Consider the following 57,671-nt stretch of genomic DNA (forward strand, 5'->3'; position numbering starts at 1 on the left):
TGGATATCGGTGCCTCCACCGGTGGCTTCACCGACGTACTGTTGCGCGGGGGAGCGGCCAAAGTCGTAGCGCTCGACGTTGGGCACGGCCAGCTCGACCCGCGCATCGCCAATGACGAGCACGTCATCGAAATGAGCGGCGTCAACATTCGCGAAGTAGAGGCCGACGACCTGCCTTACCGGCCGGCGATGATCGTTTCCGACGTCTCCTTTATTTCCCTGACCTATGTGATCCCGGTAATCGCGCGCATCGCGGCTCCCGGTGCGCAGATTGTGTTACTGGTCAAACCGCAGTTCGAGGTCGGCCGGGCAGGACTCGGCAAAAACGGCATCGTTGAAGATCCGGCATTGCGGGAGCGGGCATTACACGACGTGGTCGCCTGTGCTGAACAGCACGGACTTGACGTGGTGGCCACTGCCGATAGTCCCATCATCGGCACCCACGGTAATGAGGAATACCTGCTTTACGCTGTCTTGAGATGAATGCGTTGGCAGTCTCCGTTCACCAGCAGCACGCTGGAGGTACGGTCGATGCCTAGTGCGGTGGCACACGTGGCGCTTTCCACCGCACTGCCGTTGCGTAGCATGGCGGAGTCCGCCGTCAAAGTCCGGCATTGCAGATGGTTGGCTTCAACCGTGACGGCTGTGATATGGCGAACCGTGCTGCCATCCTCATACCCATCCATATCAAAACGGGAAAACATCGTACTGCGGAGTGGATGAACTTCCAGAGCCCTGCTGTTGACGTCATGACCCTTCAACACGCCGTTCAAGCGGACTGTCTGACCGCTAATATGACGGGTGCCTAGGGGGCCATTGACGGACAGATTTCCGGAACAAACGATATCGCCGTTGCATCGTAGTTTGCCGGTAAAGGTTATTTCATCGCAAATAATGTCGCCGCCGACTTCGATGTCGCCGCTGCCGCTGATGCTGGATACGCGAATATCACCATCACACCGCACAATGCCACTTTTGATGACCAGTTTGTCCCCTTCTATAACTGAGGCCTCGAGGGTGCTGGTCACAATCATGGTGTGAAAATGCGCGCCATCGGCAAGACGGGAACGTTGGTCCACTCCTATGGTGCCGTAGACTCCTTTGCCTATCAGCGTGCAATTCTGCGTATGCTTGCCCATGATGATAAAACTCCCCTTATTAATATGGACGTACAGCTTTATGGCTTATTGCCACAATAATGAGCGCATCCATGTTGAGGGGGTTATATCGGTCACGATGTGAGCAGATAGGGGGTATAGCGAGCGCAGTTAGGGGGTTAGCCTTGGATGAAGTGGTCGATCTGATCCTGCTTGCCCATGAGGATGAGTTCGTCGTTGCGATGCATGACCAGTTCCTTGGAGCCGTACTGGAACTCCTTGCCTGGGGCCTTGAGGCCCACCACGGTCACGCCGTACTTGTCATGTACTTGTACGTCCTCGATGCTGCGGCCTACCGCGTACAGGGGCGTGTGGACCTTGACGACGGTGTACGGCCCGTCGATTTCGATGTAATCCAGATAATTGCCGGCCACCAGATGGCCCACGCGCTTGCCGGCATCGGTCTCCGCGTTGATGATGTGGCGGGCGCCGATGCGCTGCAGAATGCGCGCATGCTCCTGGGACACGGACTTGGCCCACAGGTCGGAAACGCCGGCGTCCAGCAGGTTGCCGGTGATGATCACCGAAGCCTCGATGCTGTCGCCGATGGCCACGACGGCCGTGTCGAACTGGGAGGCGTCGATCTGCTCGATGGCCAGCACATCGGTTATGTCGGCCTGAATGGTGGGCAGATGCGCGGACCAACGGGCCACAAGCTCCGGGTTCTTATCCATGGCGAGCACATCCTGACCCATCTGGTCGAGGGTGGCGGCCACGGACCCGCCGAAACGGCCCAGGCCGATGACCAGCACGCTTTTGTTGCCGCTCGGTTTTGCTGCCATGATGATGGTCCTCTCTATACCGGATTTCTGTGTGCCGATTGAATGGCCGATCAGCCAACGATAATGTTTTCCTGCGGATAACGAATAGGTTCGGGAGCCATCGGTCTGCTGATGGAGTAGGCGATGGTCAACGGGCCAAGTCGTCCGACAATCATCTCGGCGGACAGAATAAACAGGCTGGCCGGATTGCCGGCGCTTGCCACGCTCACCGAATAACCGCCCAACGAGAAGGCCGAGCAGGCCTCGAACACGGCGTCCACGAACGCGCAGCCGGTGGTGAACATCAGCATCATCGCACCGACCATAACCAGCGCAAAGCAGGCCGTGGTCACGGACACGGCGGTCATCTGGATGCGGCGGGGGATACGGCGGCGGAACACGGTGACATCGCGATGGCCGGTGAATGCGGCGCGGCAAATCAAGAGAATCACCGCGAACGTGGTGACACGGATGCCGCCGGCGGTGGATGAGGAGCCTGCGCCGATGAACATGAGTATGCTCATGAACACTTTGGTCTCATTCGTGACTTCGGGCACCCAGGAAATATCGAAACCGGCGGAGCGGGGCATGACGGCGGCGCTCATCGCACGGCGCATCTTCATGCCGGGACCGTCTGCGGGGAACAGGCCGGTATTGCCCCACTCGGCCAGCAGGAACCAAGCCAGTGAGGTGGCCACCAGCACAGCGGTGGTCACCAAAGTGAGTTTGGTGTGCAACGTCCAACGTTTCGGGCTGAGATGTCGGCGTGCGCACTGCACCAGATTCAGCACCACGGGGAAGCCGAGCGTTCCTATGAATGCGCTGATGAGAATCGGCAGTCCCACGCCCCAACGGTTCACATGCAGGCCGGTGGCGTCAGGCGTGAAACCGGTGTTGTTGTAGGCCGATACCGCGTAGAACAGCGCCTGCCACAATGTACGTCCCATATTGCCGTGGTTCACGCGGAACAGGTCGGGCAGCAGCAGCACGAAGGTAAGCACCTCGGCGATGATGGAGGTGCCCAATACCATGGTGAGTACGCCTTTGACCTCGGAAAGCTTCGTGGTGCCCAGTTCGTTCGCGGTAAGCATGCGCTGGGAGACCTTGAGTCTGCGGGAAGCGCCAAGAGCCACCATCGAGGCGAAGGTCATGACGCCCAGGCCGCCGAACTGGATGGAGAATAGGATGACAACTTGGCCGAACGTCGACCAGTATTCGCCGGTGTTCACCACCGGAATGCCGCAGGTGGACAGGGCCGAGACGGCGGTGAAGAACGCGACCGGGAAGTTGGTGAAGATGATGTCCGATGTGGAGATCGGCAGCAGCAGCAAGCCGGTGACGATGATGATCAGTGCGCCGAAATACACCATGGACAGACGGCCCGGGTGCCTGAGCAGACGGTCGGTGATGCTGATGCGGCGAATGCGTTTGGCGGTTTTATCGCTTTTGTCTCGGCTCAGTACATCGGCCGAATACCATCATGACAGGCCCTTCGAGGCCTCCTCATTGGCGGAGGATTCGTCGAAGTCATTGGCCATGGGTCCTCAAGCTCCTCAACTGATACTGCTGTATGGTCATACGGCATGCCATCGCGCTGCGCACGGCACGCGTACGGTGATCGCGCGGCTGTATGCCATTGTATGCCGAAGCCTTACGTTAATCGACTCTGCGGAACGTTGTCGGCGACGCGCCACGAAGCGGCATTTTTCGAACACCTGTACGAGTGATGACGGTGTCTGCGGCTAGAATAATGAGCAGTGCGACCGAATCGACAGGAGGATGCCATGGCCAAGCGCAACGCGGTGGTGGTGACGCATACCAGGCTCAGGCAGACCGGAACCGTAGTGGCCGAGGCGGTGAGCCAGCTGCGAGTGGCCGGTTTCGAAGTCACCATCATCGACAACACCGAGGCCCCCGATTTCGGTGTGCAGCCGCCGTGCGTGTCGGACGACACCGAAATCGTCGTGGTCCTGGGCGGCGACGGCACGATACTGCGCGCCGCCGAACTCGTCCACTGCACCCAGGTGCCGATTCTCGGCGTGAACATGGGGCATGTCGGCTTCCTGGCCGAATTCGAAAGCTTCCAGATCGACGAGGCGATCCGCCGGGTCGCCACCCACGACTATTCGATCGACGAACGCATGATCGCCCATGTGGACGTCTGGCTGCCCGGTGCCACCAAGCCCATCGAGGATTGGGCGCTGAACGATATCACGCTGGAACGCGCCGACCGAGGCAAGATGGTCGAACTGTCCATCCGCGTGGACGATGTGGAAATGAACTCGTTCGGCGCGGACGGCGTCATCGTATCCACGCCCACCGGTTCCACCGCCTACGCCTTCTCCGCGGGCGGTCCGGTCATGTGGCCGAACGTCAAGGCCCTGCAGTTGATTCCGTTGGCCGCGCACGCCCTGTTCGCCAGGCCGCTGATCATCGGCTCCGGCTCGACCTTCACCATCGATATTCTGGACGAATCCATGTCCGAAGGCTGGATTTGCTGCGATGGCCGCCGCCAGCGCGCCCTGCCGCAGGGTACGCGCGTCATGGTGCGCGAATCGCGCGATACCTTGCGCCTCGCCCGACTCTCCGGCGTGCCGTTCACCAACCGTCTGGTCTCCAAGTTCGATCTGCCCGTGGTCGGCTGGCGCGAGCACGCGCGCAATGAGGCCTCGAGCCAGTCGCTGCATCACGGGCATACGTTCCCGGCGGCCGCGTATGCGGCTGGCGTTGCCGTTGCCGTTGCCGGTGACGCTGGCGTCGCTGGTACCGATCCCGACAAGCCGGGCGAACGCGACGGCAAGGCAGGAGCCTGATGCTCGAAGAACTCGATATCCGCAATCTGGGGCCGATTCGAGAAGCCACCATTGCGCCGGCCGCAGGCATGACCGCCATCACCGGTGAGACCGGCGCCGGCAAATCCATGCTGCTCTCCGCGATCCGACTGGTCTCCGGTGGGGCCGCCGAATCCTCGCGCGTCTCGGCCGGGGCGGACGAGGCTTGGGCCCAGGCGATTTTCGCGCTCGCGGATGATGCCGTCGCATCTGAACATTCCGGCGACACCAACGATGCCGGTTCTGACGATTCTGACAGCGGGCTCACCGGTGCTGCCGCGGCCGTGGCCAAAGCCCACGACGCGGGCGTCGACCCCGAAGACGGCGAACTGTTCCTTTCCCGCACCGTACGCGCTTCCGGACGTTCGCGGGCCGTGCTCGGCGGCAAGTCCGTACCGCGTTCGGTGCTGGGGGCCATCGCCGGCGAACTGGTCATCATTCATGGCCAGACCGATCAGCTGAAAATCGCGGCCGCCGCACGGCAACGCGAGTTTCTGGACCGGGTGGCCGGAGACGAAGCCGAACTGGCCGCCTACCGCAAGGCGTGGGATGCGCTGGCCGCCATGGATGAGCGGCTGGAACGCCTGCGCTCGCAGGAATCCTCTGCCCGCCAACAGGCCGACTACCTGCGCGAATCCATCGACCGCATCAACCGAACCGACCCGCAGCCGGGGGAGGACGAGGAGCTGAAGGCGCGCCGCGAACGCATCGAAAACGCGGCCGACATCGCCCAAGGCGTGGGTTCGGCGCTGGGCGCGCTGGATGCCTCGCAGGTGGATGTGGACGCCGCCGACGGCGCTTCGGCCGTGGAACTCATCAATCATGCGGTGACCTCGTTGCGCGCGATTCGCGTCGGCGGCACGTTCGCCGAGCAGGCCGATCGGCTTGAATCCATCAATGCCGATTTGGGCGACGTGGTGTTCGCCCTGAGCCAGGAGCTGGGTGACGAAGGCAGCGTGGAGGATCTGGACCAGATCAACGGCCGTATCCACGAGCTTGGCGACCTCACCCGTCGGTGGGGCCCCACCTTGGCCGACGTGCTCGCTTGGCGGGACAAGGCGGCGTTCGATTTGGAGGATCTGGACGCCTCGCCGGAAAAGGTCGCCGAACTCGAATCCGAACGGCAGACGCTGTACGATGCGGCCCTCGCCGCCGCCGACGTGCTGAGCGCCGCGCGCGTGGCTGCCGCTGCCGACTTGGGCGCGCGCGTCACTGAAGAACTCGGCTCGCTCGCCATGCTGGGCGCCTCCTTGGAAGTGCGCGTCACGCCGCGAGACAAGGCCGATGATCCGCTCGGCCCGTATGGTCGCGACGATATCGCGTTCCTGTTTACGCCGTTCGAGGGGTCGCCGCAGTTGCCGATGGGCAAAAGCGCTTCGGGCGGTGAACTGAGCCGACTGATGCTGGCCTTGGAACTGGTGGCCGCCGACACGCGCGGCGGTGCCGACCAGACCTTCATCTTCGACGAGGTTGACGCCGGCGTGGGTGGCAAGGCCGCGGTCGAACTGGGCAAACGTCTGGCACGGCTGGCCCGCAGCGCGCAGGTCATCGTCGTCACCCACTTGGCGCAGGTCGCCTCGTGGGCGGACGCGCAGTTCGTGGTCACCAAGGAGCCGCCGGATGCCGATGACGACGATTTGGGCGTGGTCACCACCATCGCCGAAGTCAACGGCGAAACCCGCGTCCACGAAATCGCCCGCATGCTCTCCGGCAGCGAATCCGAAGCCTCCCTAGACCACGCCCGAGAACTCCTATCCGATTCTCGGCTTACGCTCCCGCTGGCGGGAGCTGGCGCCGCAGGCGACTGAGGGTGGTTGAAGAAGAAGGAGATTAGCAAATGGCCAAAGCCGCCATATTCGACCTCGACGGCACCCTCCTAGACTCCATGGGAGTCTGGGACCAAGTCGACATCGACTTCCTGAACAAGCGCGGAATCGAAGTGCCGCCCGACTACATGACCAAAGTCTCCGCCATGCAATTCCGCCAGATCGCCGAATACACCATCGCACGCTTCGGCCTTACAGACACGCCCGAAGAGCTCATGCAGGAATGGGACGACATGGCCAGCGTCGCCTATTCCACCACGGTCGAAGCCAAACCCGGCGCGCTTGACTATCTGCGCGATCTGAAAGCCTCCGGTGTCAAACTGGGTGTCGCCACCTCGCTGCCCCCGCATCTGCGTGAGCCGGCGCTACGCCACGTCGGCATGTTCGATCTGTTCAACGATATCGTCTCCGTCGATGACGCGAACGACGTCGGCAAGGACCAGCCCGACGTCTATCTGCTCGCCGCCAAGCGCCTAGGCGCCGCGCCGGTCGACTGCACGGTGTTCGAAGACCTGCTGGTCGGCATGAAGTCGGCCAAATCGGTCGGCATGAAGGTCTGGGCCATGCACGACGACTCCTCCGCCTCCGATTGGCCCGAGATCTGCCACCTGGCCGACGGTGTCCTCTTCGACTTCCACGACGCTCCGCGCGTGCTGTGATAAAAAAGTTACACCCCCGCTGGCGGGGCTGTCGGCGGGGCGTTGTTGGGCATGGGTACCCCTTTCCGAGGCCATTGTAGGCACGAGTCATGTTTCGACACTATAAGTTGACGATGTATTTGCTCACTGTTCAACTGTTATGTAACACACCTTGACAGTTAAGCAGAACAGTTATACTGTGTTGTATAACAGCTAAACAGCTGGGGTGCTAGTCAACCACAATCGAAAGGGGCATAGGTGAAACTGATCATCTCATCCGTGTCCGGTGAACCCATCTACGAGCAAATCAAAACCCAAATCCGTTCGGCGGTGCTCAGCGGCGAGTTGAAGGCGGGCGAGGCCCTGCCTTCCTTGAGGAAACTCGCCAAGGAGCTGCGCATCTCCGTACTCACCGTCACCAGGGCGTACAACGAACTGGCCGATGAGGGCGTGGTGCAGAACATCCAAGGCAAAGGCACTTTCGTGATGGACAAGGGCAACGAACTGATGCAACGTCAGCTCGAAACCCAGATTCGTGAAAGCCTGGCCGAGGCAAGCCGGGGCGCCAAAGCCGCCGGCATTCCGCTGGACGCATTGGACCGCATGCTCGAAGAGGAATACCGCAAGGAATAACCTCAAGAAAGGACCATGGACATGACCGCCATATCCGAATCCGACGCGATGGCGTTGCAGGTCACCGACGTCACCAAACACTATGATTCCGGCTTCACGCTGGACGACGTGACCTTCGACCTGCCCAAGGGCTACATCATGGGACTGATCGGCCCGAACGGCGCCGGCAAATCCACCCTCATCAAACTCATCCTCAACATGATTCACCGCGACGCCGGTTCGATTCACGTGCTCGGCCTCGACAACATCGCCAACGAGGAGCCCGTCAAAGAACAACTCGGCGTGGTGTTCGACTTCAGCTACATGCATGAACAGTGGCAAGTCAAGAACATTGAACGTATTGTCGCGCCACTGTATCCATCATGGGACGGTGGATGCTATCACAAGTATCTGGATACTTTTGGCCTTGGTGGCGCACAGAACGGCAAGAAACATATCAAGGATCTTTCCCGCGGCATGCAGATGAAGCTGATGCTGGCCATCGCATTGAGTCATGATGCCAAGCTGCTGATTCTCGACGAGCCGACCAGCGGACTCGATGTGCTTGCCCGCGACGAACTCATGGATATCCTGCATGCCTACATTGAGGATGGCGAGCATTCGGTACTGTTCAGCACCCATATCACTGCCGACCTCGAACGTGCTGCTGACTTCATTACCTACATCACCGATGGCCGTCTCTACTACACCGGTCCGAAAGACGAGTTTGAGGAATCGTTCCGCCTGGTTAAGGGCGGTCCAGACGAACTGGCACAACTGCCTGCGGACGTAGTGCTGGGCTCACATACGTATGCCACCGGATTCGATGCGCTGGTCCGGTCAGACAGGCTTGATGCTGTTGCGTCGGTGGTTTCGGGGCTTGTCGTTGAATCGGCTTCCATTGATGACATCATTCGACTGACCAATGCCCATGATTCCAATCGTGACTTGAGCGGGAGGTGAGCGGCCATGGAGGCAATACTGAGGGTGTCGCGGTCTCGGCAACATGCATTGACCACTGCATTGCGCGTCGATATGGCCTACCTGTGCGTCGGCGAACGGACTGTGTTCTCGTTGTTGTTGGCACCGTTGTTCTCCGTCATCTTTCAAGGTGAAGCTTATGGTGATGGCTTCGGCTATCGCATGGGTGTCATCATGACGGTATTCACCTGTGCCATGTGGGTGCTGACCATGGCGGTTGCTGACTTACAGAACGGATATCGGCTTCGTGGCATTATTCCGGCTTCGAGGAAGAGTCAGGTGGCCGCGCGATATGTGGTTGGATTGGTGATTTCCGTATTGTCGATATCGATGATCGTGCTGATTGACGGGTTGCAAGTGCTGGTCAATCCGGATTGGTCATTCGCGGGCAATCTGTGGGCGGCGCCGTTGGGAGGTTTCTGCACCGCGCTGATGGTCGCGCTTATCGTGCCCACGGGTTATCTGTGGACCAAACTAGGCGGTCTTCAAGTCACGATGATGGTGATTTATGTCGTTGTATTGGCTGTATCCATACTGCTATCTATTTTGCCTGCTTCGGTGACCAGAGGATTGGCCCATGCCGCGAATGCCATCATCGCGCAACGATTGTGGCTGGTTATTGCGGTATTGACAACGACGGTTGTGGCATATGGAATCTCGTATGTAATTGCCTCTCGCATATTTGCTTCAAGGGAATGGTGACGATGAGCTGGAAATCCGTAGTAAAGCAATGTCGATTCGATTGTGTCGGGACGGGTCTGTTTAGCGTGGCGAATATGGTATTTCTGCTGGTTTTCCCGGTGCTGTCTATCGTGGTATCGCTGGTGATGATACCGACCCACGTCGATGAACACGTTGCCAGTGGTCTGATGGGCGGATGCGGAGGTTTGGCATCGGCGATGGCATGTATGAGTGCATTGGGGCCTGCGTCATCCGAGGAATCTGCAGGGCCCAGTGCCATGCGAGGGCTGATTCCCGTTTCACGCACTGCACAAGTTGTAGGTCGGTACCTTTTTCTGTTGGTGGTTGGCCTGCTCTGGGCTTTGGACGTGGTGATATGCGGCGGCGTCTTCATTGTCTTTGGCGATATAGCAGATATGGGGTGGATCGGTACCTTGGCAGCAGGTGCTTTCATCTTCGCTTTGGCTATCATTCTTGGGTCGGTGCTGCTGGCCTGTGCATACCGGTTCACCTTCCGCAAGATGATGGTGGCCTCTGGCGTGGTCCTGGTTGGCTTGTATGCCGTCATTGCGCTGTTGGCCCGATTGCCTGTTGACTGGCAATGGCTTTTGCTGAATATTACCGATTTCCTGGCGATCTGGTGGCATACGGCGCTTGTTCTCGCCGTGTTGTGTCTGCTCGCATATTTTGGCTCCATGCTTATAGCCATCCGCATCTACCGAGCCAAAGAACTCTAGCCGCGCATTTGTCCGACCGCGAATGAAAAGAGACCGACAGGAATCTGTCGGTCTCTTTCCGTTATCGGTGTGTTATCAGTCCACCAGATCCAGAGCGATTGGCTGGTGCGGTTGCTGGGAATCGCTTTCATTGGCCGTGCGGCGCGCGCGGATGGCGGCGGCTGCGCGCTTGACGGTCTTGATAACTTCCTGCAGCACCACCACGCCGAAACCGACCGCGATGATTTTCAGCCACATGTCGATCGGCAGCGGCACGGTGCGGAACATCGCGCCGCCGAATTGCACCACTAGCACCTGAAGTGCGAACATCAGCGCGAACACGCCGATCATCACCTTATTGCGCAGCAGATTGGCGAACAGGCTGGCGTTGCCCAGCTCGCGGCTGTTGAAGGCGTTGAACAGCTGGAATACCACGAACAGCGTGAACAGAATGGTCGACTGCTGTTCGGCGGTGCCGCCCATGAAGTTCGTCCAGCTTTGCGCCATGAACACCACGGCGATGAACGCGCCGGAGACGATGATGCGCTCCAGCATGCCGCGCGAGACGATGCCGGCGTCACGGCGGGTGGGCCTGCGGTCCATAAGATTGTCGCGAATCGGCTCCATACCGAGCGTCAGCGCGGGCGGGCCATCCATGATGATGTTGACCCACAGCAGCTGCAATGCGGTGAACGGCGCGGCCAGACCACTGAACAGCGAGGCGAGTACCACGACCACCGAAGACAGGTTCACGGTGAGCTGGAACTGGATGAATCGCTGGAAATTCTCGTAAATGCCACGGCCCCAGTGCACGGCCTTGACAATGGTGGCAAAGGAATCGTCCAGCATCACGATATCGCTGGCTTCCTTGGACACCTCGGTGCCGGCGATGCCCATGGCGATGCCCACGTCCGCGTTCTTGATGGCGGGCGCGTCGTTGATGCCGTCGCCGGTCACCGCCACCACATTGCCCTGGGCTTTCAGAGCGTTCACCACGCGCATCTTGATAACCGGCGTGCTGCGGGCGATCACGCGGATGCGGCCGATTTCGCGGGACAGTTCCTCGTCGCTCATTTCCTCGATCTGGCGCGCCTCGACGGCGATATGCCGCTCGTCCAGAATGCCGAGTTCGTTGGCGATGGCCGTGGCGGTCACGATGTTGTCGCCGGTGAGCATCTTGAGCTCGATGCCCGCCTTGCGGCAGCGCTCCACGGCACCGGGCACATCCTCGCGCAGGGGATCCACGATGGCCACGAAGCCGTCGAACATCATGCCGGATTCCAAGCCGGCGCGGTCGGCAGCGTAATCGAGAGCCGCAGTGTCGGCGTCCTTATCGGAAATATGGCGGTGGGCGAAGCCGAGCACTCGGCAGGACTGCGCCTGGAACTTCGCGATTTCCCGTTCGATTTCGCCGCGCGTCTTGGCGTCGACGGCGCACAGGTCGAGCATCTTCTCCGGGCTGCCTTTGGCGAACACGGTAATGCCGTCGCCGTCACGCACCACAGTGGTCATGCTCTTGGTCTCCGACGAGAACGGATACGTGTGGAGCACCGTCGCGCGCTCGCGGCGAATCCGGTAGTCGAGTCCGGCCTTGTGCGCGGCGACCAACAGTGCGCATTCGGTGGGGTTGCCGATGAATTCCGGCATCGCGCCGGCCTCGGCTTCGGTGGCGCCCGGGAAGGTCACGTCGGCGGTGCCGTTGACGCAGAAGTTCTCCAGCAGCATGCGGTTCCTGATCTGCTCGGGCTTCTCCAAGGCGCGGCCCGGCGCGTTGTACGCCTCGATCACGGTCATGCGGTTCTGGGTCAACGTGCCGGTTTTGTCCGAGCAGATCACGTTGATGCAGCCGATGGTCTCGCACGCCACCATCTTCTTGACCAGCGCGTTCTGCTTGGACATTTTGATGATGTTCACCGCGAGGCACGCGGCCACGATGGTCGGCAGGCCTTCGGGCACGGCGGCCACGATCAGCGTTATGGAGGTGATGAACGCCTCGGAAATCGTGTCGAACGAGGCGGTGCCGGAAGCCACGAACCGGGCCACCTGAAGCACGAACACCAGTGCGGCCACAATCGAGCCCACCACGGCGATCACCTTGCCGAGCTTCGCGAGCTTCTCCTGCAGCGGCGTCATACCGGTGTTGGCGGCGCGCAGTTCGCGGGCGATCTTGCCGAACTCGGTGTCGTCGCCCACGGCGGTGACCACGGCACGGCCATTGCCGGCGGTCACGAAGCAGCCGGAATACAGCATGTTCGTGCGGTCGGCCACCGGGGTCTTCGGGTCGGTGAACACGGCGTCGGCGGCTTTGGCACTCGGCACGCTTTCGCCGGTGAGCGCGGATTCGTCGGCGGTCAGATCGTTCGATTCGATGAGGCGCGCATCGGCCGGCAGCTTGTCGCCGGTGCTGATCTGCAGCACATCGCCGATGGTGATGTCTCGCTGCGACACCAGCGTGACCTCGCCATCGCGCACCACGGTGACGGTCGTGTCGTCATTGATGTCGTTCAGCGCTTCGAATGCCTTGGCGCTGCGACTCTCCATCACCACGGTGATTGTCACGGACAGGGCGATGGCGAAGAAGATGCCCACGCATTCGAGAATGTCGGCGTGGCCGCCGGCCATGGCGCGGGTGATGTTGACGCCCAGGGTGATGGCCGCCGCGATCATAAGCATGATGAGCATCGGGTCGGCGGCCGTCTTGACGATGCGGGAAAGCATCGATTCCGGCTTCGGCTTGGTGAAGGCGTTGGGACCGTACTGGTTCAGGTTGTGCGCGGCCTGTTCGCTGGTCAGGCCTTGATGTGCATCGGTGCCCAGCGTGCTGATGACTGCTGGCGCATCCTGCATGAATGGTGCGGGCGTCTGCCCGTTGGCCGTGGTCATATGTTCCTCTCGTTTGGTTGACACACCGCACTGAAACCCGCGTAATATCACTCGCGTACCGCGCAACATGGCGGCACGCAGCCAAACGAATCGTTGACGACCATGTATCGCATACTCCGCGGTACATGAGTCTCGTCATTTAAGGCAAAGCCAGACCGTAACGGAACTGCCGACGGCCACGATGTTGACTTGCCACATTGCGGTTTGGGCCGAGCCCTTCGCCGCAATGCTGTCTACTCCCTCATGGGACTATTCAGTTGCAGAAACAGAACCTAACAAACCACATGGATTTTCCCGTTCGCCGGCAGCATGGCGATTCCCGCCTTCCTAGAAAAAACAAGCAACACGCCATTGGCTCGTTGCAGGTGAAAAGCCGCAAGAAAGCCGCGCGTGACAAGGCTCGGACATGCTTGAACATGCCTGGACCTTCGACTTGTGACATCAGAAAACAAAAAACCGATACATGCTGGTAAAGCATGTATCGGTTGGGAATTGTCAGTTAGTGCCGTCAGCGGACTATCACAGCGCCTGGGCGGCCTTTTCGACGTAATCTTCCATGCCGTCGATGGCCACGACGTCCTTGAACCGCACGTCGGCGGTCTCAAGACCACGCAGGGCGGCCGGGGCGGTGGTGCCGGTCTCGTGGGCCAGCACATCCATGCACTCGAAGTCGGTGCCGGTGGCGTCGAAGCCCAATGCCTCGTTCACCACGCGCGGGAACTTGTAGGGGCTGGCGGTGGAGAGCAGCACGCGCGGGGTCAGCGGGTCGCGCGGCATCTGCTCAAGCAGGTAGTAGCCGCAGGCGGTGTGCGGGTCGATCACGTAGTGGTTCTCGTCCCAACAGTGCTTGATGGACTCGCGTACCTGATCCTCATCGGCCCAACCGGTGCCGAAGATCTGACGAATCTTGGCCAGCAGTTCTTCCGGGATCTCGTACGTGCCCCACTTGTTGAGGTCGTTCATCAGCATGGAGATCAGACGGGTGTCGCCCTCGGACAAGTAGTACAGCATGCGCTCCAGGTTGGAGGAGATGAGGATGTCCATCGAGGGGGAGATGGTCTGGAAGAACGGGCGCTGGCGGTTGTAGGTACCGGTGGTCAGGAAGTCGAACAGCACGTTGTTCTTGTCGGAAGCCACCACGAGGTGCTTGACCGGCAGACCGAGCAGCTTGGCATAGTAGCCGGCGAGGATATCGCCGAAGTTGCCGGTCGGGACCACAAACTCGACCTCATCGCCGACGTTGATCACCTGGTCGGCGAGCAGTTGGGCGTAAGCGGAGAAGTAGTAGACGACCTGCGGCACCAGACGGCCCACGTTGATGGAGTTGGCGGAGGAAAGCACCACGTGCGAATTGCCGGCGAGACGCTCGGCCAGGGCGCGGTCGCCGAAGATGCGCTTGACCGCGGACTGGGCGTCGTCGAAGTTGCCTTCCACGGCGGCCACCTGCACGTTGGAGCCGGCTTGCGTGGTCATCTGCAGCTCCTGGACCTGGGAGACCTTGCCTTCCGGGTAGAAGACGGTGATCGCGGTGCCCGGGGCGTCCGCGAAGCCGGCCAGCGCGGCCTTGCCGGTGTCGCCGGAGGTGGCGGTGAGGATCATGATCTTCTCGTCCGCGTCGCCATCGGCCGGCGTGGTGTGCGCCATGAAGCGCGGCAGGATCTGCAGCGCCACGTCCTTGAACGCGGAAGTCGGGCCGTTGAACAGTTCGAGCACGTAATCGTCGCCCAGGGGCTTGAGCGGGGTGATGCGCTCGTCGGACCACTGTTCGCCGTAGGCGTCGGCGATGCACTGGCCCAGCTCCTCGGCCGTGAAGTCCGGCAGCAGCGCGCCCAGCACCTCGGCGGCGATTTGCTGGTACGACTTGCCCGGCAGGGAGGCCACGTCCACCTTGGTCTTGCCCAACGCGTCCGAAACGAACAGGCCGCCGTCATCGGCGATGCCCTTACGAATCGCCTGCTTGGCGGTCAGCGAATCGGTGGTGCTACGGGTGGAATGGAAGGTGGTTGTCACGATGAATCCTTCTGCCTGAAAGGGATGATGAATCCACATCAGTCTAGCGTGGGCCGTGGGCAGAAGGGCCGTCCGTCTCGCATAACCGACCGGTCGCACCGGCGAAAATCACCATTGCCATCGAACGGGGACCGGCCATATCATGGAACAGGCCGGCTGCAAACGGGCCATACGGTAAGGCGACAACGGCGAATCAATTGTCGCTTATACCAAAGAGCACCCATGACCGCTTCACCCCTTGCGCAGAAGGCAACCGATGCTTTCAACGCGCCGATCTGCGAAACCGATCCTGAGATCGCCGAACTGCTGGACTCCGAACTGGGCCGCCAGCGCAGTGGCCTTGAGATGATCGCCTCTGAGAACTTCGTGCCGCGAGCGGTACTGCAATGCCAGGGCTCCGTGCTGACCAACAAATACGCCGAAGGCTACCCCGGCCGTTTCTACCACGCCGAGGCGTACGGCGTGAACCCCGAGACCTTCCGCACCGACCCGGAGATCATCCGCCAGCGCACGCTCGACGGTGCCAAGATCCTTGCCGAACGACTACTGGCCGACGACGTCAAGGCCAACGGCATCTCCGTGCTGACCGGCGGCACCGATGTGCATCTGGTGATGGTCGACCTGCGCAACAGCGAGATGGACGGCCAGCAGGGCGAGGATCTGCTCGCCGCCTGCGGCATCACCATCAACCGCAACACCGTGCCCTTCGACCCGCGCCCGGCCTCGGTGGCCTCGGGCCTGAGAATCGGCACGTCCGCCCTGGCCACCCGCGGCTTCGGACCGAAGGAATACGAGGAGGTGGCCGACATCATCGGCACCGCGCTCGCCGCCGGCCCGTCCGCCGACGTGACCGCGCTGAAGGCCCGCGTCGACAAGCTCGCCGAAGACTTCCCGCTCTACCCCGACCTGGACCAGATTCACTGATTTTTTGCGGATGTACGCAGCTCCCTCATCAGAGGGAGCCGCGCTTATATCCCCGGCTATCTTCGGTGCAATATGGGTCGAAACGGGCAATGCGGCCCATTGTGGGTTACTCTTGTTTTTTATGAGCGATGAATTGAGTCCTGAGGTGTTCGACGCGGTGTGCCGCCAGGCCGATCAGGCCGCACGCGCACAGGAGCGTCTTGCACAGGCAAATACCGAAGCCAAAAACGAACTGTTGCTTGCCATTGCGGACGCGTTGGACGAGCATGCTGCGGACATCGAAGCCGCCAACGCGCTGGACATGCTCGAATCCAAGGAAAACGGCATGGATGCGGGCAAGCTCGACCGCCTGCTGTTCGACGTGCCGCGCGTGGCCGCCGCCGCCCAAGGCGTGCGCCATGTGGCCACCCTGCCCGATCCGGTCGGCGAGATCGTGCGCGGATACAACCTGCCCAACGGTCTGCGCCTTACCCAGACGCGCGTGCCGATGGGCGTCATCGGCATGATCTACGAGGCCCGGCCGAACGTCACTGTGGACGTGGCCAGCCTGTGCCTCAAGTCCGGCAATGCCGCGTTGCTGCGAGGCGGCCACGCCGCCGAACGCACTAACGCCGCCACGTTGGGCGTCATCGCCCCGGTGCTTGAAGCCCACGGTTTCGAATCCGCACTGGTGCAATCCGTCGACCAGTACGGGCGCGCCGGCGCCACCGCCATGATGGAGGCGCGAGGCCATATCGACGTGCTCGTGCCGCGAGGAGGAGCGGGTCTGATCCAAGCCGTCGTGCGCAACTCCAAAGTGCCGGTCATCGAAACCGGTGCCGGCAACGTGCATATCTATATCGACAAGTCCGGTGATCTCGCCAAGGCCATCCCGATCATCATCAACGCCAAAACCCAGCGCGTGGGCGTGTGCAACGCCGCCGAAAAGCTATTGGTTCATAAGGATGTCGCCGCCGAATTCCTGCCGCAGATCGCCGCCGCTCTGGCCGAGGCGAACGTCGTGCTGCAGACCGACACCACGTCGTACGGCATCATCTCCGGTGCGGCAATCGAGGGCCTTGACCTCAACCACGCCGCCGAAGAGGATTGGGACACCGAATACCTGGCCCTCAAAATGGGCATCAAGGTGGTGTCGGACCTGGACGCGGCCATCGACCACATCAACACGCATTCCACAGGCCACACCGAATCCATCATCGCCGAGGATTATGCGGCCATCGAGGAATTCACCAAGCGCATCGACTCGGCCGTGGTCATGGTCAACGCCTCCACCCGCTTCACCGACGGCGGCGTGTTCGGCTTTGGTGCCGAGCTTGGCATCTCCACGCAGAAGATGCACGCACGCGGTCCCATGGGATTGCGGGAGATGACCACCACCAAGTGGATCGGTTACGGAACAGGACAGGTGCGCGCATGAACGAGGACGGCAACATGAACATTACGGCTGACACGGCAAACAAGGCAAGCGAACTGCGGCCCGACATCGACCTCAACGATCCCAAGCTCGGCCTGAAGATCGCGGCCGAACGGCTCAGCATCGTCCGCTACGTGTTCCTTGTGCAGATCGAGGACGGCATCGCCTCCGCCGCCCAGCGTGCGTCGCTCGAATACGCGGACGCCGTGCTCATCGGTTGGCCCGAGACCGATTCGCCCGAAGTCGCGGACCTCGACGATGCCCAGCTCAAGATCGTGCGCGAACACATGGAGCTCATGGAAGGCTACATCGGCAAATACAGCCAGATGGAGCACGACGGTGACCTTGACGGCATGACCGACACGCTCATCCGCATCACCGAGCGTGTGGCCGAGGTCCGCCGCCTCTACCAGCCGGACTTCCCGCTGCCCACCTTCGCCGAAATTCGTCGCGTGGTCCAGGACGAATGGGATGAAGACATGGGCAAGATCGATCCCAGGGAAGACAATCCCACCGCCGGCGAAATCGAAGAGGAAACCGAATCAGCCGATGACGCCGCCGGCGAGGGCGACCAGGCATGAGTGGTGTTACCGACAGCCACAAAACGGCTGCGTCAGTTCAGTCCGAAAAATCAGTGGAATCCGCCGAGCCCGCCGAAATCGTTGCCGTCACCCAAGGCGAAACCGAACGGCGCATGTCTGACCTGTCCGCGCCGGCCGGGGCCAGCAGCCATGGCAAAGGCAGGCTTTCCGCACGCGGCAACTGGCATACGCGCCTGCGCGTCGGCATCATGGGCGGCACGTTCGACCCGATTCACAACGGCCACTTGGTCGCCGCCTCCGAAGTAGCTTGGGTATACGACCTCGATGAGGTGATTTTCGTACCCACCGGCCGACCTGTGTTCAAGCTGGACAAGCACGTCACCAACGCCGAAGATCGGTATCTGATGACTGTGATCGCCACCGCATCCAACCCCAAATTCACCGTCTCGCGTGTCGACATCGACCGTCCGGGCGTCACCTACACCATCGACACCCTGCGCGATATCCGCGCCCAACATCCCGACGCCGAGCTGTTCTTCATCACCGGCGCAGACGCCGTGGCCGAAATTATGCAGTGGAAGGACGCCGACCTCATGTGGGACCTCGCCCACTTCGTGGCCGTCACGCGCCCCGGCTACTCCAGTCCGGACGGCGTGACCTTGCCCGAAGGAAAGGTCGATACGCTTGAGATCCCGGCCTTGGCCATCTCTTCGACCGATGTACGCCGCCGCGCCGAACACGACGAGCCGGTCTGGTATCTGGTGCCTGACGGCGTGGTGCAATACATCGGCAAGCATGGTCTGTATTCATACGAGGACTGACGATTCGTACGAGGACTAGTGTGCATTTGTACGAGGGCTGGTGAGGATTAGCGCGAATCAGTGCGCATCAATCCTCACCAGTGCAAAAGATAAGCAGTCAGGCCAGTCCCATCTTGATTTTCAATGCCATTACGCGAGTCGCCGCCGCCGTCACTTTCGAAGCGAAAGCCGGATCGGACTTCGCCCGTTCGTTGAGGCCGTCCACAATTGGCTTTACGTAATCCGTCTGACCGATGCAGGACATGTCGCCGCCCGCCTCGACAAGCTTTACTCCCAATTGGCTTACATCGTAGCTGCTTAACGCTTCGGCAGACATCGAATCCGAAATCACCACGCCCGTGTACTTCAGGGCGTTGCGAATATGACCGTCGATAATCGTAGAAGAAAACACCGCCGGATTATTCGGGTCGATGGATTGATACGTGGCCAACGACATCATCACCATCGCAGGATCGGTCTTGGTGATCGCCTGGTCAAAGGCACCTGCCTCGGCCCCGCCCAACGTGGTGGTCGTATCCAGAATGCCTTCGGTGGTGAAGTCGGTATTGCCGCTTACCGCGCCCAACCCAGGATAATGTTTGACCGCCGCGCCGACCTGAGCGTCTCGCAAACCTTCAATAACGGCGATGCCATGTTCGGCGTTGCCGGCCGCATCCAATCCGAAATCACGATCCAGCGCGCCAATCGGAGCATTTGAGGCACGATCGCCCACCACCGTGCCGAGCACCGGTGCCAAATCGACATTTATGCCAGCAGCAGCTAATTGCGAACCCCACGTGCCTGCCGATTGACGCAATGCGTCAGCGGACATTGTGCCCTGCTCAACGGCACTGGGCATTGTGTCGAAACCGGTACCAGTCAGATGCTGCACCTGACCACCCTCCTGATCGGTGGCGATGATGAGACGATTGCCGGCCGGCGCATATCCTTGGAGTTGCGCGGTCGCGGTCTTGACCGTATCGGCGCCGGTATTCCAATTGCCAATGAGAATGGCCGAGCCAATGTGCTCGTCGGCGATTGTTGAAGCCAGCGAGGAGGGATCGGAACCGGCGAATAACGGCACCATCACTAACTGTCCCACACGTTCCTCAAGCGTCATGGCGGATACCGCACGTTGGGCTTGTGCGGCCGGGTCGTCGTTCTTCTTCGGGGAAGGAACGTCGGTGCGTGGTAACGCACTTGTCTGGGAAGTCTGGGGAGTGGTGGTGTTGCCGTTTGATGTGGATTTGGCGAACCATCCGACATGCCATCCGTAGGCTGCCACGCCGGCCAACACCACTGCCAAAGCACATATTGTCGCCACGATTGGAGTGCTCCTGTGCCGAAGTTGGCGTGTGGCGTGTGCTGAGGGACGCAGATGTTGTGGCCGTTGGCTGTTCATACCGGCAAGCGTAGAACGGAGCGTAGAACAGAACGCTGCCTCATTCTGTGCTCAGGGCATAACCTACCTCCCGCCCTTTCGATAGGCTTGAGTTATGTCTTTTAACGATCCTTTCTCAGTACTGTTCGGCAATGGCGGCGATTCACGACGCAATAATGCGAACAATGACGATCCGATCATCCTCGATGTCGAGGCCGATGGGGACGGTCCGGCCCGCAACACCAACGCCGGCCCCTCTGGGTCATCCCGCCCTCCACGTGGCCCGGCCAATCCGCGTATCACCCGTAAACCAGCGTCCGGTGGCTCAGGATCCAGCCATGGCAGCAAGGTTCTGATCGGCGTGGTGCTGGCCTTGGCCATCATCGTCGGTCTGTTCTTCGGCCTGTCCCGATTCATCACCGATCTGATGTGGTACGGCCAGCTCGGCTTCCAGTCCGTGGTCTGGACCCAGCTCGGGGTGAAGATCGGCCTGTGGGTGGCCTACGCGCTGCTCATGGCCCTGACCGGCTTCGTTTCCGCCTGGCTGGCTATCCGGGCACGCCCTGATTCGGCCGACGGTTCCACCATTCGCATTAACGGCGATGTGGTCGAGGTCGGCAAATCCGTCAGCTCGAAAACCGCTCGCCGCGTGGCCGTGGTGATTTCGCTGATCGTCGGCGTCATCTTCGGCTCTCAGTTCAACGCGAACTGGAGCGAGATTCTGCTCATGTTCAACGCGCAGTCGTTTGGCACCACCGATCCGCAGTTCGGTCTGGACAACGGCTTCTACGTGTTCGTGCTGCCGGGCCTGAAGCTCGTGCTCGCCGCCGTGGCCATGCTGCTGGGCGTGGGCCTTGTGTTTTCCGTGGTCACGCATGTGCTGATGGGTGGTATCCGCATTACCATGCCGGTTAACGGACGCGGCCTGTTCTCCATCACCAAGCGTTGCCGTCGCCAGCTTGGCATCTGGCTGATGCTCAACATGTTCGCTTGGGCAGCGCGCCAGATGATCGGCGTCTTCGACCAGCTCACCGTGCAGGGTTCACGCATCACCGGTGCCTCCTACACCGCCGTACATGCCAACATCCCCGTCACGTTCATCATGGCCGCGCTGACCGCCATCCTCGGCGTGGTGCTGGGCATCTGGCTCATGCGTTCCCACACGCTCGAAGGCCAGGCGTCCATCGGCGTGCGCGCTTCCGCCGCGCTCAAGGCTTGGCGTGTGCCGGTGACCTCCATTGCCGTCGTGGTCGTGGTGGGTCTTGTGCTCACCGTGGCATGGCCGGTGCTGTTGCAGCGCTTCCGCGTCAACCCGAACGCACAGGAGATGGAATCCACCTACATTCAGCGCAATATCGACGCCACCCGCGCCGCCTACGGTCTTGACAAGCTCAAGACTGAGCAATACAAGGTAACCGACAAGGGCGAGCAGGGCGCTCTGGCCAAGGAGGGCGACACCACCGCGCAGATTCGTCTGCTCGACCCGCAGGTCGTCAGCCCCACATTCAAACAGCTGCAGCAGTCCAAGCAGTACTACACCTTCGCCGACACTTTGGCAGTCGACAAGTACGAGATCGACGGCGTTTCCCAAGACACCGTGATTGCCGCCCGCGAGCTTGACCTGGCCGGCAACGACAACCGCAATTGGGTCAATGACCACACCGTGTACACCCACGGTTACGGCGTGGTGGCCGCTTACGGTAACAAGGTGACCGCCGACGGCCAGCCTGAATTCTTCGAATCCGGCATCCCCACTCAGGGCAAGCTCACTGAATCCGAAAAGTATGAGCCTCGCATCTACTTCTCGCCGAACACCACCGAATACTCGATCGTCGGCGCACCGGAGGGCACGCAGGCTTGGGAGTTCGACTACCCGACCGGTTCGGAAGGCGCCCTGACCACGTTCAAGGGCGACGGCGGCCCCTCGGTTGGCAACCTGTTCTCCCGTATTCTCTACGCAATCCGCTTCGGCTCCGATCAGATTCTCTTCTCCGACCGTGTGACCAGCGAATCGCAGATTCTTTACGATCGTTCCCCCAAGGAGCGCGTGGCCAAGGTGGCGCCGTACCTGACGCTTGACGGCCGTGTGTATCCGACCGTGGTCGATGGCCGCGTCAAGTGGATCGTCGACGGCTACACCACCTCTGATGCCTACCCATACTCGCAGATGACCGACCTCGGCTCCGCCACCAAGGATTCCACCACCGTCTCTTCCGCAACGGTCTCATCCTTGGGCTCGCAGAAGGCCAACTACATCCGCAACTCGGTCAAGGCCACCGTGGACGCCTACGACGGTTCCGTGGACCTGTACGTGTGGGATCAATCCGATCCGGTGATCAAGGCATGGGAGAAGATCTTCCCTGGCCAGTACCACCAGCTCTCCGATATCTCCGGCGACCTGATGAGCCACATGCGCTACCCGGAAAGCCTGTTCAAGGTACAGCGCGAGCTGCTCTCCAAGTACCACGTGACCTCTGCCAGCCAGTACTACTCAGGCGAAGACTTCTGGCAGACGCCGGTCGATCCGACCGAATCCCAGTCCCAGCAGGACCAGGACATCCTGCAGCCGCCGTACTACCTGACCTTGCAGACCGGTGGCACCAAGGAACCGGTGTTCTCGCTGACCTCCACCTACATTCCGGCTGGCCAGTCCACCCGTGAGATCCTCACCGGCTTCCTGTCGGTCGACTCGGATGCCGGCAATGAGAAGGGCAAGATAGGCTCAAACTACGGCACCATCCGATTGCAGGAGCTGCCCAAGGATTCGAACGTACCGGGCCCCGGCCAGGCGCAGAACAACTTCAACGCCAACGCCGACGTGTCCAAGGAACTGAACCTGCTGCAATCCGGCGACACGCAAGTGGTGCGCGGCAACCTGCTCACCCTGCCGCTCGGTGGCGGACTGGTGTACGTGCAGCCCGTGTACGTCAAGTCTTCGGGTGCGACTTCATTCCCGCTGCTCAAGAAGACGCTGGTCGCGTTCGGTGATCAGGTAGGATTTGCGGATACGTTGGATGAGGCCTTGGATCAGGTGTTCGGTGGTGATTCCGGCGCGGCCGCAGGCGATGCCGAGAACGTGTCCGGTGACGGATCGTCTGGTGACCAGTCGTCCGGCATATCCGGTGACCAATCTGGTTCCGATACCAATGGTGGCCAGTCCGGCACCACGGACGGCAAGTCGGATTCCGGCTCGTCTTCCGACCGTAGCCCCGAACTCCAGCAGGCGCTGAACGATGCCGCCCAAGCCATGAAGGACAGCCAGTCCGCCATGAAGAACGGCGACTGGACCGCCTACGGCAAGGCGCAGAAGGAGCTTGAAGACGCCCTCAACAAGGCCATCGAGCTCGACAAGTAGTTCCGACAGGAATTGGCTCCCCTCAGGGTGAGGGGAGCCATCGCCGAAGGCGACTGAAGGGAGTCGGTTACCTCAACTGACATAGCCCGTCCTTATCATAAGGACGGGCTATTTGCGTATTCAAAGGAACCTCATGCCATACACCTTCCGTCCGGCCGTCGAATCCGACGTCCAAGCCATCGCCGACATCTACAACGCCTCAGTGATGGCCGGCGGTGCGACCGCCGACCTCACCCCGCGCACCTTCGACCAACGCCGCGCCTGGGTCGAATCCCATACGCCGCCCTACGGCGTTTTTGTTGTGGAATCGGAAGACGGTTCAATCATTGGCTTCGGTGCGCTCTCCGTGTTCTATGACCGCGCAGGATATGACGGTGTCACCGATTTGGCCTATTACATCGATCCGGCATGGCAAGGCAGGGGAGTAGGCACGTTCATGCTTGACAGGCTGCTCACCGAGGCGCTGGCCCGCCACATGCGCAAGGCCTGCGGCATCATTTTCGCCGATAACGCCGGCTCCATTGCCCTCATGCACCGCTTCGGCTTCACCCAATTCGGACTCATGCCCGCCGCTGCCACCGACTCCACCGGCACCATGCGGGACATGTCCTACTGGTATTTGGACCTGTAGCCTTGCAGTAAGTCATTTCAGTCAAGAAAAGTGTGAGGATGCCGGAGCAAACGAGCTTGACGGCGGCGTTGAGTACAATCTTGACGGTTGGATCCGGCCGGGCATGGGCCAGTGCGCGAGGCGAACGCGCGCATGACGTACGGAACATACAGAACGTGCATACGGGAATAAAGGAAGACGGACGAGGAGCGGATTATGGCATCGGATTTCTGGCTGATTGCGGGACTGGGCAACCCCGGCAAAAAATATGAGGACACGCGGCACAACATGGGCTTCATGACCGCCGACGTGCTCGCCGAACGTTGGACGGTGAACTTCGCCGATCACAAGGGCTTGGCCATGCTCGGTAAAAGCGTGATGAACCTGGACGGCCGCACCGTCAAGTTCTTTCTGGCCAAGCCGCTGACTTATATGAATGATTCCGGCAATGCGGTGGCTTCCATTAGCGCCTATTACCAGATCGAGCCCGACCATATTGTGGTGATTCACGATGACATGGACTTGGAATTCGGCCGTATCAAGGTCAAGGCAGGCGGCTCCGCAGGCGGCCACAACGGCATCAAGTCGATTGACCGTTCCCTCGGCACGCCGAAATACGCGCGTGTGCGCATGGGCGTCGGTCACTCCAAGCGCGGTGCGAACGCGCATGACAACACGGTGAACTGGGTGCTGGGCGGATTCGGTCCGGACCAGCGCAAGCAGCTGCCCGAATTCCTGGCTGACGGCGCCGACGCCGCCGAGGACATCATCTTCCACGGTCTTGCCAAGACCCAGGAGAAGTTCAATGGCCGGTGAGGCGACGCACCCGGACCTGATCAACGGCTCACTGGTAGGCATCCTGTCTGAGCTGGAACAGGACAAGACCTTCCTGAAGCTCGCCGCCGGCGACATCGAGGCTTCGGACGACGTCGACAACTCCGTCCTGGCCGGCATCCCCGAAGGCTTGCGCCCGGCTTTGGCCGCCGCCATCGGGCAGGGTGTGGCCGGCAAACCCGGCAAGCCGGTCGTGCTGGTCGTGGCCTCCGGCCGCGAAGCCGAAGAGACCGTGGGCTCGCTGCGCTCCTGGTATGATGGCGACCCGAACGACATCGCCCAGCTCGAAGCCTGGGAAACCCTGCCGCACGAGCGTCTGAGCCCGCGCGCGGACACCGTGGCCAGCCGCATGGCCGTGTTCCGCAGACTCAAGCATCCGAGCGATACCGATTCGATGTTCGGCCCGATTCGCATTCTCGTCATGCCGATCCGCTCGCTCATCCAGCCAGTCGTCCAAGGACTGGGCGATGTCGAGCCGCTCGTGTTCACCGTGGGGGAGGACCTGCCCCTCGACGAAGCCGCCAAACGTCTGATCGAAAACGCCTATACGCGCGTGGACCTGGTCATGGACCGTGGCGAGTTCGCGGTGCGCGGAGGCATTCTTGACGTATTCCCGCCCACCGCACCGCACCCGGTGCGTATCGAATTCTTCGGCGACGAAATTGACACCATCAAGGAATTCCACGCCTCCGACCAGCGTACCTACGGCGACGGCCTCAAGACCATCTGGGCCACCGCATGCCGTGAACTGCAGCTGACCGACGCCGTGCGCACCCGCGCCAAAGCCTTGGTCGGTTCGATTCCCAATGCTGAGGACATGCTCGAATCCATCGCCAACGCCATTCCGGTCGAAGGCATGGAATCCCTGATGCCCGCACTCGTGGACCATCTGGAACCGGTGGGCTCCATGCTTCCCAAGCACGCCGTGATCCTCCTGAGCGACCCGGAGAAACTACGCCGCTCCGCCGAAGACTTGGCAAAAACCGCGAACGAGTTCCTGGCCGCCAGCTGGCATGTGGCCGCCTCCGGCCACGGCGCCGGCGCGCCCATCAGCTTCGACGAAGCCAGCTTCCTCGACTATGCGGAAACCATCAGCTCCCTCGAATACTCCGAACATCCGGTGATTCGCCTCACCAGTTTCGGCGTGGACACCACGTTGACCGGCCATGTGCAGCTCGACGCCCAGAACCCGGCCGAATTCCGAGGGGATGAGGCCAAGGCCTCCCAAGGCATCGAAGGCCTGCTCGATGCCGGCTTCCACGTCACCATCACCGCCGCTGCGGCCGGCACCTTGGCCAGGCTCAAGCGTGCGATCAACACTACCGGCATCGCCAATTTCGACGTCATCCGCTCTCAGGCCATCGACGGCTTCGTGGACAAAGCCGCCAAAATCGCCCTGCTCACCGAACGCGACCTGACCGGCCGCACTTCGGCCGTGGCCGTGGCCAAAGCGCCGAAACGCCGGCGCAAGGCCATCGACTTGGTGGAACTCAAAAAAGGCGATTACGTGGTGCACGAGCAGCACGGCATTGGCCGGTTCATCGAAATGCGCCAGCGCACCATCGGCACCGGCGCCAACAAAACCACTCGCGAATACCTGGTCATCGAATATGCGCCTTCCAAGCGCGGCGCCCCGGCGGACAAACTGTTCATCCCCACCGACCAGCTCGACCAGGTCAGCAAATACATCGGTGCCGAAGCCCCCAAGCTCAACAAGCTCGGCGGCTCCGACTGGGCGGCCACCAAGGCCAAGGCCCGCAAACACGTCCACGAGATCGCCGACGACCTGATCAAGCTGTACTCCGCCCGCCAGCGCGCCAGGGGCTTCGCGTTCAGCCCGGACACCCCATGGCAGAAGGAACTGGAAGACGCCTTCCCCTATCAGGAAACCGCCGACCAGCTCACCACCATCGACGAGGTCAAATCCGACATGGAGAAGCCCGTGCCGATGGACCGCCTCATCTGCGGCGACGTGGGCTTCGGCAAAACCGAAATCGCACTGCGTGCCGCCTTCAAGGCCGTGCAGGACGGCAAGCAGGTGGCCGTGCTCGTGCCCACCACGCTGCTTGTCCAGCAGCATTACGAGACGTTCAGCGAACGATTCGAGGGTTTCCCGGTCAATGTGGCGGCCATGAGCCGATTCCAGACCACCAAAGAGATCAACGAGACCATCGAGGGGCTGGAAACCGGCACGGTGGACGTGGTCATCGGCACGCACAAGCTGCTGAACCCGAAAATCAAGTTCAAGGATCTGGGACTCGTCATCATCGATGAGGAGCAGCGTTTCGGCGTGGGACACAAGGAGACGCTGAAAGCCCTGCGCACCAACGTGGACGTGCTGTCCCTGTCTGCCACGCCTATCCCGCGCACGCTGGAAATGGCCGTGACCGGCATTCGCGAGATGTCCACGCTCGCCACCCCGCCCGAAGACCGGTTGCCGGTGCTGACCTATGTGGGCGCCTACGAGGATGCGCAGGTCACCGCAGCCGTACGCCGCGAACTGCTGCGAGGCGGCCAGGTGTTCTATGTCCACAATCGTGTGCAGGACATCTCGTCCATCGCCGACAAGATCCACACGCTGGTGCCCGAGGCGCACGTCGGCATCGCCCACGGCAAGATGGGGGAGAAGCAGCTCGACCAGATCATCCGCGACTTCTGGCATCGCGACATCGACGTGCTCGTGTGTACCACAATCATCGAGACCGGTCTTGATATCTCCAATGCGAACACGCTGATCGTCGACCATGCCGACCGTTTCGGCTTGAGCCAGCTCCATCAGCTGCGTGGCCGCGTCGGTCGCGGCCGCGAGCGCGCGTACGCCTACTTCTTGTACGACCCGTCCAAGCCGATGACCGAGCAGTCCCATGACCGGCTCGCCACCATCGCGCAGAACACGGCGCTCGGCTCCGGTTTCGACGTGGCCATGAAGGACTTGGAATTGCGCGGCACCGGTAACCTTCTGGGCGACGAGCAGTCCGGCCATATCGAGGGCGTGGGCTTCGACCTGTACGTACGCATGGTGTCCGAAGCCGTGGAAAAGTACAAGGAGCCCGAAGAGAACGTCGAGCCGGTGGCCGTGTCCATCGACCTGCCCATCGAAGCGTCGATTCCGATCGAGTACATTGATTCGGACAAGCTGCGTCTGGAAGCGTACCGCAAGCTCGCCTCCGCCCGCAACGAGGCCGATCTGAAGGATTTGGAAGAGGAACTTACCGACCGTTACGGCAAGCCGCCGGTCGAATTCGAGACCCTGTTCGACGTGGCCCGTCTGAAGTTCAAGGCCCGCAAGCTCGGCATTTCGGAGATTCTCGCGCAATCCAACCGCGTGCGCATCGGTCGCATCGACCCGCCCGAATCCATCCAGATGCGTATGGGCCGTATTTACAAAGGCACCCAATACCGCCCGGTCACCCACCAACTCATCGTCCCCACCCCGTTCACCGGCTCCCTGGGCCAGGGTCCCATGAGCTCCGACCAGGTAGTCCTCTGGACCAACCAGTTACTTGATGATTTGGCATGGACCCCGTCGTCAAGCAAACGGCAGAGCCGTTTGTAGACGGGGTGCGAGGCGACAGTCGAGCCAGCTATGGCTCACCGGGCAACCTCCGGTGAGCCATATTCATATTCATGCCGTCGTTTGTGACGATGATTCACCCCAGACGGAATCGTTCCGACTGTCCAGCGAGCGAGATTAAGTGACTGCTATGAGCGAAACGACTACGAGCCGCACGAACCAGAGCGCGACCACGGCAACACTTGCCGGCTATGAGATTCCCCGCCTTGGCATGGGCACGATGGCGCTCGCCATCGAGGGGCGCCCCTCCAACCGTGATCAGGCAATCGAGACCATCCATGCCGCGCTCGATGCCGGAGTCCGTTATTTGGACACGGCTTGGTCCTATTATCTGCCCAGCGCACCCGGCACCGGCGAACCGGAGGATATGGGCTATGGCGAATATCTGGTCCGCGATGCTCTGCACTCGTGGCATGGCCCCAAAGATCAGGTGCTCGTAGCCACCAAAACCGGCTGGCTGCGCACGCTTGACGGCAACGGCAACTACGGCTGGCAGGCCGACGCCCGACCTGAAACCATGATCGCCAATGCCAAGGAATCAGCCCGCCGCCTCGGTGTCGATACGCTCGATCTGCTCTACTCGCACTGCAATGATCCGCAGGTGCCGTACGAAGACCAGATGGGCGCACTCAAGCAGCTCGTGGACGAAGGTGTGGCCAAAGCTGTCGGCATCTCCAGAATCGACAACGCGGACATCGAAACCGCCCGCAATATTTTGGGCGATCGTCTCGTGGCCGTCCAGAACCAGTTCTCCCCGGTCCACCGCGACCCTGAACACACGTTGGAAACCTGCGAAAAGCTCGGTTTGGCTTTTGTCTGCTGGTCGCCACTCGGCGGATTCCTCGACCCGTTCAACGAGCATCTGTTCGACCGGTTCCGCGAAGTCGCCAAGATTCACGACTGCTCCTACCAGCGCGTCACGCTCGCGTGGGAACTTGCGCAATACCAATATCTGTTCACGATTCCCTCGGCCAGAAACCCGCAGGAGATTCAGGACTCGTTCAAAGCCAGCGAACTGAAATTGTCCGACAGTGAGATCGGCTACCTCAATGGCAAGGACGTTGACTGAGCGATTTCGTCCGTACTGCCTTGCAATCAGGCGGCACACTGGCATTGTGAGCGCTAACGCTAATTTTTGGGCGTGTTGTTCACAACGTCCACAAATCGCACTACTCTTAAGAATGTCATTCAAGATACACAACCGTTTTAAGGAGTAGTTGTGGCAGTAATTGAAAGCGTGTACGCGCGTCAGATTCTCGATTCCCGCGGCAACCCGACCGTTCAGGTCGTTCTGGACACCGAAGACGGCGCCCAGGGCCTGGGCCTGGTCCCGTCCGGCGCCTCCACCGGTGAGGCCGAGGCTTGGGAGCGTCGCGATGGCGACAAGTCCGTCTACGGCGGCAAGGGTGTTCTTAACGCGGTCAAGGCCGTGAACGAGGTCATCGCTCCGAAGGTCATCGGCATGGACGCTGCTGACCAGCGCGCTCTGGACGACCTGATGATCGAGCTCGACGGCACCCCGAACAAGGGCAAGCTGGGCGCCAACGCCATCCTGGGCGTCTCCCTGGCTGCTCTGTACGCTTCCGCCGAGTCCGCCGGCCTGCCGCTGTACCGCTACATCGGCGGCACCAACGGCCACATCCTGCCGGTCCCGAACATGAACATCATGAACGGTGGCGCTCACGCTGACTTCGCCACCGACATTCAGGAGTACATGATCTCCCCGTACGGCTTCGACACCTACTCCGAGGCTCTGCGCGCTGGCGTTGAGGTCTACCACACCCTGAAGAACGTCCTGAAGAAGGAAGGCCTGAACACCGGCCTCGGCGACGAGGGCGGCTTCGCCCCGAAGATGAAGTCCAACGAGGACTCCCTCAAGTACATCATGGACGCCATCTCCGCCGCCGGCTACGAGCCTGGCAAGCAGATCGGCATCTGCCTGGATGTCGCCTCCTCCGAGTTCTACAACAAGGAGACCGGCAAGTACCGCTTCGACGGTGAAGAGCGTGACTCCGCCTACATGCTCGACTACTACGAGAACCTCATCAACGAGTACCCGATCGTCTCCATCGAGGACCCGTTCAACGAGGAAGGCTGGGAAGACTGGGCTGCCATCACCGCTCGCCTCGGCGATCGTCTGCAGTTCGTCGGCGACGACCTGCTGGTCACCAACCCGGCTCGTCTGCAGAAGGCCATCGACCTCGGCGCCGCCAACTCCCTGCTGGTCAAGCTGAACCAGATCGGTTCCGTCACTGAGACCCTCGACGCCATCGAGCTGGCCACCGCCAACGGCTACACCTCCATGGTTTCCCACCGCTCCGGCGAGACCCCGGACACCACCATCTCCGACCTGGCTGTTGCTAAGAACACCCGCCAGATCAAGACCGGTGCCCCGGCCCGTGGCGAGCGCGTTGCCAAGTACAACCGCCTGCTCGAGATCGAGGAGGAGCTCGGCTCCACCGCTCAGTACGCCGGCTACAGCGCCTTCAAGGCCTGCAAGAAGTACCTGGCCAAGTGAGCTGAAACGCCCGTAAAGGCGTGAGTTTCCACTGAAGCTCGATACCCGTCGTATTCGTCAAGTCGAATGCGGCGGGTATTTTCGTGTGACATGAGCAAGTCGTCCCGTACCGGCAAACCTGGCAAAACCGGCAAAGCACGAGTTAGGAAAAAAGGGTCGGCGGGGCCTATAGCGTTCTTCGTCTCCCTGTTCATTATCGCCCTTGGCACCATCCAGCTGGTCTCCACCTTCCACACCTATGCCCTGAACCTGGCCGAACTCAATGGTCTCAAGCGTGAGGAGGCTTCGCTGATTGCCCAAAAGCAGGAGTTGGAAAACGACATCAAGCGTTGGGATGACAAGGCCTACATCACCGCCCAGGCCCGTGAACGCCTCGGCTTCGTATTCCCCGGCGAACAGGCCGTGCGTGTGCTTCATCCCGAAGCCGTGACCGGCTCCGATAGCGAATCCCAGAAAACGGAAGATTCCAGTAGCAGCAACAAAAAAGTCCTGCCATGGTACAGCGAACTGTCTTACTCGCTCAAAAAGGCCGATGAGCCTGTGACCGATAGCGAGTCCGGCAAATCCGATATTTCCGGTTCCTCTGACTCGTCATCCAACGACTCATCCAAGCGGTCCGATAAGTCAGACCAGAACACCCAATCCGATCAGAACACCCAACAGAATACCCAACAGAACACAGGGGAGGGAACCCAACAGTGACCATCGATATCGCCGCCAAGGCCAAGGCCCTTGTCGATACCGTGCTTGCCGAGCCCGCCAACGATCATGACATCGACCTGGTGCAGCGTCAGCTCGGCCGATACCCGCGCGGCATGGTCGCCGTGGGGGCGCGATGCGTCTGCGGTAGGCCACTTGCCGTAATCACCCGTCCGGTGTTGCCCGGCGGAATCCCTTTCCCCACCACGTGCTATCTGACCGGTCCGGAAGCCGTCAAGGCCGCCTCCCATGTCGAGGCCGCCGGCGTGATGCAGCAATACAACGACATGTTGGCCTCGGACGAGGAGCTCAAGGCCGCATATGAGCAGGCCCATAACCTGTATCTGGCATTCCGCCACGAACTGGCAGGACGTCTTGGCGACAGTGAGGAGCATATTGAAGGCACTTCGGCCGGCGGCATGCCGGTGCGCGTCAAGTGCCTGCATGCCCTGCTGGCCCAGTCCTTGGTTATGGGGCCGGGCGTCAACCCCATTGGCGATTTGGTACTGGAACGCGTCAAAGACGAATTCGATCCGACCGTCTGCCGCTGCACGCTGGACGATTGATCAACAGATGAGCCAGCGCGAACAGTCCATTCATACGCACTAAGGGATACGAGGAGAAGGCAATGAGCAAGGAATCCGTAACCGTCGCCGGCATTGATTGCGGCACGAACTCCATTCGACTGAAAATCGCACGTGTCGATGCCGATGGCATGCATGAGGTGGTGCCGCGCATCCTGCGTGTGATCCGTCTCGGCCAGGATGTGGACAAGACCCATCGTTTTGCCGACGAAGCGTTGGAACGCGCCTATGTGGCCGCTCGGGAATTCGCCGGTGTGATTGCCGAACATCCCATCGACGGCCTGCGTTTCGTTGCCACCTCTGCAACTCGTGACGCGGAAAACCGTGAGGAGTTCGAGGATGAGATCGAACGTATCCTCGGCGTGCGCCCCGAAGTCATTCCCGGCACCGAAGAAGCCGACCTGAGCTTCCTTGGTGCCACTTCCGTGGTCAATCGCGACGATCTGCCCGCCCCCTATCTGGTGGTTGATCTCGGCGGCGGGTCCACCGAGCTGGTCATCGGTGGCAACGGCGTCAGTGCGCCCACTACCCAGGTTCAGGGCGCGTTTTCCATGAACATCGGTTCCGTGCGCATGACCGAACGTCATCTGACCAATGATCCGCCGACCCAGACACAGATCGATGAGGCCGTTGCGGACGTCGATGAACATATCGATGAGGCCTTCCGCACCGTGGACGCAGGCAAGGCCCGTACCATCATTGGCGTGTCCGGCACGGTGACCACGATGACCGCCTTGGCCATGGGATTGAAGGAATACGACCACACCGTGGTCGACGGGCATCGGTTGAGCCTTGAAGACGCCTATGCCGTGGACGACAAGTTCCTTAGGATGACGCGCGCCGAGCGCCGCGAATACAAGACCATCCACCCCGGCCGTATCGATGTGGTCGGCGGCGGCGCTGTGGTCTGGAGCCGTGTGCTGGCGCGTGTCAGCGAAGCCGCCAAGGCCGATCATGGTGAAGCCATCGATTCGTTCGTTGCCAGCGAACACGGTCTGCTGGACGGCATTGTGCTCGATTATGGTCGCCGGTTGCTGGCTCAATAGCGTAAGTGGTAAGTGCCTCCAGCGGGCTGAGCCGTTAAGCAAACAGCCCGGTGGGCTGTTTGTAGGCGAGGGGAGCGGCTATGCCGCGACGGCTGCACGAAGTGCAGCAACCCGCAAGCAATGCTCAGGGCAGGAGATAGCTTATAATAGAAAAGTTGGCCTCCGTGGCGAAATGGTATACGCAGTCGACTTAAAATCGATCGCTTCGGCTTGTGGGTTCGAGTCCCACCGGAGGCACCTTGAAATCGGCCTGTGGCCGATGCCGTTTTTGCGGCTGTGCCGTGGTCTCTCCCCAGTCGGCTTCGCCGACAGCCCCCCCTCGTCAGAGGGGGCTCGCAGCTCACTATGTGGAGAGCTTATAAGGCCGAAACAAAAGGCCGTTAGGCTATGTGGCGTTGTGACGATGTACCTGATGAAACGAGGAATCCACATGGCTTCACGCTGGACCGATGTCGAACGAGTCGAACAAGGCGCACTGCCCACCATGCTTGCCCAAGCCGTCATTGCGGGCACTGCACTCACCGTTGGTGCCATCGCCTGCTCGGGATTCTATCTGTCCATGATCGGCAATGTGGCCGCACTCCTGCCATGGGCGACTATCGTGATACTGATCGCCGTGGCGTTCACCTACATCGTCGGCTTCGCCCTGTTGTGGTGTGCCGAAGCCCTGACCCTGCGTGCCAACGACAAACTCAAGCCATGGCTGTACGGCGTCGTCGGATTAATCGGCTACGGCGTGTGGGGCATGTTCGTGATGAGCGCGATGATGAACACGCTGAACCAGCCGCTGAACGGCGTGGTGTTGTCGAACGGCGATGTGATGGCCCTGACCGTCAACTACGCGGTGTTCGGCTTCATCGCCTTCCTGTTGGCACAGGCGTACGCGCCCAAAATCGCCACCAAGAAGGGACTGACCATCGGGCTGATGGTGGTGCAGATCGTATTGGCCATCATCGGTATCATCGTACTGGTCATGATGTTCTCCGCACTGTCTCACTGACTGACTTATCGCTCGCCGGCACGACGCGCGCGGCCATCATCGCACAAGGCGAAAGCGATTCCGGGCGCTGGGCTGGGATACGATATCGTGATGGCATGACGCCTGGTAACACCGGCATGCCGAACCAGCAGGGGAGAAGGAGCCAAATGTTCAGTGTGCTTGACATGTTCACCATCGGCGTCGGACCTTCATCCTCGCACACCGTAGGCCCGATGGTCGCGGCACATGCTTTCGCCTCCTCGTTGCAGGCCGACCATTTGGTCGATCGCACCGCACGTGTCAAAATCACGCTTTATGGTTCTCTGGCGCTGACCGGTCTCGGCCACGGCACCGATCGTGCTACGATGGCCGGGCTCGAAGGCAATCTGCCGGCCACCGTGGATACCGACCACATGATGCACATCCGCGAGATCTGCGCGGTGGACGATACTCTGAACCTCGCCGGCCTCAAACGCATCCATTTCGACTACGACCGTGACGTGGTGTTCGAACAATGGAAGCGCATGGCCGCGCACCCCAATGGCATGCGATTCCAGGCGTTCGACGCCGCCGCAAGCTTGGTCGACGAACAGGTCTGGTATTCCATCGGCGGCGGATTCGTGCGCAAAGGCGCTCCCGAAGACCCGATGATCGGCATTCATGAACGCCCTCCGGAAGGCGCCTCCTTTGCCGATGCGGACGAGTCATCATCCACTGATTTCGGCGTCGAGGCACCCTACCCGTTCTCATCATGCACTGAACTGGTGTCGTTATGCCGGGAACATCATCTCAGCATCGCCGAACTTGTATGGGCCAACGAAACCGCTTCACGCTCGGGCATCCAGGTCCGATCCGATATTGATGCCATCTGGCGTGTTATGCGCGCCTGTGTGGACCACGGATGCACCTCGGCGGAACCCACATTGCCCGGTGGCCTTGACGTACCCCGCCGCGCGCCGAAAATGTATCGGCGTCTCGCCTCGAATTCCGATGTGCTGCGCCGCGACAGCCGGCGCAAAGACGCCGTGCTCGAGTCTTCCGACGCCGCATGGGTGGATCTCTTCGCCTTGGCCGTCTCTGAGGAGAATGCCGGAGGCGGGCGCATCGTAACCGCTCCGACCAACGGTTCCGCCGGCATCATTCCCGCCGTGCTTCACTATTACTGGCATTTCGTGGACAACGCCAATGAACAGGGCGTGGTCACGTTTCTGCTGACCGCCGGTGCCATCGGATACCTGTTCAAACGCAACGCCTCAATTTCCGGTGCGGAAGTCGGTTGCCAGGGCGAAGTCGGCTCGGCCTGTTCGATGGCGGCGGCCGGACTTGCCGCAGTCGTGGGCGGCACGCCGGAACAGGTGGAGAATGCTGCTGAGATCGGCATCGAACACAACTTGGGTCTGACTTGCGATCCGGTGGGCGGATTGGTGCAGATTCCATGCATCGAGCGCAATGCCATGGCCGCCAACACCGCCATCAACGCCGTGCGTATGGCCATGCTCGGCGACGGCTCACACATCGTGACCCTTGATCAGGCCATCGAAACCATGAAGCAGACCGGTGAAGACATGATGGCCAAATACAAGGAGACCTCCAAGGGCGGGCTTGCCGTCAATGTCGTCGAATGCTGATTGACATGTCCGGTATTCACCAGCATGATGACCGGAATTGACGTATACGGCCAGCGTGTCGTATCGCACAGGGATGAAGGACTACCGCCGATTCGCCGATGGTGCTAAGGTAGGGCGCATTGTGTCTTTGAAGGAGGACTAATGACAGATCAGATGCCTCAGGTGAACGCCGAATTCGGCACCACGCCCGTTATCGAGTTCCCGACGCCCGAAGCCCCGAAGGGCCTCAAGGTTGTGGAGCTGACCGAGGGAGACGGCCCGATCGTGCGTCGCGGCGACACCGTCACCGTGAACTACCACGGCGTGGTGTGGGGTAAGGACACCCCATTCGACTCCAGCTTCGACCGTCATCAGCCCGCCAGCTTCGGCATCGGCGTGGGACAGGTCATCAAGGGCTGGGACCAGACTGTGCCGGGCCATAACGTGGGTTCGCGTCTGGTGGTTTCCATTCCGCCGGAATACGGCTACGGTTCCTGCGGCATCCCGCAGGCCGGCATCGGCGGCGAGGACACGCTGGTGTTCGTCATCGACATCATTTCCACCCGCTGACCATAGGTCAGCACATGACGAACGCCGGGGTCATAGCCGGCGTTTTGTCATAAATAACGAAGATTGTTTCAGCATCGACAACGGTTCAGGAGGACGATATGGCTGAGGACAAGGTCTACCTGCTGACGCAGGAAGCATACAACAAGATGAAGGAAGAGCTCGCCCATCGTGAAGGTGAGCTGCGTGAGGAAATCGCGCACAAGATCGCCGTGGCGCGTGCCGAGGGCGACTTGTCCGAGAACGGCGGCTACCAGGCCGCCCGTGAGGCGCAGAGCAAGAACGAGGGCCGCATCACCGAGCTCACCGTCAAGCTGCGCGATTCCAAGATCATCGAGAATGCTCCGGAAGGCACCGTGGGCGAGGGCTCTGTGGTGACCATCGAGCTCAACGGCAACGAGATGACCTACGTGCTCGGCAGCCGTGACATCGTGGCCGGCACCGACTACGACATCATGACCCCGGATTCCCCGATTGGCAAGGCCATCGAGGGCGCCAAGGTGGGCGACGTCGTTTCCTACACCGCACCGAACGGCCGCGAGCTGTCCGTGACTGTCAAGGCCGCCAAGCCGCTGGCCTGAGTTAAGTGACTGGTATGCCCCCGTAGGCGGGGGCATACTTATATGTCGTAGCGCTTATTGCCACAGCGAGACGATCACCATGTAGATGGCCACCATATGGCAGGCATATCCGGCCACCGTTCCGCAGTGGAAAATCTCATGGAATCCGAAGACGCGAGGCCAAGGGTCGGGCTTGCGCAAGGCGTAGACGATGGCGCCGAGGATGTAGCAGGCACCGCCGGCGCACAGCAGCACCACCACGGCTGGCCCCGCATACGGCGAATTCCAGAACAACACCATATAAGCCAGGCCGTAGATGCCGAAGATGATGTACACCACCGTATACAGCCAGCGTGGTGCATTGATCCAGATCACATGAATCACGATGGCGATGGCCGTGCACGCCCACATCGATATGATGATCACATTGCGCCAGAACGGTTCCAGCGCAAACGAAACCGGGGTATACGTGCCGGCAATGAGCAGGAAGATGTTGACATGATCGATACGCCGCAGCACATCGGTGACGCGCGGGCTCCAATCGCCCAGATGGTAGCAGGCCGAATTGGTGAACAGAATCAGCGACGCTGTCATGAACACGGCACACGCCCACTTCAGACTCGCGCCATGTGCCAAGCATATAAGCACGATGCCTGCCGCCAATGACAGGGGAGCGGCAATCGCGTGAATCCAGCCGCGCATCAACGGCTTTGGCCGTCCGTGCACGTCGAGACGAATCTTGCGTTCCACTTCCGCAGGGGCAATGCCCTCGATTTTCAGCGCACGGTTCTCCGCTTTGGCGAGCTGGTGCCGGGCCTTCTCCTCGGCTTTGGCTCGAATGGCCTCGGCCTTGAACTGGGCCTTGGCCCGTACGGCATCAGCCTTGGCCTGCAACGCCTGTTCGCGCGCCTCGATAGCCGCCTGACGCTTGGATGCGATGGTGGCATCCTCTGCAATCGTCGCGCTGTTATGAGCGTCGTGATGCATCGTCTTTTCCGAGTCGCCGGTTGTTGATGCCATGGTGATGCCCCCGTTTCACGAGTTGACGATACGCTTCTTACGCTGCCGTAACCTACGTTAGCGTAACTTTTATGCTTGTCAATACCGACTCGCACGAACACTATCACCCAATGGCGGCGATACTATGGAATCCGAAGATGAGAACGTCGCAGCAATAAAGGGCTCGGCGATGGTGTATTGCACGGAGTGTGGGTTTGCCAACGAGCAAGGAAATGCCTTCTGTTCGCAGTGCGGAAGCCCATTGGAGCAGCCCGAGGCCAATCCGGCGGCCCCTGCTTCTCCTGAACCTCCCGCCGGGCGTCCTGGCGTCGATCACACCAAAGCGCAGGCAAACGCGATGATGGGTTCCATGGACACAGCAATGCCGGCAATATGGTGGCGGCTTCGGATATCAAACTGTACGTGATGCTTGCCGTGTACGATAAGCAACATGCCGGCACCTTGGCCACGGGCGGGAAGCCGTGCAACGCGATTGGCGCGGTATTGAAGATGCGATGTCGTCATAGTCGTCGTACTTGCCCGTGTGGCTTGCCGCGACGGCGGCGGTGCGTCTGCGTATGATAGGGATATGGCTGATTTTTCACATATCCTTGCAACGCGCCCCGACTTCGACGACGAGGACCGCGAGTGGCTGCATCATCTTGTCGCCGATTGGCAGGTGATCGCCGATTTGAGCTTTGCCGATCTGCTGCTGCTGGTACAGGATGGCGATGGCAAATACGTGGTGGCCGAGCAATGCCGTCCATCCACCGTTATGACGCTGCGGGCGGAAGACGTGGTGGGAAACGTCATGCCGGACGACATGGTCGGCGAATTGGACGCCGCCATGCTCTCCAGCGTGGTGTTCCGCTCCACGGTATTGAGAACCGTGGGCAAGGCGACCGTCTGCAACGTGTACGCGCCGGTTCGGCACAATGGCAAGACCTTGGGCTTGGTCGTGCGTGAGACCAATATGGCCACACGAGAATCCAACGGCCGATATGAGTCGGAAAGCATCAACGCCGGCAAGCATCTGTACGAGATGATTCCGCGAGGCCAATTCCCCTACAAGGATTCGGTGATGAGCCAACGCCATATCGCTCGCGTGGCGGACGGCTTCATCATCCTGACCATGGACGGCGTGGTTCGATACGCAGCCCCGAACGCCATCAGCTGCTTTAGGCGTCTCGGTCTGCTGACCACCATGCCTGGCCATTACCTCAGCGAACTCGGCACACAGCTATTGAAGGAGAACGACCCTGTTCCGGAAACCCTGCCGTTGGTGTTGACAGGCAAAGCCGCGGTCGACTCCGAACTCAACGCCAACCGTTCCGCCGTCTCGATGCGCTCGTTGCCCTTGTATGACAACAACGGCCGTATCGGAGCGATTCTGCTATGCCGTGACGTCACCGAGCTGCGCCGTCGTGAGCAGGAGCTGCAGACCAAGGACGCTACGATTTCCGAGATTCACCATCGTGTCAAGAACAACCTGCAGGCCGTCTCCGCATTGCTGAGGCTTCAGGCTCGTAAGACCAAGTCGGATGAGGTCAAGAAGGAATTGCAGGAGGCGCAACGCCGCGTGCAGACCATTGCCATGGTGCATGAGGGATTGAGCCAGACCGCCGACGAGGTCGTCGACTTCGACAAGGTGATCGCCAACCTGCTGCGCATGGCCGTGGACCTAGCCACGATGAAAGACCAGCACATCGATATCAACTACATGGGCAAGTTCGGCATGATGCCCGCTCAGGATGCCACGCCGCTGTCCCTCGTGCTGACCGAGCTCATCACCAATTCGGTGGAGCATGGGTTCGAAGGCCGCAAGGATGGCCATATCACGATTTCCGTGGGCCGCTCCGGCCCGAACCTCAATGTGGTGGTCGAGGATGACGGTTCCGGTCTCGGCTCCGAAGAACAGGGTGGATTGGCTCGTTCTTCCGGTTCCGGTTTGGGCACGCAGATCATCAACACCTTTGTGACCAATGATTTCGGTGGTTCCGTGCATTGGGAGCCGCGCCGCGAAGGCGGCACCCGCGTGGTGCTTGATATGAAGCTCAGGGCTGCTCAGGACGAGTGATGCGAAGCCCGAAATGAGGAAACCCTCCCAAGCGGGAGGGTTTCCTAGTATGACGAAGCGATAATCAAAACATCAGATTTGCATCTGCATGGCCTGAGAACGGCGGGCGCGCATGGCGCGGCGCTTCAGCGCACGACGCTCATCTTCGCTCAAGCCGCCCCACACGCCGTAATCCTGATTGGTGTCCAGTGCGCACTTCAGGCATGCGTCAATCACTTTGCAGGTGCGGCACACGGCCTTGGCCTCCTCAATCTGCTGATAGGCTGCACCGGTGTTGCCCACCGGGAAGAAGAGTTCCGGATCCTTGTCACGACATGCGGCCTTGGCTCGCCAATCAAAAGCGCTGCTCATTGCTTGCCTCCCTTAAAAGCCCCGTGGCTGGTGTTGTTCCTTAAGCCCAGTACCAAGGTAACCACGAACCGTGGTGATTTTCAAGAGGTTTTGCCGAGAAAAAACCGAAGTTTTCACGAAGCGCACTGCACCAGACATGCCGATGTGCCCTCGATGAGCACGGCCCGGCCCGCGTTGTCGGCATCGATATGACTCATCATATCCAATAGGCGAGCGGGGACTCCGGCCATAAGATCGGACGTTCTCTCCCCGCACGGGAACACGATTCTGGTATTGCAATGCTCCGGTATACGTATCGGGCGAATCGTGCTGACGGCGAATACCACGCTGACGGACTCATCGGCCAACGCATGTGTGAAAGACAGCGCCTGCTCGTCGGTGCGGAATGGGTCGAACAACTCATCGGCGTCGTCGACGAACCACACGATATGCGGAGGCGGTGGTGCATCCGAGCTGGCATACGGCGTGCAGCGGCCGCCATGAAGCCATTGCGAGCTCCATACCCGACGATGCGGGGAACTGACACGTACCGCCAAGCCATCAGCCATGCTGGCGTGTCGAGCCAATGTTTTCAGCAACGTGGTTTTGCCGCGCCCCTGCGGGCCGATGACACCGATATTGCCACCGGTGAGGGATACCGTCGCCTCTCGCAGGTTGATGCCATCGTCGGCAAGTCCAAATCGAATGCGTTGCGGTGCGTGGTCGGCCACAGTCCGGTCTTTTACGTGCCGGGGGAGTGGCGCGGTAAACAGGGACGGTTGCGGCGGGCTTCCGACGAACCGCGATGCGAACGCGATCTGGCGGCACACCGCATCGATATCGCGTGCCGTTGCACAGCGGAATGCCGTCACCTGTTCGGAATCGTTGCAGAACGCCGCACCGGGCATTGCCGGACTGAGGTCGGCGGCACGACCATCGCCAAGCAGCTCGCATGATTGCAGACGGTCCCGAACCCGTAAACAAATGCTGACGGACATATTCGCCTTCATATCGGCACTGACCTGACCCATGGGATTCTGCGTACAGGCGATCAGATACATGCCCAGTGACCTGCCGAGCGAGGCAATACGCACCAGACGATTCACATAATCCGGGAGCTGGTCCTTCAGGGCATGGAATTCGTCAATGACCACGATCAGGCGCGGTGGTGGATTGACCATATCGCGGATATCGGAAGCATGGACAGCGGCGGACAGCTGTTCACGGCGTGTCAGTTCGGCTTCCAGCGCACGCAACGCGCGTACGGCATGCGCCAGATCCAGATCGCATACGCTGCCCACGGTATGCGGCAACCGTTCGAGTTTGCGGAACGCGGAACCGCCTTTGAAATCCAAGAACACGAAATTCAGATGCTCAGGCCCGTTCATCGAGGCGAGCGCCAGACACCAGCTTTGCAGCAACACGGATTTTCCGGAACCAGTGGTGCCGGCCACCAGAGCATGCGGCCCCTGACGGTTCAGATCGAGCATCAGCGGCTCGCTTCCGGTCATGCCGATCGGCACCGCAAGGTCAAGGGGTTCAAGCCAGCGGCCCACAATGGCGCGCCATGGCAGGCGTGCGAAGTGCAGCAGCGATTCTATCGGCTGCGACGGCGCATGACGGAGGTCTGCGGCGCGGTCATCGGCGTCGCCCGTGATACCGACATCGATCGTTGCCTGTTGCGGATCGGGAGCCTTCTCCGGGCCTGGAGGCGAGGGGAGCGTCAGCAGCAGGGACACGAGACAGGCGAATATGCCCGGTGCGATCATGGCGGCGAACAGCCATTGCCCGTGCAACAGCAGTATGACCATCATCAATGCCTGCGCGATCATCGGGCATGCCGCGGCAAACATGGTCAGGCGGGCGCGCAATGGCGGCGCGCCCAAACGGTGCTTCGCCCGGGATACGGCGGATGCCGTATGGACGGAATGTCGCTTCGAATCGTTCTGCTGTGATGTCATGCTTCCAGCGTGGGGGAACGCATGCCGAAAGCGCAAGCCGAATCAAGGTATGTGGTTCTAGCTTGCCGAGTTATCCACATGACATTTTGCCCGTGCATGATTGGTGGTGTAGGCAACGGTGACGATCATGCGCCGATGATGAAGCCGATGGGCTCCGGGAAAGCGTCGGTCAGCCTTCCGCCAGATTGCCCACGGTGCCGGCCTTATACGTGCCGTCGGCAAGTTGATTGAACAGTTCGGTGTTCTTGGCGTCGTCAAGCAGCACCGAGGAACCAACGCCATCAACGTAATAATCGGGGTCGGACCAGTACACGCTGCCGGAGATGCCATTCGAGCCGGTGGCGCTTTTGAACGCCAACGCCATGGTGAGCAACGTGTAAGGGTTGGTCTTCTCGTCCACGGTGAGTGCGCTCATCGCGGCATTGGACACTGCCACGATTTTGGACGGATTGGTCAGGGTCTCACTGCTGGAAGCCTTCTTGACGATGGCCGAGATGACCTGTCGCTGGCGTTCGTTGCGTCCGAAGTCTCCTCGCGCGTCGGCATATCGCATACGAGAGAAGGACAATGCGGTGGAACCATCCGCCGTATGGCATCCCGCCTTCCAGTTCAGTCCGGAATAGGAATCCTGAACATCCTCGTCATAGCACAGTTCGATACCGCCCAAGGCGTTCACCACGTTCTGCAGACCGCCGAACTTGATCTGTGCCACATGATCGATTTTCTGGCCGGTGATCTGCTCGACGTTGCTTACCAAAGCCTTCTTGCCCGCAATCAGCGCCACCGCATTGATTTTCATGTACTGGTTATCGACGTTCATGAGCGAATCGCGGGGAATGGAAACCAACGAACTCGGCCCGCTTTTGGGCTTGATCAGCACCAGAATCGTATCGGTCCTGAAGCCAGAGATATTGTCTACGCCGCCGTAATCGGTGGAACCGTCACGCTCATCGGAGCCAAGAATCAGCCAAGTCGAGGCCGGCGTGTTGGGGGTGTCGGTCAGCCAGTCGCTCCGATTCAGTTTGCTGTCCACCCATTGCCAGGCACCGAAAACGGAAAGAATCAACGCCGCCACCAGTACCGCGATTGCGCATAGGGTGATGCGTAAGGCTCGCGGACGGCGTGCCGTTACCGTTTTCGCCGTTGCCGCCGCCGGCCGGCCAAGATGGCTGAACTTCGTGGACACGTTTGCTGCTGGCGATGAGGGCCGGGAAACCGGCATATCCGACGGATTGCGCACGGCGTTGCGGGATGAGCCGGAAGACATCCGCGCTCGCGACGGCGGAATGCTGCGCGGTGCGGCGGCATCCGGAGCCGTGCTGCGAGTGGCGCGTCCGGTTTTCGGAGAAAAACTGGGCGGAGTCCGCCTGCCGTTGTCCGCGACGTTGGCGCTTGCCGTGGCGTTGGCGTTCAGTTGAGGCTCTTCGATGTCATTTCCCGTGACGGACGGACGGGCCGATGGAGCTTGACCTGACTGGCGCGAGGTTCGGGCGGGGGCGAAGGAGCGTGGCACCTGCCCGGAAGGCCGGGTGCGTCGATTTCCCGCAGGAATGAAGCTTGGCGGGTTGATATGCGGATCCGCCCCACCTGATTCCTGCGTCATAACCCCTCCTGAAACTGTCGATTGTCTGAATGACACTTTGACACAGCATCCGCCGGGTGTTCCTGCGCTATGGTGTTCCTGCGCAGGAACGGCACAATATCATGTGCAACGGCGTCAGGGCATCGCGTTCACGCCATAGCACACAGTTCCATAAAAATGATGTAATGACACGAGAAAGAATTTGACAAAACCGAAATTGCATGTGTGTAATTTAGTCCGTATGAAAAGCTCAATAGGCAAGGAGAATCGCATGTGGGGTGTGGTCGACGATTCAGCCGAAGAGCCATGGCACGAATTGTGGGGACTATTCCGACCTGATGGCGATGTATCTTGGCAGCACAAGGCGTTGTGCGCGCAAACCGATCCGGAGGCGTTCTTCCCGGAAAAGGGGGGCTCGACCCGTGATGCCAAACGTGTGTGCGCAAAATGCGAAGTGCGTGAGCAATGCCTGAAATGGGCCATCGACCATGATGAGCGATTCGGTATTTGGGGTGGCATGAGCGAGCGCGAACGCCGTCGATATAAGCGAGAGCACCGGGAGCGGGCGTAGCTCCACACACCCCCTTCAAGTCTGGTGCGTACACTGGGAGTTTATGAGTCCGACAGGTAATAGCGATATTCATGAGGCGTTGGCCGACGCCATGTCTTCTCGACCATATACGCATAGGCAGGATGTGGATACCGGCATTACGGCTGTGATCACCGTTGAGGAGGATATGCGTTTCCTCCGGTCTACATTGCGTTCGGTATTGACGCAGAATGTTCTTCCGGGGGTCGTCATCATCGCCGACGCGACCGGGCGCACCAGTTCGAGGATAACCACCTCGTTCGAGGTCATCCCCTCGCCATCGGGGCCGGTGATGGAGGTGCCGCAGTCCAAGCATGTGACCATTCACATCGTCTCGGCCAAGGGCGCACGCTCCTTCGGCGATGCGGTCAGCCGGGCATTGGATCGTGCCGATCTGGATGACGCTCCCCGCGCATTGTGGCTGCTCCATGATGATTCCCGCCCTTCGGATGACTCATGCCTTGAACGATTGCTTGAGGCGTGGCGCAATACGCCGGGCGCCAGTGTGCTCGGGTGCAAACAGTGCGATTGGGAAGGCTCCCATCTGCATGATGTCGGTATGTATGCGGGTCACCACGCCGTGCATTCCCTGGTGGTCGATGGAGAACCCGATCAGGAGCAGTATGACGGGCGGCAGGATGTGTTTGCGGTGTCGCTGGCAGGCGCGCTGGTGTCCATGTCGCAATTCACGCGACTGCGGGGCATCAATGCCTGGCTGACCACCTACAGCGAATCGGTTGATTTCTGCCGCCGTGTCTGCCTGAGCGGCGGACGCGTGGTGGTTGTCCCGCAAGCGGAGATATCACATCGTCGCGCACGGTATGAGGGCATTCGTACGCGAGGCGGGGAACCGCTTAAGGACGATCACACGGTCAATCATGCGATGACGGTGCATCGCTCCCAACAGCGGTATCTGTACACGGACCTGGCCATGTCGTCCTGGTTTATCGTCTGGCTGTGGAGGCTGCTCCGCAGTTTTGGCATGGCCATATCCATGATGTTCGGCAAGAAGCCGTATGAAGCATGGGTGCAATTGTGCCTGCCATGGCTGGCCTTGGCCGATATCGCGGGAAACATGAAATCACGCAGTCTGGTGGCCAGACAATCGAAGGTCGCCGCATCGTCCCTGCATGTCTTGTTCGCAGACAGCCAGCAGATCAAGCAGTTCCATGATCGTCGGGATGCATTCCAATCCCAGCAGGGCAGAGTGCTGCTCAGTCCGCTGGAACGTGCCCATCTGCGGACACGCACCATATATCGCTGGAGCGCGGCCGTGGTGATGGCGCTGGTGTGCTTTGCGGCCATCGCGGTGATGTATTGGCCGGTGTTCCGTTCGATATTCTCCGGCGGATCGTTGTATTCCGATGTGTTGCTTCCCACCGGTGCCAGCTTCACGCAACTGGTGCAGTCCGCCACCACGCCGTGGGTGTTTGGCAGCGGCACCGGCATTCCTGCGCCGCCCACGCCGTGGCTGCTGGTGCTGATGCTGGCCTCGTTGGTCACGCTCGGCCATGTGACCGCCGCTTTGGCGATGATACTGTTTGTGGCCGCGCCGCTGAGCGCATTGTCGTTCTGGGCGCTGGCGGGCGTATTCACCCGCTCGGACGTGGTTCGTGTGCTGGGAGGACTGCTGTGGGCATCCACCGGCATTATGTTCGGCTGGTATGCGCAGGCCAATATGCCGATGCTTACCGTAATGGTGTTCCTGCCGGCCGCGTTCGCATTCGTGTTCCGTGCCGTGGGCATGTACCATACCGAAGACCCGCTCAAGCCGCGCACATCCGTTCAGGCCGCGGCCATCGCCGCACTGTGCTTCATCCCTGTGGTGGCCGCTGAACCGCAGCTGCTGTTCGCGCTGATCGTCGTGTTCCTGATGTTCCTGCTATTCGTGCGTCGCAAGCGCGCCATGCTGTTGCTAATTCCGGTTCCTGCCGCCTTTGCGGTGGCTCCTACGCTCGTCAATGCGGTGCGTTACGCCGATTTGGGCATGTGGCGTCAACTGTTCGGCGACATCACGGTGCCAACGTCATCCGCCAACGGGTCGCCGGCGTCGCTGAGTCTGCTTGAGGCCGCACAGCGTGCGCTGGGATGGCGAATGGGGTCGACTGATTATGCCGATTTGGCGGTCACTGTGCTGTTTGGCGTCATCACGCTGCTTGCTCTTGCTTCGCTGGTGCTGCCGTTCGCGTTGCGGACCTCGCGACTGATGTGGGTGGTAATCGTCTGCGGAGGCGCGCTCGCCCTGGTCTCCAGCCGTGTGGCCATAACCGTGGATGCCGATGGTGTCGTGGCCGGTTCCGCGCAGCCGGGCATCGCGATGATGATATTGGGCTTCCTCGCCTGCGTGTGTCTCGTCGCTGGTGGGGCGGTGAAGCGATTCCAACCGTTGCATGCGTCTGGCAGTGATCCCGCATCGAAAAAGGACCGTCTGCATGTGCTCATCGTGTCTGGCCGTGTGGTGCTTGCTCTGATACTGGTGTGCTGCATTGGCATCCAATGCATGTATGGCATCGAACGTCATAAGGATGCGGGACTGGGCGTGTCTGAAAACGGCCTGCCCATGGTCACCACCGATTATCTGGAGGCCGGTGCCGATCATCGTGTGCTTGCCGTGAGCGCGGAGACCCGCAACATCGTCAACTATGCGGTGATGCGCACCTCGCGCGGCGATTTGATCGACAGCTCTCCGGTCCAGCGGGCGCGCCTGCTGTCCGGCAAGCATGATGCGGTTGACGAACAACTGGCCCAGTCCTGTGCCTCGCTGCTGTCCAATCCCGACGAAGAGGCCATCGCGGCCATCAGCGCGCTTGGATTCGGCGGCATCTACGTGGTTCCCGAGACCGGCGATTCCTTGAACGACATGCCGTATGAACAGTTGAGCGCGAATATCGCCGCATCGAACGGCACCCAGTCCCTGGTCTCCACGGATAGCGGCAGCTACTATCGTCTGACGCTGCGTAGCAGCGCCTCACAGCAGGTGGATACCTCATGGCAGCAACGTGCACAGCATAGTGTCTGGAGGCACGCCTGGCTGATATGCCTAGGTGTGATCACGGCGTTGTACTGCTTGGTCGCCATGCCTCGCAGACGACCGTCCTACGGATTGGAGGAGCAGGCATGAGCAACAAAACTTCTGGTTTCAAACGTGCGATCGGCATCGTGCTCGGTGTGATCACCATGCTGGTGTTGATTGCGCTGTTCGTCGTTCTCGTCATGGCCCCCATCCCCAATATCTGGGTGGATAAGGTGGCCGCTTCCGATAATGCCATCGACCAGACCGTTAGTCCGACCCAGTCCGAAACCTACTGCCCGGCACCTATAGGATTGGCCGATACCGGCACGTACGGCGACAGCGCCTTCCAGGCCACTGTCGGCAATCTGAGCACACAAGCGCGCTATGCGGCGTTCGGCTCCGTCTACAGCGCCACTGTCTCGGCGATCGGACAAAAGTCCAGTTCAGATGACGTAACTTTGAAAGACGCCGATTCGACCGACGATTCCTCGGTGAAAACCGGTGCTCAGAAGATCAATCAGGGAGCTCGTCTGATCAATACCCGTATGCTGCAGGCCGCAGCTGGCACCGGCACCGTCGGCACCATCGCATCATGGGCCGATGATGGCGATGTGAGAGGCATATCGGCGGCATCCTGCGTATCGACCTCGCTCAGCCAGTCGTTCCTGCTCTCCGACAGCACGACCGGTACCACACAGCAGCTCATCGTCTCGAATCTCTCCACCAAGCCGACCACCGTCGACATTGCCGTCTGGGGTTCCGAGACAGCCGGGAAAATGGCATTGTCCACCCAATCCACGCTGTCTGTGCCAGCCGAGGGGGAGTCCTCGATGGAACTGTCCGCCGCGGTCGATGGGCAGCATGGTCTGTTCGTGACCGTTTCCAGCAAGGAGACTCCTATCGCGTCCGTGGTGCGCACGGTGACCATGGATGGTCTGACACCGAAGGGTTCTGATTTCGCGCTGCCGCTGCCGACCGCATCCAATGCATCGGTGGCGCCGTCCATCACTGCCGGCGATGCGGTCACCGCTTATCTGTTCGCCAAGGCAGACACCAGCACCGGGCTGTCATGGATTACCGCCAAAGGCTTGGTTCCCGCCAAAGATGCCACCGTCACTGCTGATAAAGTGACGGCGATCGACTTGGGAGAAGCTCCTGATGGGGCGTTGGGCGTGATGTCCACCGCAGAGGACGCCGTGTCGTTCTCCGTCAAGGCCACACGCTCCGGTGACTCCGGCCAAGCCGATTTCGCATTGGTCAATGCCGGCGAGCCATCCGAATTCTCGGGGTTGGCCCTTCCCGACGGAGTAAAGGCCTCCATCACGCTGGCCAATACGTCCAATGCGCGCAGGACGGTCACCTTGCGCGCCTACGATGATGCCGGTGCTTCGGTAACCTCCAAGGAAATCACACTGGATGCGAACGCAGCACAAACGATTGAAGCCGGCAATCTTTCCGGCGATCATGGCACCGCGGTCGTGCTGATGTTGGAGGACTCATCCAAGAAAGTGAGCTGGGGAGCGCGGTTCAGTCACGATTCGTTGCAAGACAAGGACATCGCCGGATTGTCCGTCATCGACGCTTCAACGCTGATGCCCGCCACGGTTCATGTCTGGGCTCGGAACGATTCCTCCATCGTCAAGTAGAAGGGTATGCTCGCCGAAGCGTCAGTCTGATGATGTTTCGGCGGCGATATAGCTGCGGGCCGTGCCACTACCTTATTACAAGTGACACGGCCCGCAGTGTTGTCACAGGCCCCAGTCGGGGTCGATTTCCTCGGGCCTGCGCCCATACAATTCCGCTATGCGGGCCACCAGCTCATCCCTGACGGCCAATTGCAGTTCGAGCTTGGTAGGTGCCTCGGTCTGCAACGGCATGCGGTAGAGCACGACTCGTGCGGGAATGCCGTGGCTGGCGGGGAAGCACTGGGACGTCATATTCGGCTCGGTCTGCCAAGGCGTCGGATCCGAAGGCGGCACATCCTCCACCGCGAACTGGAGCGGACGTATCAGTTCCGGCCACGCTTGGCCGAGCCTGCGAACCTGGGCCGCCACCATATCGTCGAACATGCCGGTGCGAGTGCGGTAACGGGGCAGACGGGTGCCGAACATCGGGGTTCGTGTGCCGCGACCGTGGCGGTTGCGGTAGATTCGTGCGTTCCAAGGTGGCTGAAGCATGGTTCCCACCATAGGGCATGGCGGAGGCAACATGCGTTAGGATTGGTTCATTGGCTGTGAACATTCGTCAACGAGGGAGGCACGACAAATGGTGGTACGTTCGTGGTCCGAACTTGATTTCGATAATGTCTGCTCCAACGCCAAGGTGTTCGGTTTCGATTTGGACAACACACTGGCCAGCTCAAAACAGCCGATGAAGCCCGCGATGATCGAACGGTTCTGTGCGTTGCTCGACCATACGGTGGTGGCCCTGATCTCAGGGGGCGGCATGGCGGTGGTCACCTCGCAGGTGCTGGATGTACTCACCCCGAATGCCAGGCGCGGCAATCTGCATGTCGTGCCTACCTCCGGCTCCCGGTATTACCGGTGGGATGGCACGCAATGGGCCTTGGTGTATGCGCATGATCTGTCCGAAGCCACCGTGGCCGCTGTCTCGGAAAGTCTTGAGCGACATGCCCGGGAACTGGGATTGTGGGAACAGCAGGTATGGGGGCCTCGAATCGAGAACAGGGGCAGCCAGATCACCTTCTCCGCTCTTGGGCAGTTCGCGCCCGTAGCGGCCAAGCAGGCATGGGATCGCGATAACACGAAGAAACAGGCGCTGGTCGAAGCGGTCAAGGCCGATCTGCCGCATATGCGGGTCAGGGCCGGCGGATACACCAGTGTGGATGTCAGCGAATGCGGCATCGATAAGGCCTATGCCGTGCGCAAGCTGACGCAGACACTTGGCATACGGGCCGATGAAATGGTGTTCGTGGGTGATCGCATGACGCCTACGGGTAATGACTATCCCGCGGTTGAGGCCGGTGCGATCGGTGTTCGTGTTGAGAATCCGCAAGATACGGTACAACTGCTGGATGCACTGCTTGCGCGATTCGATACTCCAGCTCGATAGTGACGCGTTATGGACGGGCCGAGCGTATACAAGTGGTGGCATGCGATGTGGGCACAGGTCTGCAATCTGCTGTTTCCACGCGGCTGCGCTGGGTGTGACGCGCCGGATGAGGTATTGTGTGCGGCATGCTGGGCCCTGTTCGCGCAATGCCGGGAACGGGATGCAGACAGTGGTGGCGGAGCCCGTATATGGTCCGCATCGATTTATCAGGGAGCGGTACGTCGTGCCATTCTCGACTGGAAGGACCACGACGATACCGAGCTTGACGGCCCGTTCGGCCGCATCATGGTGTCGCTGCTGAACAAGACGCCAATACCATCATCATGCTTGGGTCATCGCGTATTGGTGGTTCCGGTGCCATCATCGCGGGCGTCAATGCGCCGAAGAGGACGTGCCCATACGGCACCGTTGGCCAAATCGGTGGCAGGGGCATTGCGTGGGTACGGCGTCGATGCGCGACCATGCAATGCCCTGAGCTCCTCCACCAAGGCACGCTCCGTGCAGCAGGTCTCTTCGGCACAGCGTGCCCGTCGTATCACCGGTCATGTCAGGGTGAAGCGTGATCTCATCGGCAATGGCGACGCGGTGCTTCTCGTTGATGATATCGTCACCACAGGTGCCACTGTGCGGCAATGCGTTCAGGCGTTTCAGCAGGCCGGCACCAAGGTGGTGGGCGTGCTGGTATTGGCGGATGCCGTGGTGCGACGGTCCGATGACGATATCAACGGGTGAATGACATCGGTTACGATGCCCCAGATAGCAGGCGAAGCGCCGTTGCTCGGCATGTAATCGGGGTATCGCGGATTCTCGGCGTGCAATATGGTGATGCCGGCCCGTGAAACCAGCCGCTTGATGGCGATTTCGTCGTCCATGACAGCCGCAACCACATCTCCGGGGACTGGTGTTAACGAACGATCGACAATCAGCAGATCGCCGTTGTGAATACCGGCATTGATCATGGAATCGCCGGCCATCTGCATAACAAACAGCGTGGCCTCGTGCGCCATGGCCTGTGACTCGGATTGCTGTGTCATGCTGCGCCTCCCACCCTGTATTCGAACATCTGTTCGAATACAGTATACGGTAGGACGTCGGACAATATCAGCGTTCGGCGATGTGATATTTAGGCAGGATGATTTCGAAATCGGCACCTCGCGTGTCGTCGACCACTTTGACGGTGCCACCGTGCAATTGGGCCGCCCAGCGCGCGATGGACAGGCCAAGACCGGTGCCGCCCGACTCGGTGCCGGGACCCGTCTTGCCTTTGACAAAGCGCCGGAAGATGTCCAAACGGTCGGAAGGCGCAATCTGGGAGCCGAAATTCACCACATTGGTCACGATGGTGCCTTGGTTTTCGTCCTCGTGGGCGTCGACCAGCACGGTGGTGCCGTCGGCCGAATGTTTCAGCGCGTTGGCGATGATGTTGGTGAATAGCTGGCGCAGGCGGTCCTGATCGCCTTCCATCGTGATGTCGGCCGGCACGGTGACGCGGATGTCGTGGGCGTGGCCACCATCGGCGATTTCCAACGGCTCGATGGTCTCGTCAAGAAAGTCGGCGAAGTTGAACTTTTCGATATTCAGACTCGCCGCACCGGCCTCCATACGGCTCAGGTCCAGTAGGAAGGCGATGAGATCGGAGAGACGCTGCGTTTGGGTGAGGATGCTCTCCAGATTGGTGGGAGTGGGCTCGGTGACGCCGTCGGCCATGTTCTCGACCATCGCCTGCAAAGCGGAAACGGGCGTGCGCAGCTCATGGCTCACATTGGCGATCATGTCGCGGCGCATTTTATCGGCATGCTCGAGTTCGCCGGCCATCTCGTTGAACGAGCGAGCCAGCTTGCCGACCTCGTCATGACGATCCTGATCGATATCCACGCGGACCGTGTAATCGCCATCCGCCATGGCTTCGGCCACATCGCGCATCTGGCGTAGGGGAGCGGTGATGCCGCGAGAGAAGAAATAGGTGATGCCCAAGGCCACCACCAAAGTCAGCGGCATGGCGATCCAACCGGACCAGCCGAATTTCAGGAGGAACCAGCACATGGCAAACGCGATGGCAGTGGCGATAACGATCAGTGCGCTGAGTTCCAGCTTCAGAGATGAGAACAAATCAACCGGCTTGACGCGAGGTTTCATCGCATCAAGCCGGGATTGCTGTTGTTTTTTGGATGCCATCACGCGGTCGGCGGCTCGAAAGCGTAGCCCACGCCATGCACGGTGCGGATGGTATCGGCACCGAGCTTATGGCGCAGCGCCTTGACGTGGCTGTCGACGGTGCGGGTGCCGGATGCGTCGACCCAGTCCCAGACCTCTTCGAGCAGCTTTTCGCGGGTGAGCACCGACTTCGGGCGGCGGGCCAGCGTGGCCAGCAGATCGAACTCGGTGGGGGTCAGATGCACCTGTTCGCCGTTCACGGTGACGATGCGCTGGGCCGGGTCGATGACCATCGAACCGAAGTCGAGCAGCTTCTCGTTCTCCGAGTTCTTGGCGATGACCTTCGCACGCTCCACGCGGCGCAGCAGCGCCTTGCAGCGGGCGATAAGCTCGCGCATGGAGAACGGCTTGGTCATGTAATCATCGGCACCCGCTCCCAGACCGATGACCTTGTCGGCCTCGTCATCACGTGCGGTGAGGATCAGCACCGGCACCGGACGTTCGGCGACGATGCGTTTGGTGGCCTCTAGACCATCCATAACCGGCAGCATGATGTCCATGATCACCAGATCGGGGCGTAGCTGGGACGCGGCCTGGACGGCGGAAGCGCCGTCCCCGGCCACGCGAGCGGTCCATCCTTCAGCGGTGATGCGCTGGGCGATGGCCGTGGCGAGCGTGGGCTCGTCCTCGACCACCAGCACCGTGCGCGGTGTCGTATTCTGACGCGCTGTGGTATTGAGCATAAATAAACCGGTTACCTTTCAGCCTGTTGACCAGTTCAGTCTTCCGGCTTCAAGAATACAACTCCCAGAGCCGGAACGGTGATCTTCGCCGAGAACGGACGTGAATGATATTCGCCCTCGACCGCTTCGAAGGTGCCGTTGTGGATGTCGGAGCCGCCGTACTTGGCGTCATCGGTGGTGAACACTTCGGTCCACTTGCCGCCGGTGGGCAGCGCCACCTGGTAATCGGACCAGGCCTCACCGGAGAAGTTGACCACCACGGCCAAGGTCTCGCCCTTGGTACCGATGCGCAGGAAGCTCAGCGTGTTGTGGTCGGCATCGTCGCTGGTCAGCCACTGGAAGCCGGCCGGGTCGAAGTCCTGGCTCCATAGTGCCGGATGCGCCTTGTAGAAGGCGTTAAGGTCGGCGACCATGGTCTGGACCTGACGGTGCTCCTGCCAGTTCAGGCAATCCCAATCGATGGAGGCGTCGTGATCCCACTCGCCCCACTGGGCCAGCTCGTTGCCCATGAAGGAGAGCTTCTTGCCTGGGTGAGCCCACTGATAGGCGAACATCGAACGCACGCCGGCCAGCTTCTGCCAGTCATCGCCCGGCATCTTGCCGTACAGGGAACCCTTGCCGTACACGACTTCGTCGTGGCTGATGGGCAATACGTAGTGTTCGGAGTAGGCGTACACCATGGAGAAGGTGATCTCGTTGTGGTGCCACTTGCGGTTGATGGGCTCCTCGTGCAGATACTCGAGGGTGTCGTGCATCCAGCCCATGTTCCACTTCATGCCGAAGCCGATGCCGCCGGCGGAAGTGGGGGCGGTGATGCCCGGCCATGCGGTGGACTCCTCGGCGATCACCATGACGCCGGGGTTGTTCTTGTACGCGGTGGCGGTGGCCTCCTTGAGGAAGTCGATGGCCTCCAGGTTCTCGCGTCCGCCGTAGATGTTCGGGCGCCAATGGCCGGGTTCGCGGCTGTAGTCGAGGTAGAGCATGGAGCTGACGGCATCCACGCGCAGTGCATCGACGTGCAGGTCCTCAAGCCAGAACAGGGCGTTGGCCACCAGGAAGTTGCGTACTTCGCGGCGTCCGAAGTTGAACACATAGGTGCCCCATTCAGGGTGTTCGCCGCGCAGCGGGTCCGGGTCCTCGTACAGCGGGGTGCCGTCGAAGCGGCCGAGCGCGAAGGCATCCTTCGGGAAGTGGGCGGGCACCCAGTCCATGATCACGCCGATGCCGGCCTGATGGAACTGGTCGACCAGGTAACGGAAGTCGTCGGGGGAACCGAGACGGGAGTCGACCGCATAGTAGCCGGTGACCTGATAGCCCCAGGAGCCGGAGAACGGGTGCTGGGCCAGTGGCATGAACTCCACGTGGGTGAAGCCTTCCTGCTTGACGTAGTCCACGAGCTGCTTGGCCAGGTCGCGGTAGGTCAGTCCCTGCCTCCAGCTGCCGGCGTGCACCTCATAGATGGAGACCGGGCCATCATGCGGGTTGGTGGTGCGGCGGTGCTGCATCCAGGCGTCATCGTTCCACTTGTAGGTGGATTCGGTGACGATGGAGGCGGTGTTCGGCGGAACTTCGTGCTGACGCTCCATCGGGTCAGCCTTCATCTCCCACGTGTAATTGGCGTTCAGGATCTGGAACTTGTAGGTCTCGCCCGCGCCGATTCCGGGGATGAAGATCTCCCACACGCCGGAGGAGCCGAGCTCGCGCATGGCATGACGGCGGCCATCCCAAGCGTTGAAGTTACCGACTACGCGCACGGCATGGGCGTTCGGGGCCCACACGGAGAATGCGGTGCCTACCACCTGTTCGCCGGGCGTGCCGTCTGCGCCGCCCATCGGATCGTCATAGCGCAGCACATGCGCGCCAAGCGTCTCCCAGAGCTTCTCGTGACGGCCCTCGCCGAACAGATAGGTGTCCATGTCACCGACTGTGGGCATATAGCGATATGGGTCGTCCTCAATGAGCACTGCGCCGCTTTCCCACTCGGTCCTGACACGGTAGTCGGGAATCGTGGGCTGCTTCTTAGTGCCGGAAGCCGGCACGGTAACCACGAACACGCCGTTGTATTCGTGGGTCATCGGGTATTCGCCATCCTGGGTGAGGATGGTCACGGACTTGGCAAGCGGACGCAGCACGCGGATTGTGGCGGTGTCGGCATGCTTGCCGATGCCGAGATGCCCGCCGAGAACTCCGTGGGGGTTGTAGAATTCAGCATTGCTCGTCGCATCGAGGTCGCCTTGGGCGACAGGCACGGTGACGGTATCTTCCTTGATCTTCGTTTCTTCAGCCATGTCCCAAAGTCTACGTGCGTTGAAGTCGAAAACGCTACATTGGCGCGTCGAAAATGGCGAATTCTTGCCCTTTTCGTTGTGTTTCCGTGGTTGTGAGCGCTCTCATAGGGGTGGTCCAGACCGCATGGCATAATTATTCGAGTTTTCGTGTGTAAGCCGTCAGTTCTCGGAGGGTACATGTCTTACAAAGTCGGCGATATGGTCGTCTATCCGCGTCATGGTGCAGCGAAGGTGGAGGCCATTACCGAGCGGACGGTCAAGGGAGTGACGCGCGAATATCTGCAGTTGTCCGTACTCTCTTCCGATGGTTTGGTCATCAACGTTCCCGTGGACAATGCCAAGAAGGTCGGTGTGCGTGACATCGTCTCCGCATCCGAAGTGGCCAAGGTGTTCGGCATCCTGCGGACCCCGATCATCGAGAAAGAGATGAACTGGTCTCGCCGTTACAAGCTGAACGTCGAAAAGATCGCCACCGGCGATGTCAACAAGATCGCCGAAGTGGTTCGCGATCTCGCCCAGCGCGATGTCGACGAGCACGGCCTGTCCGCGGGCGAGAAGCGCATGCTCACCAAGGCCCGTGCCATTCTGACTTCTGAGATCGCCTTGTCCGAGAAGATCGACGAGGCGGAAGCCCAGCGTCTGCTCGACGTGAATCTGGGCTACGAGCCCGCTCAGCCCGGTGACGACAAGCATCACACCGCCGAGCCCGAAGAGGCCGCGGCCGATACTTTGGCTCGTGTTGAAGCCGAGAAGAAGTCCAAGAAGAAGTGATTTGATTGTTTTGAGGCCCCGGTCGTGTCCTTATGCGATGCGCCGGGGCTTCGTGATTCATAATCGTTTGCTGCCGTTCGTCTGGGCAACGCCATCGAAGGGGACTGCATGGGGTCTGTAGGAGTGCTGATAGGGCAAGGTTTTGACGCTCACCGTTTTGCGCCTGCTGGCTCAGGCCGTGAACTGTGGATTGCCGGGCTCTACTGGCCGGTGCCTGATTCATGCAGCGAGGCCGATGCCGCCAAATACGAGGGGATCGAAGGCGATTCCGATGGCGATGTGGCCGCGCACGCTCTGATTGACGCGTTGCTTGCCGCCGCCCGATTGGGAGACATTGGTTCACTGTTCGGTGTCGGTGCGGACGCGCATGGTGCCGGAATGCATGGCATCGATATGTTGCAAGAAGTTGTGGCGCATCTGGCATCCAACGGGTATACGCCGGCATCGGCCTCGGTGGCGATCATCGGCAACCGCCCGAAAATCGGCACACGCCGTGCTGAAGCCGAAGCCGCCCTGTCTGCGGCGGTTGGTTGCCCGGTATCGGTTACTGCCACCACCACCGACCATATGGGATTCACTGGCCGCGGCGAAGGCATCGCCGCCATCGCCACTGCCTTGGTGGAGAAGATATAACAAAGCCCCCGCTATGAATTCGCCAGCGGGGGCAAGAAAAAATGGATGAGATTACTTCCGCATCGTCTCCACGGCTTTGGCGATAGCCCAGAACAGGGTGGAAAGCGTCACGATGATGAAGCTCGGGGGAGCGGGGAACATCGCCGACAGCACGAGTCCGGCCCAAATCGACACCAAGCACAGCACGCTGGCGATCACCATTGCCTTGAATGGGGAGCCGGCCAGAATATTGGCGGTGGCCGCGGGCGTAATCACCAGTGCGAAAATCAGCAAGGTGCCCACTGCCGGCACGGCGATGGTGATCACACCGGCCATAATCGCCATAAACGCCACGTTCATCAGCCCGATCGGCACACCCTTGGCCTGTGCC

General features: G+C 60.6%; 50 protein-coding genes and 1 tRNA gene (2 of these 51 only partly in view). 35 read left to right on the forward strand and 16 right to left on the reverse strand.

The features are described from left to right. Positions 1-482, forward strand: partial view of a TlyA family RNA methyltransferase gene (locus tag AB5287_RS03465; protein ID WP_007051151.1) — the 3' portion only. 292 nt of this gene lie to the left of the window's left edge; 482 of the gene's 774 nt are visible here — the last part of the coding sequence; its start codon lies beyond the left edge, outside the window; its stop codon occupies positions 480-482. Here AB5287_RS03465 and AB5287_RS03470 read toward each other — a convergent pair. From AB5287_RS03470 to AB5287_RS03480, 3 genes are all read right to left on the reverse strand, one after another. After that, entirely contained in the window at positions 464-1,138 is a 675-nt protein-coding gene (locus tag AB5287_RS03470) for a hypothetical protein (protein ID WP_368220653.1), read from the reverse strand. The two genes, AB5287_RS03465 and AB5287_RS03470, sit on opposite strands and share 19 nt — an antisense overlap. Before the next feature lie 137 nt (positions 1,139-1,275). Then, on the reverse strand, positions 1,276-1,938 hold the full coding sequence (locus AB5287_RS03475; RefSeq protein ID WP_368220655.1) for a TrkA family potassium uptake protein: 663 nt from the start codon (positions 1,936-1,938) through the stop codon (positions 1,276-1,278). A 50-nt stretch (positions 1,939-1,988) separates the two neighbouring features. Further along, the gene (locus AB5287_RS03480) at positions 1,989-3,287 is read right to left on the reverse strand and encodes a TrkH family potassium uptake protein (protein WP_368220656.1); all 1,299 of its coding nucleotides are present in this window, start codon (positions 3,285-3,287) and stop codon (positions 1,989-1,991) included. A 414-nt stretch (positions 3,288-3,701) separates the two neighbouring features. Between AB5287_RS03480 and AB5287_RS03485 the strand changes: the two genes are divergently transcribed. From AB5287_RS03485 to AB5287_RS03515, 7 genes are all read left to right on the forward strand, one after another. Beyond that, positions 3,702-4,730, forward strand: coding sequence for an NAD kinase (locus AB5287_RS03485; protein ID WP_100988811.1), 1,029 nt, complete (start codon positions 3,702-3,704; stop codon positions 4,728-4,730). After that, entirely contained in the window at positions 4,730-6,556 is a 1,827-nt protein-coding gene (gene recN, locus AB5287_RS03490; protein WP_131218246.1) for a DNA repair protein RecN, read from the forward strand. The genes AB5287_RS03485 and recN overlap by 1 nt, the downstream gene beginning before the upstream one ends. A gap of 29 nt (positions 6,557-6,585) precedes the next feature. Beyond that, on the forward strand, positions 6,586-7,233 hold the full coding sequence (locus tag AB5287_RS03495; RefSeq protein WP_023658163.1) for an HAD family phosphatase: 648 nt from the start codon (positions 6,586-6,588) through the stop codon (positions 7,231-7,233). Between the two features lie 237 nt (positions 7,234-7,470). Then, positions 7,471-7,845 (forward strand): GntR family transcriptional regulator, encoded by a 375-nt coding sequence (locus AB5287_RS03500; RefSeq protein WP_015713411.1) that lies wholly within the window; start codon positions 7,471-7,473, stop codon positions 7,843-7,845. Between the two features lie 21 nt (positions 7,846-7,866). After that, positions 7,867-8,787 carry an ABC transporter ATP-binding protein gene (locus AB5287_RS03505; protein WP_015713412.1) on the forward strand — a complete coding sequence of 307 codons (921 nt, stop codon included), beginning with the start codon at positions 7,867-7,869 and terminating at the stop codon, positions 8,785-8,787. Positions 8,788-8,793: 6 nt separating this feature from the next. Continuing rightward, positions 8,794-9,507, forward strand: coding sequence for an ABC-2 transporter permease (locus AB5287_RS03510; RefSeq protein ID WP_368220659.1), 714 nt, complete (start codon positions 8,794-8,796; stop codon positions 9,505-9,507). 2 nt (positions 9,508-9,509) lie between these two features. Continuing rightward, entirely contained in the window at positions 9,510-10,223 is a 714-nt protein-coding gene (locus tag AB5287_RS03515) for an ABC-2 transporter permease (protein WP_015713414.1), read from the forward strand. Positions 10,224-10,298: 75 nt separating this feature from the next. On the opposite strand, the gene AB5287_RS03520 is transcribed toward AB5287_RS03515, so the two are convergent. Then, complete coding sequence (locus tag AB5287_RS03520) at positions 10,299-13,085, reverse strand: calcium-translocating P-type ATPase, PMCA-type (RefSeq protein WP_010080791.1); 2,787 nt, start codon at positions 13,083-13,085, stop codon at positions 10,299-10,301. A gap of 519 nt (positions 13,086-13,604) precedes the next feature. Further along, positions 13,605-15,095, reverse strand: a complete 1,491-nt coding sequence (gene thrC / locus AB5287_RS03525) for a threonine synthase (protein ID WP_007051138.1) — start codon at positions 15,093-15,095, stop codon at positions 13,605-13,607. A gap of 222 nt (positions 15,096-15,317) precedes the next feature. On the opposite strand from thrC, the gene AB5287_RS03530 reads away from it, so the two are divergent. From AB5287_RS03530 to nadD, 4 genes are all read left to right on the forward strand, one after another. Beyond that, positions 15,318-16,019: a hypothetical protein gene (locus tag AB5287_RS03530; protein WP_007051137.1), complete on the forward strand. Its 702-nt coding sequence runs from the start codon at positions 15,318-15,320 to the stop codon at positions 16,017-16,019. Positions 16,020-16,140: 121 nt separating this feature from the next. Continuing rightward, positions 16,141-17,436 (forward strand): glutamate-5-semialdehyde dehydrogenase, encoded by a 1,296-nt coding sequence (locus AB5287_RS03535; protein ID WP_007051136.1) that lies wholly within the window; start codon positions 16,141-16,143, stop codon positions 17,434-17,436. Beyond that, complete coding sequence (locus tag AB5287_RS03540) at positions 17,433-18,014, forward strand: hypothetical protein (protein WP_007053591.1); 582 nt, start codon at positions 17,433-17,435, stop codon at positions 18,012-18,014. The genes AB5287_RS03535 and AB5287_RS03540 overlap by 4 nt, the downstream gene beginning before the upstream one ends. Continuing rightward, positions 18,011-18,796, forward strand: coding sequence for a nicotinate-nucleotide adenylyltransferase (gene nadD, locus AB5287_RS03545; protein WP_007051134.1), 786 nt, complete (start codon positions 18,011-18,013; stop codon positions 18,794-18,796). Before AB5287_RS03540 ends, nadD begins: the two co-directional genes overlap by 4 nt. Positions 18,797-18,893: 97 nt before the next feature. Here the strand turns inward: nadD and AB5287_RS03550 are convergent, their stop codons facing one another. After that, positions 18,894-20,099 (reverse strand): glycoside hydrolase family 3 N-terminal domain-containing protein, encoded by a 1,206-nt coding sequence (locus AB5287_RS03550; RefSeq protein ID WP_343086862.1) that lies wholly within the window; start codon positions 20,097-20,099, stop codon positions 18,894-18,896. 172 nt (positions 20,100-20,271) lie between these two features. On the opposite strand from AB5287_RS03550, the gene AB5287_RS03555 reads away from it, so the two are divergent. The 14 genes from AB5287_RS03555 (at position 20,272) to AB5287_RS03620 (ending at position 37,110) form a co-directional block, all read left to right on the forward strand. After that, the gene (locus AB5287_RS03555) at positions 20,272-23,511 is read left to right on the forward strand and encodes a UPF0182 family protein (protein WP_368220662.1); all 3,240 of its coding nucleotides are present in this window, start codon (positions 20,272-20,274) and stop codon (positions 23,509-23,511) included. A gap of 133 nt (positions 23,512-23,644) precedes the next feature. Further along, positions 23,645-24,142 carry a GNAT family N-acetyltransferase gene (locus tag AB5287_RS03560; RefSeq protein ID WP_007053588.1) on the forward strand — a complete coding sequence of 166 codons (498 nt, stop codon included), beginning with the start codon at positions 23,645-23,647 and terminating at the stop codon, positions 24,140-24,142. Between the two features lie 195 nt (positions 24,143-24,337). After that, complete coding sequence (gene pth, locus AB5287_RS03565) at positions 24,338-24,937, forward strand: aminoacyl-tRNA hydrolase (RefSeq protein WP_007053586.1); 600 nt, start codon at positions 24,338-24,340, stop codon at positions 24,935-24,937. Beyond that, positions 24,927-28,511, forward strand: a complete 3,585-nt coding sequence (gene mfd, locus AB5287_RS03570; protein WP_368220665.1) for a transcription-repair coupling factor — start codon at positions 24,927-24,929, stop codon at positions 28,509-28,511. The genes pth and mfd overlap by 11 nt, the downstream gene beginning before the upstream one ends. Before the next feature lie 148 nt (positions 28,512-28,659). Next, complete coding sequence (locus AB5287_RS03575; RefSeq protein WP_010080784.1) at positions 28,660-29,598, forward strand: aldo/keto reductase; 939 nt, start codon at positions 28,660-28,662, stop codon at positions 29,596-29,598. Positions 29,599-29,748: 150 nt separating this feature from the next. Then, positions 29,749-31,047, forward strand: a complete 1,299-nt coding sequence (gene eno, locus AB5287_RS03580) for a phosphopyruvate hydratase (RefSeq protein ID WP_007051126.1) — start codon at positions 29,749-29,751, stop codon at positions 31,045-31,047. Positions 31,048-31,137: 90 nt separating this feature from the next. Beyond that, positions 31,138-31,749: a septum formation initiator family protein gene (locus tag AB5287_RS03585; RefSeq protein WP_008782788.1), complete on the forward strand. Its 612-nt coding sequence runs from the start codon at positions 31,138-31,140 to the stop codon at positions 31,747-31,749. After that, a complete protein-coding gene (locus AB5287_RS03590) occupies positions 31,746-32,312 on the forward strand; it encodes a DUF501 domain-containing protein (protein WP_007051124.1) in 567 nt (188 codons plus the stop codon). The genes AB5287_RS03585 and AB5287_RS03590 overlap by 4 nt, the downstream gene beginning before the upstream one ends. Before the next feature lie 62 nt (positions 32,313-32,374). After that, the gene (locus tag AB5287_RS03595) at positions 32,375-33,376 is read left to right on the forward strand and encodes a Ppx/GppA phosphatase family protein (RefSeq protein WP_053495864.1); all 1,002 of its coding nucleotides are present in this window, start codon (positions 32,375-32,377) and stop codon (positions 33,374-33,376) included. A gap of 158 nt (positions 33,377-33,534) precedes the next feature. After that, positions 33,535-33,613 (forward strand) — tRNA-Leu (locus AB5287_RS03600). Positions 33,614-33,806: 193 nt separating this feature from the next. Then, entirely contained in the window at positions 33,807-34,376 is a 570-nt protein-coding gene (locus AB5287_RS03605; RefSeq protein ID WP_007055112.1) for a hypothetical protein, read from the forward strand. 146 nt (positions 34,377-34,522) lie between these two features. Then, the gene (locus tag AB5287_RS03610; protein ID WP_368220668.1) at positions 34,523-35,983 is read left to right on the forward strand and encodes an L-serine ammonia-lyase; all 1,461 of its coding nucleotides are present in this window, start codon (positions 34,523-34,525) and stop codon (positions 35,981-35,983) included. Positions 35,984-36,124: 141 nt separating this feature from the next. Continuing rightward, a complete protein-coding gene (locus AB5287_RS03615; RefSeq protein WP_368220670.1) occupies positions 36,125-36,532 on the forward strand; it encodes an FKBP-type peptidyl-prolyl cis-trans isomerase in 408 nt (135 codons plus the stop codon). Between the two features lie 98 nt (positions 36,533-36,630). After that, a complete protein-coding gene (locus tag AB5287_RS03620; RefSeq protein ID WP_007055115.1) occupies positions 36,631-37,110 on the forward strand; it encodes a transcription elongation factor GreA in 480 nt (159 codons plus the stop codon). Positions 37,111-37,164: 54 nt separating this feature from the next. Here the strand turns inward: AB5287_RS03620 and AB5287_RS03625 are convergent, their stop codons facing one another. Further along, positions 37,165-38,076, reverse strand: a complete 912-nt coding sequence (locus AB5287_RS03625; RefSeq protein ID WP_368220694.1) for a hemolysin III family protein — start codon at positions 38,074-38,076, stop codon at positions 37,165-37,167. Positions 38,077-38,278: 202 nt separating this feature from the next. Here AB5287_RS03625 and AB5287_RS03630 point away from each other — a divergent pair, with 202 nt between their 5' ends. Both AB5287_RS03630 and AB5287_RS03635 read left to right on the forward strand, forming a co-directional pair. Then, positions 38,279-38,515: a zinc-ribbon domain-containing protein gene (locus tag AB5287_RS03630; protein ID WP_080749352.1), complete on the forward strand. Its 237-nt coding sequence runs from the start codon at positions 38,279-38,281 to the stop codon at positions 38,513-38,515. Between the two features lie 162 nt (positions 38,516-38,677). After that, positions 38,678-40,165 carry a sensor histidine kinase gene (locus AB5287_RS03635; RefSeq protein ID WP_007051898.1) on the forward strand — a complete coding sequence of 496 codons (1,488 nt, stop codon included), beginning with the start codon at positions 38,678-38,680 and terminating at the stop codon, positions 40,163-40,165. A gap of 72 nt (positions 40,166-40,237) precedes the next feature. On the opposite strand, the gene AB5287_RS03640 is transcribed toward AB5287_RS03635, so the two are convergent. The 3 genes from AB5287_RS03640 to AB5287_RS03650 all read right to left on the reverse strand — a co-directional run bounded on the left by AB5287_RS03640 (position 40,238) and on the right by AB5287_RS03650 (position 44,059). Then, positions 40,238-40,516, reverse strand: coding sequence for a WhiB family transcriptional regulator (locus tag AB5287_RS03640; RefSeq protein WP_003835265.1), 279 nt, complete (start codon positions 40,514-40,516; stop codon positions 40,238-40,240). A gap of 113 nt (positions 40,517-40,629) precedes the next feature. After that, the gene (locus tag AB5287_RS03645) at positions 40,630-42,456 is read right to left on the reverse strand and encodes an FtsK/SpoIIIE domain-containing protein (RefSeq protein ID WP_007051899.1); all 1,827 of its coding nucleotides are present in this window, start codon (positions 42,454-42,456) and stop codon (positions 40,630-40,632) included. Between the two features lie 169 nt (positions 42,457-42,625). Continuing rightward, on the reverse strand, positions 42,626-44,059 hold the full coding sequence (locus AB5287_RS03650) for an LCP family protein (RefSeq protein ID WP_021975633.1): 1,434 nt from the start codon (positions 44,057-44,059) through the stop codon (positions 42,626-42,628). 250 nt (positions 44,060-44,309) lie between these two features. On the opposite strand from AB5287_RS03650, the gene AB5287_RS03655 reads away from it, so the two are divergent. The 3 genes from AB5287_RS03655 to AB5287_RS03665 are packed head-to-tail and all read left to right on the forward strand — an operon-like array spanning position 44,310 to position 49,286. Next, entirely contained in the window at positions 44,310-44,609 is a 300-nt protein-coding gene (locus tag AB5287_RS03655) for a WhiB family transcriptional regulator (RefSeq protein ID WP_007051901.1), read from the forward strand. Between the two features lie 43 nt (positions 44,610-44,652). After that, positions 44,653-47,748: a glycosyltransferase family 2 protein gene (locus AB5287_RS03660; RefSeq protein WP_131294241.1), complete on the forward strand. Its 3,096-nt coding sequence runs from the start codon at positions 44,653-44,655 to the stop codon at positions 47,746-47,748. Beyond that, entirely contained in the window at positions 47,745-49,286 is a 1,542-nt protein-coding gene (locus AB5287_RS03665; protein WP_007053571.1) for a DUF5719 family protein, read from the forward strand. Before AB5287_RS03660 ends, AB5287_RS03665 begins: the two co-directional genes overlap by 4 nt. A gap of 102 nt (positions 49,287-49,388) precedes the next feature. On the opposite strand, the gene AB5287_RS03670 is transcribed toward AB5287_RS03665, so the two are convergent. Beyond that, positions 49,389-49,751 (reverse strand): metallopeptidase family protein, encoded by a 363-nt coding sequence (locus tag AB5287_RS03670; RefSeq protein WP_007053570.1) that lies wholly within the window; start codon positions 49,749-49,751, stop codon positions 49,389-49,391. A gap of 154 nt (positions 49,752-49,905) precedes the next feature. On the opposite strand from AB5287_RS03670, the gene AB5287_RS03675 reads away from it, so the two are divergent. Both AB5287_RS03675 and AB5287_RS03680 read left to right on the forward strand, forming a co-directional pair. Next, the gene (locus tag AB5287_RS03675; RefSeq protein WP_368220674.1) at positions 49,906-50,712 is read left to right on the forward strand and encodes an HAD-IIB family hydrolase; all 807 of its coding nucleotides are present in this window, start codon (positions 49,906-49,908) and stop codon (positions 50,710-50,712) included. Between the two features lie 9 nt (positions 50,713-50,721). Beyond that, positions 50,722-51,444, forward strand: coding sequence for a ComF family protein (locus AB5287_RS03680; protein ID WP_007051906.1), 723 nt, complete (start codon positions 50,722-50,724; stop codon positions 51,442-51,444). Here the strand turns inward: AB5287_RS03680 and AB5287_RS03685 are convergent. The 4 genes from AB5287_RS03685 to glgB all read right to left on the reverse strand — a co-directional run bounded on the left by AB5287_RS03685 (position 51,360) and on the right by glgB (position 55,897). Continuing rightward, complete coding sequence (locus tag AB5287_RS03685; protein ID WP_007058417.1) at positions 51,360-51,746, reverse strand: LexA family transcriptional regulator; 387 nt, start codon at positions 51,744-51,746, stop codon at positions 51,360-51,362. The genes AB5287_RS03680 and AB5287_RS03685 overlap by 85 nt on opposite strands. Before the next feature lie 67 nt (positions 51,747-51,813). Next, positions 51,814-52,887 carry a cell wall metabolism sensor histidine kinase WalK gene (locus tag AB5287_RS03690; protein ID WP_007053568.1) on the reverse strand — a complete coding sequence of 358 codons (1,074 nt, stop codon included), beginning with the start codon at positions 52,885-52,887 and terminating at the stop codon, positions 51,814-51,816. Continuing rightward, positions 52,887-53,609 (reverse strand): response regulator transcription factor, encoded by a 723-nt coding sequence (locus tag AB5287_RS03695; protein WP_007051909.1) that lies wholly within the window; start codon positions 53,607-53,609, stop codon positions 52,887-52,889. Before AB5287_RS03695 ends, AB5287_RS03690 begins: the two co-directional genes overlap by 1 nt. Before the next feature lie 35 nt (positions 53,610-53,644). Beyond that, a complete protein-coding gene (glgB, locus tag AB5287_RS03700) occupies positions 53,645-55,897 on the reverse strand; it encodes a 1,4-alpha-glucan branching protein GlgB (protein ID WP_007055110.1) in 2,253 nt (750 codons plus the stop codon). Positions 55,898-56,074: 177 nt separating this feature from the next. Here glgB and AB5287_RS03705 point away from each other — a divergent pair, with 177 nt between their 5' ends. Both AB5287_RS03705 and ispF read left to right on the forward strand, forming a co-directional pair. Then, positions 56,075-56,668 carry a CarD family transcriptional regulator gene (locus AB5287_RS03705; RefSeq protein WP_007053566.1) on the forward strand — a complete coding sequence of 198 codons (594 nt, stop codon included), beginning with the start codon at positions 56,075-56,077 and terminating at the stop codon, positions 56,666-56,668. A 108-nt stretch (positions 56,669-56,776) separates the two neighbouring features. Further along, positions 56,777-57,301, forward strand: a complete 525-nt coding sequence (gene ispF / locus AB5287_RS03710) for a 2-C-methyl-D-erythritol 2,4-cyclodiphosphate synthase (protein ID WP_014485748.1) — start codon at positions 56,777-56,779, stop codon at positions 57,299-57,301. 51 nt (positions 57,302-57,352) lie between these two features. Here the strand turns inward: ispF and AB5287_RS03715 are convergent, their stop codons facing one another. After that, positions 57,353-57,671, reverse strand: the final stretch of a protein-coding gene (locus AB5287_RS03715; protein WP_007051913.1) for a metal ABC transporter permease. Its footprint extends 515 nt past the window's final position; the window shows 319 of its 834 coding nt (coding positions 516-834); the start codon falls outside the window, past its right edge; it ends in the stop codon at positions 57,353-57,355.

Source organism: Bifidobacterium sp. RTP21102st3_E2_RTP21102_210122 (assembly GCF_040916945.1).
Taxonomy (GTDB): Bacteria; Actinomycetota; Actinomycetes; order Actinomycetales; family Bifidobacteriaceae; genus Bifidobacterium; species Bifidobacterium longum.

What these genes read in the sequence shown, in the direction of transcription:
- AB5287_RS03505 (WP_015713412.1), top strand. Translation starts at nt 7,867, where the DNA reads ATGACCGCCATATCCGAATCCGACGCGATGGCGTTGCAGGTCACCGAC.
- AB5287_RS03675 (WP_368220674.1), top strand. Translation starts at nt 49,906, where the DNA reads ATGGTGGTACGTTCGTGGTCCGAACTTGATTTCGATAATGTCTGCTCC.
- AB5287_RS03665 (WP_007053571.1), top strand. Translation starts at nt 47,745, where the DNA reads ATGAGCAACAAAACTTCTGGTTTCAAACGTGCGATCGGCATCGTGCTC.
- AB5287_RS03585 (WP_008782788.1), top strand. Translation starts at nt 31,138, where the DNA reads ATGAGCAAGTCGTCCCGTACCGGCAAACCTGGCAAAACCGGCAAAGCA.
- AB5287_RS03615 (WP_368220670.1), top strand. Translation starts at nt 36,125, where the DNA reads ATGACAGATCAGATGCCTCAGGTGAACGCCGAATTCGGCACCACGCCC.
- AB5287_RS03625 (WP_368220694.1), bottom strand. Translation starts at nt 38,076, where the DNA reads ATGCATCACGACGCTCATAACAGCGCGACGATTGCAGAGGATGCCACC.
- AB5287_RS03515 (WP_015713414.1), top strand. Translation starts at nt 9,510, where the DNA reads ATGAGCTGGAAATCCGTAGTAAAGCAATGTCGATTCGATTGTGTCGGG.
- AB5287_RS03655 (WP_007051901.1), top strand. Translation starts at nt 44,310, where the DNA reads ATGTGGGGTGTGGTCGACGATTCAGCCGAAGAGCCATGGCACGAATTG.
- AB5287_RS03470 (WP_368220653.1), bottom strand. Translation starts at nt 1,138, where the DNA reads ATGGGCAAGCATACGCAGAATTGCACGCTGATAGGCAAAGGAGTCTAC.
- pth (WP_007053586.1), top strand. Translation starts at nt 24,338, where the DNA reads ATGGCATCGGATTTCTGGCTGATTGCGGGACTGGGCAACCCCGGCAAA.
- AB5287_RS03605 (WP_007055112.1), top strand. Translation starts at nt 33,807, where the DNA reads ATGGCTTCACGCTGGACCGATGTCGAACGAGTCGAACAAGGCGCACTG.
- AB5287_RS03495 (WP_023658163.1), top strand. Translation starts at nt 6,586, where the DNA reads ATGGCCAAAGCCGCCATATTCGACCTCGACGGCACCCTCCTAGACTCC.
- AB5287_RS03510 (WP_368220659.1), top strand. Translation starts at nt 8,794, where the DNA reads ATGGAGGCAATACTGAGGGTGTCGCGGTCTCGGCAACATGCATTGACC.
- AB5287_RS03575 (WP_010080784.1), top strand. Translation starts at nt 28,660, where the DNA reads ATGAGCGAAACGACTACGAGCCGCACGAACCAGAGCGCGACCACGGCA.
- AB5287_RS03705 (WP_007053566.1), top strand. Translation starts at nt 56,075, where the DNA reads ATGTCTTACAAAGTCGGCGATATGGTCGTCTATCCGCGTCATGGTGCA.
- glgB (WP_007055110.1), bottom strand. Translation starts at nt 55,897, where the DNA reads ATGGCTGAAGAAACGAAGATCAAGGAAGATACCGTCACCGTGCCTGTC.
- recN (WP_131218246.1), top strand. Translation starts at nt 4,730, where the DNA reads ATGCTCGAAGAACTCGATATCCGCAATCTGGGGCCGATTCGAGAAGCC.
- AB5287_RS03645 (WP_007051899.1), bottom strand. Translation starts at nt 42,456, where the DNA reads ATGACATCACAGCAGAACGATTCGAAGCGACATTCCGTCCATACGGCA.
- AB5287_RS03640 (WP_003835265.1), bottom strand. Translation starts at nt 40,516, where the DNA reads ATGAGCAGCGCTTTTGATTGGCGAGCCAAGGCCGCATGTCGTGACAAG.
- ispF (WP_014485748.1), top strand. Translation starts at nt 56,777, where the DNA reads ATGGGGTCTGTAGGAGTGCTGATAGGGCAAGGTTTTGACGCTCACCGT.
- AB5287_RS03650 (WP_021975633.1), bottom strand. Translation starts at nt 44,059, where the DNA reads ATGACGCAGGAATCAGGTGGGGCGGATCCGCATATCAACCCGCCAAGC.
- AB5287_RS03595 (WP_053495864.1), top strand. Translation starts at nt 32,375, where the DNA reads ATGAGCAAGGAATCCGTAACCGTCGCCGGCATTGATTGCGGCACGAAC.
- nadD (WP_007051134.1), top strand. Translation starts at nt 18,011, where the DNA reads ATGAGTGGTGTTACCGACAGCCACAAAACGGCTGCGTCAGTTCAGTCC.
- AB5287_RS03520 (WP_010080791.1), bottom strand. Translation starts at nt 13,085, where the DNA reads ATGACCACGGCCAACGGGCAGACGCCCGCACCATTCATGCAGGATGCG.
- mfd (WP_368220665.1), top strand. Translation starts at nt 24,927, where the DNA reads ATGGCCGGTGAGGCGACGCACCCGGACCTGATCAACGGCTCACTGGTA.
- AB5287_RS03685 (WP_007058417.1), bottom strand. Translation starts at nt 51,746, where the DNA reads ATGACACAGCAATCCGAGTCACAGGCCATGGCGCACGAGGCCACGCTG.
- AB5287_RS03475 (WP_368220655.1), bottom strand. Translation starts at nt 1,938, where the DNA reads ATGGCAGCAAAACCGAGCGGCAACAAAAGCGTGCTGGTCATCGGCCTG.
- AB5287_RS03485 (WP_100988811.1), top strand. Translation starts at nt 3,702, where the DNA reads ATGGCCAAGCGCAACGCGGTGGTGGTGACGCATACCAGGCTCAGGCAG.
- AB5287_RS03630 (WP_080749352.1), top strand. Translation starts at nt 38,279, where the DNA reads ATGGTGTATTGCACGGAGTGTGGGTTTGCCAACGAGCAAGGAAATGCC.
- AB5287_RS03560 (WP_007053588.1), top strand. Translation starts at nt 23,645, where the DNA reads ATGCCATACACCTTCCGTCCGGCCGTCGAATCCGACGTCCAAGCCATC.
- AB5287_RS03480 (WP_368220656.1), bottom strand. Translation starts at nt 3,287, where the DNA reads ATGGTGTATTTCGGCGCACTGATCATCATCGTCACCGGCTTGCTGCTG.
- AB5287_RS03540 (WP_007053591.1), top strand. Translation starts at nt 17,433, where the DNA reads ATGAACGAGGACGGCAACATGAACATTACGGCTGACACGGCAAACAAG.
- AB5287_RS03535 (WP_007051136.1), top strand. Translation starts at nt 16,141, where the DNA reads ATGAGCGATGAATTGAGTCCTGAGGTGTTCGACGCGGTGTGCCGCCAG.
- AB5287_RS03670 (WP_007053570.1), bottom strand. Translation starts at nt 49,751, where the DNA reads ATGTTCGGCACCCGTCTGCCCCGTTACCGCACTCGCACCGGCATGTTC.
- AB5287_RS03620 (WP_007055115.1), top strand. Translation starts at nt 36,631, where the DNA reads ATGGCTGAGGACAAGGTCTACCTGCTGACGCAGGAAGCATACAACAAG.
- AB5287_RS03555 (WP_368220662.1), top strand. Translation starts at nt 20,272, where the DNA reads ATGTCTTTTAACGATCCTTTCTCAGTACTGTTCGGCAATGGCGGCGAT.
- AB5287_RS03695 (WP_007051909.1), bottom strand. Translation starts at nt 53,609, where the DNA reads ATGCTCAATACCACAGCGCGTCAGAATACGACACCGCGCACGGTGCTG.
- AB5287_RS03635 (WP_007051898.1), top strand. Translation starts at nt 38,678, where the DNA reads ATGGCTGATTTTTCACATATCCTTGCAACGCGCCCCGACTTCGACGAC.
- AB5287_RS03530 (WP_007051137.1), top strand. Translation starts at nt 15,318, where the DNA reads ATGACCGCTTCACCCCTTGCGCAGAAGGCAACCGATGCTTTCAACGCG.
- AB5287_RS03680 (WP_007051906.1), top strand. Translation starts at nt 50,722, where the DNA reads ATGGACGGGCCGAGCGTATACAAGTGGTGGCATGCGATGTGGGCACAG.
- AB5287_RS03660 (WP_131294241.1), top strand. Translation starts at nt 44,653, where the DNA reads ATGAGTCCGACAGGTAATAGCGATATTCATGAGGCGTTGGCCGACGCC.
- AB5287_RS03690 (WP_007053568.1), bottom strand. Translation starts at nt 52,887, where the DNA reads ATGGCATCCAAAAAACAACAGCAATCCCGGCTTGATGCGATGAAACCT.
- AB5287_RS03610 (WP_368220668.1), top strand. Translation starts at nt 34,523, where the DNA reads ATGTTCAGTGTGCTTGACATGTTCACCATCGGCGTCGGACCTTCATCC.